Annotated in this window: 50 protein-coding genes (2 of these 50 running past the window's edge); 18 read left to right on the forward strand and 32 right to left on the reverse strand. The window is 68.2% G+C overall.

Translation table 11 applies throughout. The annotated features are described in order from the left end of the window. On the reverse strand, nucleotides 1–685 hold the 5' portion of the coding sequence (locus tag ACWF99_RS31370; protein ID WP_452538155.1) for an alpha/beta fold hydrolase. 182 nt of this gene lie to the left of the window's left edge; only the first 685 of its 867 coding nucleotides appear in the window; the start codon lies at nucleotides 683–685; the stop codon falls past the left edge of the window. Nucleotides 686–827: 142 nt separating this feature from the next. On the opposite strand from ACWF99_RS31370, the gene ACWF99_RS31375 reads away from it, so the two are divergent. After that, a complete protein-coding gene (locus tag ACWF99_RS31375; RefSeq protein WP_452538156.1) occupies nucleotides 828–2255 on the forward strand; it encodes an amidase in 1428 nt (475 codons plus the stop codon). Nucleotides 2256–2261: 6 nt separating this feature from the next. Here ACWF99_RS31375 and ACWF99_RS31380 read toward each other — a convergent pair whose 3' ends face one another. The 9 genes from ACWF99_RS31380 to hrcA all read right to left on the reverse strand — a co-directional run bounded on the left by ACWF99_RS31380 (nucleotide 2262) and on the right by hrcA (nucleotide 12788). Continuing rightward, nucleotides 2262–5102 (reverse strand): ABC transporter substrate-binding protein, encoded by a 2841-nt coding sequence (locus ACWF99_RS31380; RefSeq protein ID WP_452538157.1) that lies wholly within the window; start codon nucleotides 5100–5102, stop codon nucleotides 2262–2264. Between the two features lie 90 nt (nucleotides 5103–5192). Beyond that, the gene (gene era / locus ACWF99_RS31385; protein WP_452538158.1) at nucleotides 5193–6104 is read right to left on the reverse strand and encodes a GTPase Era; all 912 of its coding nucleotides are present in this window, start codon (nucleotides 6102–6104) and stop codon (nucleotides 5193–5195) included. Further along, on the reverse strand, nucleotides 6097–6432 hold the full coding sequence (locus tag ACWF99_RS31390; protein WP_378637513.1) for a cytidine/deoxycytidylate deaminase family protein: 336 nt from the start codon (nucleotides 6430–6432) through the stop codon (nucleotides 6097–6099). The genes era and ACWF99_RS31390 overlap by 8 nt, the downstream gene beginning before the upstream one ends. Then, nucleotides 6425–7795: a hemolysin family protein gene (locus ACWF99_RS31395; protein WP_452538159.1), complete on the reverse strand. Its 1371-nt coding sequence runs from the start codon at nucleotides 7793–7795 to the stop codon at nucleotides 6425–6427. The genes ACWF99_RS31390 and ACWF99_RS31395 overlap by 8 nt, the downstream gene beginning before the upstream one ends. Further along, nucleotides 7792–8340 (reverse strand): rRNA maturation RNase YbeY, encoded by a 549-nt coding sequence (ybeY, locus tag ACWF99_RS31400; RefSeq protein ID WP_452538160.1) that lies wholly within the window; start codon nucleotides 8338–8340, stop codon nucleotides 7792–7794. Before ybeY ends, ACWF99_RS31395 begins: the two co-directional genes overlap by 4 nt. Before the next feature lie 126 nt (nucleotides 8341–8466). Continuing rightward, nucleotides 8467–9531, reverse strand: a complete 1065-nt coding sequence (locus ACWF99_RS31405) for a PhoH family protein (RefSeq protein ID WP_378637749.1) — start codon at nucleotides 9529–9531, stop codon at nucleotides 8467–8469. A gap of 192 nt (nucleotides 9532–9723) precedes the next feature. Then, nucleotides 9724–10464 carry a 16S rRNA (uracil(1498)-N(3))-methyltransferase gene (locus tag ACWF99_RS31410; protein ID WP_452538161.1) on the reverse strand — a complete coding sequence of 247 codons (741 nt, stop codon included), beginning with the start codon at nucleotides 10462–10464 and terminating at the stop codon, nucleotides 9724–9726. A gap of 4 nt (nucleotides 10465–10468) precedes the next feature. After that, nucleotides 10469–11623, reverse strand: a complete 1155-nt coding sequence (gene dnaJ / locus ACWF99_RS31415) for a molecular chaperone DnaJ (protein ID WP_378637506.1) — start codon at nucleotides 11621–11623, stop codon at nucleotides 10469–10471. Between the two features lie 130 nt (nucleotides 11624–11753). Next, the gene (gene hrcA, locus ACWF99_RS31420) at nucleotides 11754–12788 is read right to left on the reverse strand and encodes a heat-inducible transcriptional repressor HrcA (RefSeq protein ID WP_378637503.1); all 1035 of its coding nucleotides are present in this window, start codon (nucleotides 12786–12788) and stop codon (nucleotides 11754–11756) included. Between the two features lie 357 nt (nucleotides 12789–13145). Between hrcA and ACWF99_RS31425 the strand changes: the two genes are divergently transcribed. Both ACWF99_RS31425 and ACWF99_RS31430 read left to right on the forward strand, forming a co-directional pair. After that, entirely contained in the window at nucleotides 13146–13559 is a 414-nt protein-coding gene (locus tag ACWF99_RS31425) for a hypothetical protein (RefSeq protein ID WP_452538162.1), read from the forward strand. Beyond that, nucleotides 13556–14995 carry a hypothetical protein gene (locus ACWF99_RS31430; RefSeq protein WP_452538163.1) on the forward strand — a complete coding sequence of 480 codons (1440 nt, stop codon included), beginning with the start codon at nucleotides 13556–13558 and terminating at the stop codon, nucleotides 14993–14995. The genes ACWF99_RS31425 and ACWF99_RS31430 overlap by 4 nt, the downstream gene beginning before the upstream one ends. Before the next feature lie 66 nt (nucleotides 14996–15061). Here the strand turns inward: ACWF99_RS31430 and ACWF99_RS31435 are convergent, their stop codons facing one another. From ACWF99_RS31435 to ACWF99_RS31445, 3 genes are all read right to left on the reverse strand, one after another. Continuing rightward, a complete protein-coding gene (locus tag ACWF99_RS31435) occupies nucleotides 15062–15304 on the reverse strand; it encodes a hypothetical protein (protein WP_067456243.1) in 243 nt (80 codons plus the stop codon). Nucleotides 15305–15581: 277 nt separating this feature from the next. Beyond that, on the reverse strand, nucleotides 15582–16769 hold the full coding sequence (gene hemW / locus ACWF99_RS31440) for a radical SAM family heme chaperone HemW (RefSeq protein ID WP_452538189.1): 1188 nt from the start codon (nucleotides 16767–16769) through the stop codon (nucleotides 15582–15584). 84 nt (nucleotides 16770–16853) lie between these two features. Further along, entirely contained in the window at nucleotides 16854–17282 is a 429-nt protein-coding gene (locus ACWF99_RS31445) for an SgcJ/EcaC family oxidoreductase (RefSeq protein WP_378637493.1), read from the reverse strand. A gap of 436 nt (nucleotides 17283–17718) precedes the next feature. On the opposite strand from ACWF99_RS31445, the gene ACWF99_RS31450 reads away from it, so the two are divergent. From ACWF99_RS31450 to ACWF99_RS31475, 6 genes are all read left to right on the forward strand, one after another. Further along, nucleotides 17719–19503 (forward strand): nitrite/sulfite reductase, encoded by a 1785-nt coding sequence (locus ACWF99_RS31450; RefSeq protein ID WP_378637491.1) that lies wholly within the window; start codon nucleotides 17719–17721, stop codon nucleotides 19501–19503. Nucleotides 19504–19523: 20 nt separating this feature from the next. Beyond that, a complete protein-coding gene (locus tag ACWF99_RS31455) occupies nucleotides 19524–20243 on the forward strand; it encodes a phosphoadenylyl-sulfate reductase (protein WP_378657243.1) in 720 nt (239 codons plus the stop codon). Beyond that, complete coding sequence (cysD, locus tag ACWF99_RS31460; RefSeq protein ID WP_266298608.1) at nucleotides 20222–21199, forward strand: sulfate adenylyltransferase subunit CysD; 978 nt, start codon at nucleotides 20222–20224, stop codon at nucleotides 21197–21199. The genes ACWF99_RS31455 and cysD overlap by 22 nt, the downstream gene beginning before the upstream one ends. Then, a complete protein-coding gene (locus tag ACWF99_RS31465; protein ID WP_452538164.1) occupies nucleotides 21199–22494 on the forward strand; it encodes a sulfate adenylyltransferase subunit 1 in 1296 nt (431 codons plus the stop codon). Before cysD ends, ACWF99_RS31465 begins: the two co-directional genes overlap by 1 nt. Beyond that, on the forward strand, nucleotides 22494–23351 hold the full coding sequence (locus tag ACWF99_RS31470) for a sirohydrochlorin chelatase (protein WP_452538165.1): 858 nt from the start codon (nucleotides 22494–22496) through the stop codon (nucleotides 23349–23351). Before ACWF99_RS31465 ends, ACWF99_RS31470 begins: the two co-directional genes overlap by 1 nt. A 306-nt stretch (nucleotides 23352–23657) precedes the next feature. Next, nucleotides 23658–24629, forward strand: a complete 972-nt coding sequence (locus ACWF99_RS31475) for a hypothetical protein (RefSeq protein WP_452538166.1) — start codon at nucleotides 23658–23660, stop codon at nucleotides 24627–24629. A gap of 188 nt (nucleotides 24630–24817) precedes the next feature. Here the strand turns inward: ACWF99_RS31475 and ACWF99_RS31480 are convergent, their stop codons facing one another. Beyond that, nucleotides 24818–25456 (reverse strand): TetR/AcrR family transcriptional regulator, encoded by a 639-nt coding sequence (locus tag ACWF99_RS31480; RefSeq protein WP_378637478.1) that lies wholly within the window; start codon nucleotides 25454–25456, stop codon nucleotides 24818–24820. A gap of 102 nt (nucleotides 25457–25558) precedes the next feature. Between ACWF99_RS31480 and ACWF99_RS31485 the strand changes: the two genes are divergently transcribed. Continuing rightward, a complete protein-coding gene (locus tag ACWF99_RS31485) occupies nucleotides 25559–26977 on the forward strand; it encodes an MFS transporter (RefSeq protein WP_378637476.1) in 1419 nt (472 codons plus the stop codon). 16 nt (nucleotides 26978–26993) lie between these two features. Continuing rightward, entirely contained in the window at nucleotides 26994–27689 is a 696-nt protein-coding gene (locus ACWF99_RS31490; RefSeq protein WP_378637474.1) for an SGNH/GDSL hydrolase family protein, read from the forward strand. A gap of 82 nt (nucleotides 27690–27771) precedes the next feature. Here the strand turns inward: ACWF99_RS31490 and ACWF99_RS31495 are convergent, their stop codons facing one another. Beyond that, entirely contained in the window at nucleotides 27772–28710 is a 939-nt protein-coding gene (locus ACWF99_RS31495; RefSeq protein WP_452538167.1) for a helix-turn-helix transcriptional regulator, read from the reverse strand. 94 nt (nucleotides 28711–28804) lie between these two features. On the opposite strand from ACWF99_RS31495, the gene ACWF99_RS31500 reads away from it, so the two are divergent. Then, complete coding sequence (locus tag ACWF99_RS31500; protein WP_379224995.1) at nucleotides 28805–29215, forward strand: VOC family protein; 411 nt, start codon at nucleotides 28805–28807, stop codon at nucleotides 29213–29215. Between the two features lie 41 nt (nucleotides 29216–29256). Here the strand turns inward: ACWF99_RS31500 and ACWF99_RS31505 are convergent, their stop codons facing one another. From ACWF99_RS31505 to ACWF99_RS31545, 9 genes are all read right to left on the reverse strand, one after another. Further along, a complete protein-coding gene (locus ACWF99_RS31505) occupies nucleotides 29257–30054 on the reverse strand; it encodes an HAD family hydrolase (protein ID WP_378637467.1) in 798 nt (265 codons plus the stop codon). Nucleotides 30055–30458: 404 nt separating this feature from the next. Continuing rightward, a complete protein-coding gene (locus ACWF99_RS31510) occupies nucleotides 30459–32678 on the reverse strand; it encodes an Hsp70 family protein (RefSeq protein ID WP_452538168.1) in 2220 nt (739 codons plus the stop codon). 758 nt (nucleotides 32679–33436) lie between these two features. Further along, a complete protein-coding gene (locus ACWF99_RS31515) occupies nucleotides 33437–35023 on the reverse strand; it encodes an FAD-dependent oxidoreductase (protein WP_378637462.1) in 1587 nt (528 codons plus the stop codon). 12 nt (nucleotides 35024–35035) lie between these two features. Further along, the gene (locus tag ACWF99_RS31520; protein ID WP_378637746.1) at nucleotides 35036–36040 is read right to left on the reverse strand and encodes an AurF N-oxygenase family protein; all 1005 of its coding nucleotides are present in this window, start codon (nucleotides 36038–36040) and stop codon (nucleotides 35036–35038) included. A gap of 369 nt (nucleotides 36041–36409) precedes the next feature. Further along, the gene (locus ACWF99_RS31525) at nucleotides 36410–37405 is read right to left on the reverse strand and encodes a sulfate/molybdate ABC transporter ATP-binding protein (RefSeq protein ID WP_378657214.1); all 996 of its coding nucleotides are present in this window, start codon (nucleotides 37403–37405) and stop codon (nucleotides 36410–36412) included. Then, nucleotides 37402–38208, reverse strand: coding sequence for a sulfate ABC transporter permease subunit CysW (gene cysW, locus ACWF99_RS31530; protein ID WP_452538169.1), 807 nt, complete (start codon nucleotides 38206–38208; stop codon nucleotides 37402–37404). Before cysW ends, ACWF99_RS31525 begins: the two co-directional genes overlap by 4 nt. Continuing rightward, complete coding sequence (gene cysT / locus ACWF99_RS31535; protein ID WP_452538190.1) at nucleotides 38205–39056, reverse strand: sulfate ABC transporter permease subunit CysT; 852 nt, start codon at nucleotides 39054–39056, stop codon at nucleotides 38205–38207. The genes cysW and cysT overlap by 4 nt, the downstream gene beginning before the upstream one ends. 92 nt (nucleotides 39057–39148) lie before the next feature. Continuing rightward, nucleotides 39149–40201 (reverse strand): sulfate ABC transporter substrate-binding protein, encoded by a 1053-nt coding sequence (locus ACWF99_RS31540; protein WP_378637454.1) that lies wholly within the window; start codon nucleotides 40199–40201, stop codon nucleotides 39149–39151. A 210-nt stretch (nucleotides 40202–40411) separates the two neighbouring features. Beyond that, nucleotides 40412–40501, reverse strand: coding sequence for an Ms4533A family Cys-rich leader peptide (locus ACWF99_RS31545; protein ID WP_019045829.1), 90 nt, complete (start codon nucleotides 40499–40501; stop codon nucleotides 40412–40414). A gap of 74 nt (nucleotides 40502–40575) precedes the next feature. On the opposite strand from ACWF99_RS31545, the gene ACWF99_RS31550 reads away from it, so the two are divergent. Continuing rightward, nucleotides 40576–41625: a M48 family metallopeptidase gene (locus tag ACWF99_RS31550; RefSeq protein WP_378637452.1), complete on the forward strand. Its 1050-nt coding sequence runs from the start codon at nucleotides 40576–40578 to the stop codon at nucleotides 41623–41625. A 111-nt stretch (nucleotides 41626–41736) separates the two neighbouring features. Here the strand turns inward: ACWF99_RS31550 and ACWF99_RS31555 are convergent, their stop codons facing one another. Further along, complete coding sequence (locus ACWF99_RS31555; RefSeq protein WP_378637449.1) at nucleotides 41737–41973, reverse strand: hypothetical protein; 237 nt, start codon at nucleotides 41971–41973, stop codon at nucleotides 41737–41739. A gap of 140 nt (nucleotides 41974–42113) precedes the next feature. On the opposite strand from ACWF99_RS31555, the gene ACWF99_RS31560 reads away from it, so the two are divergent. Next, complete coding sequence (locus ACWF99_RS31560) at nucleotides 42114–44081, forward strand: glycoside hydrolase family 15 protein (RefSeq protein ID WP_378637447.1); 1968 nt, start codon at nucleotides 42114–42116, stop codon at nucleotides 44079–44081. Between the two features lie 64 nt (nucleotides 44082–44145). On the opposite strand, the gene ACWF99_RS31565 is transcribed toward ACWF99_RS31560, so the two are convergent. Together ACWF99_RS31565 and ACWF99_RS31570 are read right to left on the reverse strand one after the other, a co-directional pair. Then, nucleotides 44146–45948, reverse strand: a complete 1803-nt coding sequence (locus ACWF99_RS31565; protein WP_378637445.1) for a P-loop NTPase family protein — start codon at nucleotides 45946–45948, stop codon at nucleotides 44146–44148. A gap of 44 nt (nucleotides 45949–45992) precedes the next feature. After that, nucleotides 45993–48086 (reverse strand): hypothetical protein, encoded by a 2094-nt coding sequence (locus tag ACWF99_RS31570; RefSeq protein ID WP_452538170.1) that lies wholly within the window; start codon nucleotides 48084–48086, stop codon nucleotides 45993–45995. 285 nt (nucleotides 48087–48371) lie between these two features. On the opposite strand from ACWF99_RS31570, the gene ACWF99_RS31575 reads away from it, so the two are divergent. The 3 genes from ACWF99_RS31575 to ACWF99_RS31585 are packed head-to-tail and all read left to right on the forward strand — an operon-like array spanning nucleotide 48372 to nucleotide 50814. Continuing rightward, a complete protein-coding gene (locus tag ACWF99_RS31575) occupies nucleotides 48372–48803 on the forward strand; it encodes a hypothetical protein (protein ID WP_378637441.1) in 432 nt (143 codons plus the stop codon). Nucleotides 48804–48838: 35 nt separating this feature from the next. Further along, nucleotides 48839–49531 carry a response regulator transcription factor gene (locus tag ACWF99_RS31580; RefSeq protein ID WP_452538171.1) on the forward strand — a complete coding sequence of 231 codons (693 nt, stop codon included), beginning with the start codon at nucleotides 48839–48841 and terminating at the stop codon, nucleotides 49529–49531. Further along, complete coding sequence (locus tag ACWF99_RS31585) at nucleotides 49528–50814, forward strand: HAMP domain-containing sensor histidine kinase (RefSeq protein ID WP_452538172.1); 1287 nt, start codon at nucleotides 49528–49530, stop codon at nucleotides 50812–50814. The genes ACWF99_RS31580 and ACWF99_RS31585 overlap by 4 nt, the downstream gene beginning before the upstream one ends. A gap of 20 nt (nucleotides 50815–50834) precedes the next feature. On the opposite strand, the gene lepA is transcribed toward ACWF99_RS31585, so the two are convergent. Then, entirely contained in the window at nucleotides 50835–52709 is a 1875-nt protein-coding gene (gene lepA, locus ACWF99_RS31590; protein WP_378637433.1) for a translation elongation factor 4, read from the reverse strand. 125 nt (nucleotides 52710–52834) lie between these two features. Here lepA and ACWF99_RS31595 point away from each other — a divergent pair, with 125 nt between their 5' ends. Continuing rightward, entirely contained in the window at nucleotides 52835–53386 is a 552-nt protein-coding gene (locus ACWF99_RS31595; protein WP_358187042.1) for a type II toxin-antitoxin system PemK/MazF family toxin, read from the forward strand. A gap of 54 nt (nucleotides 53387–53440) precedes the next feature. Here the strand turns inward: ACWF99_RS31595 and ACWF99_RS31600 are convergent, their stop codons facing one another. The 4 genes from ACWF99_RS31600 to ACWF99_RS31615 all read right to left on the reverse strand — a co-directional run. Next, complete coding sequence (locus ACWF99_RS31600; RefSeq protein ID WP_378657195.1) at nucleotides 53441–54217, reverse strand: aquaporin; 777 nt, start codon at nucleotides 54215–54217, stop codon at nucleotides 53441–53443. 66 nt (nucleotides 54218–54283) lie between these two features. Then, nucleotides 54284–55126, reverse strand: coding sequence for a transglutaminase family protein (locus tag ACWF99_RS31605; RefSeq protein ID WP_378637428.1), 843 nt, complete (start codon nucleotides 55124–55126; stop codon nucleotides 54284–54286). After that, nucleotides 55123–56100, reverse strand: a complete 978-nt coding sequence (locus tag ACWF99_RS31610; protein ID WP_101463949.1) for an alpha-E domain-containing protein — start codon at nucleotides 56098–56100, stop codon at nucleotides 55123–55125. Before ACWF99_RS31610 ends, ACWF99_RS31605 begins: the two co-directional genes overlap by 4 nt. Nucleotides 56101–56104: 4 nt before the next feature. After that, nucleotides 56105–57671, reverse strand: partial view of a circularly permuted type 2 ATP-grasp protein gene (locus tag ACWF99_RS31615; RefSeq protein WP_378637741.1) — the 3' portion only. It continues 59 nt past the right edge of the window; only the last 1567 of its 1626 coding nucleotides appear in the window; its start codon lies off the right edge, out of view; its stop codon occupies nucleotides 56105–56107.

Genomic DNA, 57671 nt, shown 5'->3' on the forward strand with positions numbered 1-57671 from the left:
GCACCGGGACATCGACCGTGCCGAAGTGTTCGGCGGCGGCCACGGTGCATCGCTTGTCGACACCGGCGGCGAAGCGGCGCAGGTCGTCGCGGATGGCGGCGTTGCGCCGGGCAGACCCCAAATAGGACTGCGCGATCTCTTGCGGCAGTTCATGTTTGGTGACCAGCCCGAATCCGAGTGGCAGGCGCTGCATGAACCCGAAGCGCATCGGCGCCAGCAGCGGGCGGATCATGCCGGGAATCTTCGCCATCTTCAGCAAGCCCGCGAAAGGCTGCGGCGGGAACACTTCGTAGCAGTCGACGGCGGCCAGGACGACGCGGCCGATCCGTTCCGGTCGGCGAGTCATCAGGATCTGGGTGAGCGCACCACCGGTGTCGTTGGCGACGATCGTGACGTCGGTGAGGTCGAGCGCGTCGAGGAACTCGGCGATCAGGTCCGCGATGCCGGTGGGGCTGAGGTCGGCGTCGGGCATCGGGATGGTGTGGGATCCGAGCGGCCAGTCGGGCGTGAGGCAGCGGTGGCCGGCGGCCGCGAGACCGGGCACGATCCCGCGCCAGATATCGGCGTTGACGAGTAGTCCGTGGACGAAGACGACCGGCGATCCGGAGCCGGTGTCGTGGTAGCGGATGCGGCCGGACGACAGGGTGATCTCGCGTGCCGGGCCGAGTGCTGAGCTGATTCCCATGGGGTCCTCCCCTGGTCGAATGCTGGGCACGTCCACTGTTACATACATCCCGTATGTATGTCTATACCCACCCTAGGGGATGTGGACGGGTGACCAGGTTCGCGTTACGGTCGAGCCACGCACCTGCAGAGACGGAGCTCACATGTCCGCGCCCGACCACATCGCGCCGAATTCCTCGGCCGATCTCGGCCTCACCGAGCTGTCCTCGGCCGTGGCCGACGGCAGTATTTCCTCGGTCGTCGCCGTCGCCGACGCGCTCGACCGGATCGAGGCGTCGCAGCCAACGCTCAACGCGTTCCGGGTCGTCCGTCGCGACGCCGCGCTGCGGGAGGCGGCCGAGGCGGACGCGAGGTTGGCGGCGGGTGTGCGGCTGCCGCTGCTGGGTGTGCCGATCGCGGTCAAGGACGACACCGACATCAGCGGCGAGGTCACCGCGTTCGGGTGTGGTGGGGAGTTCACGCCGAAATCCGCGGACGCCGAATCGGTGCGCCGGTTGCGCGCGGCGGGTGCGGTGATCGTCGGCAAGGCCAATACCTGCGAGCTGGGACAGCTGCCGTTCACCAGTGGTGACGCGTTCGGCCACACCCGCAATCCGTGGGATCGCACGCGCACGCCGGGTGGGTCGTCGGGTGGGTCCGCGGCGGCGGTCGCGGCCGGATTAGTCCCCGCCGCGCTGGGTTCCGACGGCGCGGGGTCGGTGCGTATCCCGGCCTCGTGGACCAACCTGATCGGGATCAAGCCGCAGCGGGGGCGCATCTCCACCTGGCCGCTGGCGGAGGCGTTCAACGGGCTCACCGTCAACGGACCGCTCGCGCGCACTGTGCGGGACGCGGCGCTGCTGCTCGACATCGCCGCCGGACCGCACGACGGTGACCGGCACAAGCCCGCGCCCATCGAGGCGAGCGCGGCCGTCGGGCGCGATCCCGGCACGCTCAGAATCGCGCTCTCCCTGAGCATTCCGTACACCGCGACCACAACCGCGCTCGATCCGCAGATCGCGGCCGCCGTGCACGCACTGGCCGCCACCCTGCGCACGCTCGGCCATACCGTCACGGTGACAGACCTGCACTACGGGTTGATGATCGGCGCGTCCTTCCTGCCGCGCTCGCTGGCGGGGATCAGCCGGGTCCACCGGGATATGCCGGGCGCGGTCGTCGACCCGAGGACCACCACCAATTCGCGCATCGGCCGCGTGCTCAGCGGACCCGCACTCACCGCCGCGCGGCTCGCGGAACCCTTGCTGCACAAGCGCATCGGCTCGTTCTTCGACGACTACGACTTGGTGCTGGCGCCGACCACCGCGACCCCTCCCCCACAGGTGGAAGAGATCGATGGCATCGGCTTCGGTGCGACGAACAATCTGATCACCGCCGCGTGCCCGTACACCTGGCCGTGGAACGTACTCGGCTGGCCGAGCGTGAACGTGCCTGCCGGATTCACCGACGCCGGACTGCCGATCGGTGCGCAACTGATGGGCACCGCCGGCAGCGAACCACTGCTGATCTCGCTGGCGGCCCAGCTGGAATCGGACCTGCACTGGGAACGGCACCGCCCCGCCCAGTGGTGGTGACAGTTCCTATCGGCCCGGTTCCGTCCACCCTTCGAGGTCGCTCTTCGTACCCGACGGACAGCCGTCCTGGCCGGTCTGCCGGGGAAACATCATCAGGCAGCGCTGTGGTCCCGCGCCGCCGACCGCGGTGGTGACCAGGACGGCGATCGACGAGCCGTCGGCGACGCGGCTGGTCGCGAAACCGAGAGTGCCGGTGACGCCGCGATAGTCGGACTCGCGCAGCTGCACCGCGATGGCGGTTCGGTTCGGCGGGAGGTCGGCCAGTACGCCACGGCTGTTGCGCACCGCCTGAACGAACAGGCCGCTCACGTCGAAGGCCAGACCGGTACGGTCACCCGCCCAGGTGGGCCGGTAGTCGGTGAGGTCGGGATAGCCACGAAGGTCTCCGATCAACCCCGCCAGTTCGGTACACAGCTGCTCGTGTTCGAACGGCACCGGCTGGTCGCCGAGCTTGCCGATGCCGCTGACGCAATCGGCGCCGCCCAGCATGACCGGCGATGCCTTGGACACGTAGCGCACGGTGAGGTTGGCCGGGAGCGCGGCGGTGGCTTTCGGATCGGTGATCAGCCTGGTCACCGCGTCGTTGCCGAGGATCGCCGGGCCCGCGCCACTGAGGCAGCCGCGACTCACCGATTTGGCGAAGGTCGGGAAGTCGTCGTTGCGGCCGGCGAAGAACAGCAGGGTGCGGCGGTCGAATCCGGCGGTCTCGCACGGTGCGGGAAAGCGGTAGAGCTGCTGCTGTTCGCGCCAGCTCATGCTCTGTTGCGCCACACCGCGTTTGGCGAGCTCCTTCTGCAGATCCTCGACCAGGGTGGTCACGTACAGATCACCGGCGGCCTCGGGGTGATAGATCGCCACCTTGTCGTAGCGGGGTGTGCCGTTGAGGTCACGGGCGCCCTGCACATAGTCGGCGACCAGACGCGCCTGGACGGTATTGCTCGGTGCCGCTTGGAAATACAGCGGCGATGCCTGCTCCAGACCATCGGCGGACAGGGTCGTGGCCACCGCGGGCACACCGAGTTCACCGAGACGCGTGATGGCCTTGCGGGTCTCGTCGTTGCTGCGATCGATTCCCACCACGCCGAGCACGCTGGGGTCGTCGGCCACGAGCTCGCGCAGCGGATTGTCGACCACCCACCCGGCCTGGCGCATATCGGAGCCGCCGTTGGCGATGATGATGCGCAGCAACGGTTCCGATTCATCGGAGGCCAGCAACGCGCGACGCTGCTGCACCGCCAGCCCGGCCAGCTCCTCGACCTGGGCGTGCGGGTAGCGCACATTGGTGTCGACGTAGCTGAGGCCGGCGAAGTACACCAGCGAGATCAGAGGTCTGTTCGGATTGTTCTCGCGCGCGGCGGCCGCGGCCACATTGAGCCGGAACACTTCTCGCTGCATCGCCGACAGCTCGGGGTCATCGGCGAAGGTCTGGCGGGGGTTGTCGCTGTAACCGACGCATTCACCGTTGCGCAAACTCACCGAGACACCGTCGGTCCACGGCCAGTGCGAACATTCGGCGCCGCGCAGCGGTGGGAAGTAGACCAGCGTCGCGGCCACGGCCAGCACGATCGGGATCAGCACGCACAGACCGACGAACCAGCTGCGCGCGGCGAGTGGCGGCGCGGGCGGCAGTGCGAGACCGCGGAATCGGGCATCGCTGACGCGCGGGGTCGTGTCGGGCGGCAGGATCGCGCGCAACGGGAGGAACCAGGCGTCGGCCTGACGATGGGTGCGGCGGTTGTCGATCTCGCGCACCCACTCCTGCAGCGGATCGGGCGGCTGCGGGGTCGGCGCGTCGGCGAGGCTTTCCAGGGTGCGCAGCGGCCGGAGGTCGCTGATGTGCGAGAGCTCGCCGACCTCACGGCTCGGCCCTTCGTCGCGCAGCGCCACCACGACCAGCGGATCGAAAAGACCGGTCTCGTTCCGGATTTCGTTGATCCAGGTGAGGATGCGCGCGCCGTCGCTGCCCTCGGCCAGACCACCGAGCAACGCCACCGGATAGGCGGTGTGCCGCCAGCTCGACGGGCGCCAGATGCGGCGCCGGTAAGCGTCGCGCAGGTCCTCGAGAAACGCGTGTACGAGGAGCTTGGCAACCTGCTCCTCGTTCTCGTCGACCCGATGTGACGCGGTGAGCCGGGACGCGAAACCGAGGAAGCTGCCCGACAATTCAGGCGCCAGGTAGCGCTGGTGCAGAAACCACCGCGTCACCTTCGACATGCCGGGAATGCGCCCCGACACCCACAGCCACAACCGCAGCACCGGCCACAGCGCCAGCACACCGAAGACCACGCGCGAAATCGTGTCGCCCGCAACACCTTCGGCGGTGTCGGAACGGCTCGTCGGCGAACCGCTACGCAACAGTTTTGGCAGTCTGCGACGCAGCTCGTCGGGTGCCTCGGACTCGTCGGAGGTCACCCGCTGCCGGGTCAGCCAGTCGGCGGTGCGGTAGCGCGGGAACTTGATCGCGCCCATCGCGGTGTCGTCGGCGGCGAAACCCGCCACCAGCTGCTGGACGATCGGCAGGCAGTGGCCGGGGATCTCCTGATCATTGGCGTGCGGACCCGCGTCGATCGCGTTGAGGTCGGGGGTGAGCAGCGTGCGCGGCAGGTCGGGCGCGTGCAGGTCGATCTTGACGCGCGGCGTCGCCCGCCTGCCCCCGGATTCGCTGAGCCAACTGTAGATTTCGCCGACCAGCGCGGTGTGCCCGGCAACGCCGACGACTTCGATGATCGGGCGGGGCAGCGCGCGCCGCCCGTGGACCAATGTGCGCAGCACGCGCGGGCGGGCATCGGGAATCTCGAGCGCCCGCAGCAGCTCCAGCAGCTTGCCGACATCATTGGCATCGGGCACTTCCACGGCCTCCCCGGACGATCAGCGAAGCACGCCGAACGAACCGGCGTGTTCGCCGAACGATACCCCGAACCGCCGACAGTCAAACGGTCAAAAGCCCAGCTTCCCCAGCTGTTTCGGATCGCGCTGCCAATCCTTGGCGACCTTCACGTGCAGGTTCAGGTAGATGCGGGTGCCCAGAATGTGCTCGATCTGCTTGCGGGCATTGGTGCCGACCTCCTTGAGGCGGGCGCCGTTCTTACCGATGATGATCGCCTTTTGACTCGGCCGTTCGACGTACAGCAGGGCATGCACTTCGAGCATGTCCTCGTTCGCCTCGTACGGCTCGATGTCCTCGATCACCACGGCCAGCGAGTGCGGCAGTTCGTCGCGCACGCCTTCCAGGGCGGCCTCGCGGATCAGCTCGGCCATGAGGGTTTCCTCCGGCTCGTCGGTGATCTCACCGTCGGGATAGAACGCCGGGCCCTCTTGCATCTGCGAGGCGATCACGTCGACGAGCACCTCGACCTGCTCGCCCTTCACGGCCGAGACCGGAACGACCTCGGCTTCGGGGCCGAGCAGCTTCGACAGCGCCATCAGTTGGTGGGCGATCTCGTCGCGACCCACCTTGTCGATCTTGGTGACCACGCCGAGGATCTTGGTCTTGGGCGCCATCATCCTGACCTGCTCGACGATCCAGCGGTCACCGGGGCCGATCTTCTCGTCGGCCGGGATGCACAACGCGATCAGGTCGACCTCGGAATAGGTATCGCGGACCAGATCGTTGAGACGCTGGCCGAGCAGGGTGCGCGGACGGTGCAGGCCGGGGGTGTCGACCAGGATCAGCTGGGCGTTCTCGCGGTGCACGATGCCGCGGATGGTGTGGCGGGTGGTCTGCGGGCGCGAGGAGGTGATCGCGATCTTGGTGCCGACCAGTGCGTTGGTGAGCGTCGACTTGCCGGTGTTGGGGCGGCCGACGAAACAGACGAAGCCGGAACGGAATTCCTTGCCGGACTCAGCCACCGTGCACCTCGCTCAGCACGGCGCCGGTGCGATCGGTGCGGATGACCGCAGCCGACGGCGAGACCTCGCGCACGGCGTCGATGCCCGCGTCCTCGGCGTCACCCCCGACGACGACCGCCGCCTCGAAGCCCTCGGCGCCGCTCGAGATCGCGGCGGCCACGGCGGCCTGCAGCGCGGTCAGGCGCAGCGCGGTCAGCCCGACCTCGCCCGCGGCGTAGGTGCGGCCGTCGGTGTCGCGCACCGCGGCGCCGCTCGCACCCCCGGTGCGGCCCAGCGCGCCACGCGCCAGTACCAGCAGTTTGTTGTCCTCTGCGTTCAGTTCACTCATGGTGTTCTCCGTTGTCGTCGGGCACGCGCACCGGATCGGTGTCGGCGGTTGCCTCGTCGGTCGTGCCCTTGCGGGGCTTGTCGGTCTTCTTCTCCGGCTTGTCGGCCTTGTCCGCGGCCCGGCGCACCAGCACGGTGTTGACCCGCATCCGCCCGCGCGCGTCGGCGCCACCCTCGCCGCGCAGCACCAGCCCGTAGACGGTCACCTTGGAGCCGGGCAGCGGGACGCGGCCCAGCTCGTGAGCGAGCAGCCCGCCCACCGTGTCCACGTCGTCGTCCTCGATGTCGAGGCCGTACAGCTCCCCCAGGTCTTCCACCGACAGCCGCGACGAGACGCGGTAGCGCCCGTCGCCGAGGTCCTCCACGGGCGGGGTCTCGTCGGTGTCGTATTCGTCGGCGATCTCACCGACGATCTCCTCGAGCACGTCCTCGATGGTCACCAGGCCCGCGATACCGCCGTACTCGTCGACCAGCAGCGCCATGTGATTGCGGCGCCGCTGCATCTCGTCGAGCAGTTCGTCGAGCGGCTTGGAATCGGGGACGAAGTTCGCGGGCCGCATGACATCGCCCACCGACACCTTGCGGGCGCGATCGGCGTAGGGCACAAGGTCTTTCAGGTAGACCACGCCGCGGATATCGTCGACGTTCTCGCCGATCACCGGAATCCGGGAATGGCCCGATCGCACCGCCAGTGACATCGCCTGGGCGGCAGTCTTGTCGTCCTCGATCCACACCATCTCGGTGCGCGGCACCATCACCGCGCGAGCCGGAGTGTCGCCGAGTTCGAAGACCGACTGGATCATCCGGCGTTCGTCGTCGGCCACCACGCCGCGCTCGCGGGCCATGTCGACCACCTCGCGCAGCTCGATCTCGGAAGCGAAGGGGCCGTTGCGAAATCCCTTACCGGGGGTGATCGCGTTGCCGAGCAGAATCAGCAGGCGGCTGACCGGGCTGAGCACCGCGCCGATGATCTGCAACGGCACGGCGGCGGCCAACGCGATCGAATAGGCGTGCTGGCGGCCGAGAGTACGCGGGCCGACGCCGATCACGACGTAGGAGACAACGACCATCAGCGCGGCGGTGACCAGCAGCGCCGTGGTCTCGTTCCACAGGTCGAGCGTCGCCGCCGCCAGCAGCACCGTGGCAGTGATCTCGCACAGAATACGCAGCAGGACAACGAGATTCACATAGCGCGGACGGTCGTCGACGATCTTGCGCAGTCGCGCGGCGCCGGGGCGCTCCTCGCGGACCATGTCGTCGAGCCTGGCCCGTGACACCGTGTTCAGTGCCGAGTCCACGCCCGCGAACACCCCGCCGGTACCGATCAACACGATCGCCAGCGGGATCAGGGTCAGTGCTGTCACGCGGGGCCTTCACCGGGTGCGGTGAAACCTGCCTTGCCGAGTAGAAGGTCGTCACGCTCGGCCAGCTCGGCGCGGCGCTGCTCCTCGCGCAGGCTCACGTACCACTCCTCGAGCAGCTGGGCCTGCAACGCGAACATCTCCTTCTCCTCCTCCGGCTCGGCATGGTCGTAGCCGAGCAGGTGGAGCACGCCGTGCACGGTGAGCAGGGCCAGCTCGTGATCGAGCGAATGGTCTGCCTTCTGCGCCTGACCCATCGCGAACTCAGGGCACAGCACGATGTCACCGAGCATGGACGGGCCGGGCTCCGGGCTGTCGGGACGACCGCCGGGCTCGAGCTCGTCCATCGGGAACGACATCACGTCGGTGGGACCGGGCAGGTCCATCCAGCGCACGTGCAGGTCGGCCATGGTGTCGAGATCGACGAGCACCATCGACAGTTCGGCGGCAGGATGGACGTCCATCCGGCCGATCACGAAGCGTGCGACGCTGACCAGGTCTTCTTCGGGAACGTCCATGCCCGATTCGTTGGCGATCTCGATGCTCACCTGTTCAGGGTACGGTGCTGGCCCGACGCCGCCGGGAGCGGCATCGGGCCAGCTCGATCGTGTCCCGCCCCGATTCTGGACTGACCAGAGGGTGCGACCCCGGTCGGCACATGGGCACTGAGCACGTCAGCGCCGGTCGCTGCGACCTGCGGCCCTGCGCTGGGCGCGATTGCCCGGGTAGTGCGGGCCCGGCACCGCGCGGGTCTCGGATTCGAAGCGGTCGTAGGCGTCGACGATGTCGGAGACCAGCCGGTGACGGACCACGTCGGCGCTGGTGAGCTCCGAGAAGTGGATGTCGTCGATATCGGTGAGGATCTCCGCGGCCGCTCGCAGGCCCGAGCGCTGCCCGTTGGGCAGGTCGACCTGCGAGATGTCACCGGTGACCACCATCCGCGAACCGAAGCCGAGGCGGGTGAGGAACATCTTCATCTGCTCGGCCGTGGTGTTCTGCGCCTCGTCGAGAATGATGAACGAATCGTTGAGGCTGCGACCACGCATGTACGCCAGCGGCGCGACCTCGATGACACCGGACGCCATCAGCTTGGGAATGGCTTCGGGGTCCATCATGTCGTGCAGGGCGTCGTAGAGCGGGCGCAGGTACGGGTCGATCTTGTCGTTGAGGGTGCCCGGCAGGAAGCCGAGCCGCTCGCCCGCCTCGACCGCGGGCCTGGTCAGGATGATGCGGGTGACCTGCTTGGACTGCAGGGCCTGCACCGCCTTGGCCATGGCCAGGTAGGTCTTGCCGGTGCCCGCGGGGCCGATGCCGAACACGATGGTGTTGTCATCGATCGCGTCGACATAGCGCTTCTGGTTCAGCGTCTTGGGGCGGATGATCTTGCCCCGCCGCGACAGGATGTCCAGGCTCAGCACCTCGGCGGGCGATTCGGACACGCCCTCGTCGGTGAGCATCGAGATGGTGTGGCGAACCGCCTCGGGCGTGATCACCCGGTTGCGGCCGGTCAGCGCCACGAGCTGCTCGATGACCCGCTCGGCCAGCGCCACATCGCCCGCCTTGCCGGTGATGGTGACGGTGTTGCCGCGGACATGGATGTCGGCCGGGAGGAGTTTCTCCAGCTGCCGCAGGTTCTGGTCGGCCGAGCCGAGGAAACCGAAAACCGACTCCGGGGCGAGCTCGATGCTGGAACGCACGGTCCGCGCGGCGGGACCAGCATTGTTACCGCCTGCGCCGATGTCTGATACGGGATTGCCGATCTCGCCTGAGTTCTTCAAAAGTGGCTACAGCCTGCTTCCGGTTTCGACCTGGTGTTCGATGAGATCAGTTTACCGCCGGGCACTGACACCGCACAGTGGTTAAAAATGTGCCCGTGGTATGCCGTTCGCGACCACGTCGGAATACCCGATTCCGGACGGCCCACTCCTGCCTCACCAGCGTGAGGTCAGCGCCCCCAGCGCACCGAGCGCGACGGCCGCCGCGGTGGAGGTGCGCAGGACGGTCGGGCCGAGGAGCACGATGTCGGCTCCCGCCTCCGCGAGCGCGGCCAGCTCGGCATCGTCGAGGCCGCCTTCGGGGCCGACGATCAGCACCACTTCGCTCGCCTCGGCCAGCGGCAGTTCGGTGAATCTGCCCGCGCCGGATTCGTGCAGGGCCGCGACGACCGCGCCGTCCGCCTTGGCCTTTCGCACCAGTTCCACCAGGTCGCGGGTGCGGTGCAGGCCGGCGATCTCGGGAATGTAGGCGCGACGGGATTGGCGGGCCGCGGATTTCGCCGCCGCACGCCACTTCTCGATGCCCTTGGCGGCCTTGGCTTCCCAGTTCGCGACGCAGCGTGCGGCCTGCCACGGGACGATCAGGTCCGCGCCGGCCTCGGTCATCAATTCGACGGCCAGCTCGGAGCGATCCGACTTGGGCAGCGCCTGCACCACGGTCACCGCCGGGGTGGGCGGCGCGGCGATCCGACGGTCACGGACCGCCAGTTCGAGCCGGTCCTTCTGGGCCGCAACGACTTCCGAGTCGGCCAGCACACCGTGCCCATCGGACAGGGTGATCGGTTCGCCGACCTTGATCCGGCGCACGGTCGCGGCATGGCGGCCTTCGGGGCCGTCCAGCACCGCGACAGCGCCCGGCTCGGGGACCTCGTCGAGATAGAAGACCGTCGCGGCCACGGGCTCAGCGCCCGCTGAACGACGCGCGCAGCCGGGCGAACAGACCGCTGTTGTGCTCGGACTGGGTCGACATCACCTCGGCGCGATCCTTGTCCCGCATGCCCTTGAACTTGCGCAGCAGATCGGTCTGCCTGCCGTCGAGCTTGTTCGGCACGACGATGTCGAGGTGGGCGAGCAGGTCACCGCGCGCACCCGAACGCAGGCGCGGCATGCCGTGCGCCCGCAGCTGGATGACCTCGCCGGGCTGGGTGCCCGCCGCGATGGTGAGTTCGGTGGGGCCGTCGAGGATGGTGTCGACGACCACGGTGGTCCCGAGGATCGCGTCGACCATCGGCACCCGGACGGTGCAGTGCAGGTCGTCGCCGTCGCGCACGAAGGTGTCGTGCGGCTGCTCGACGACCTCGACGTAGAGGTCACCGGCATGGCCGCCACCGGGGCCCACTTCACCCTGCGCCGCCAGGCGAACCCGCATGCCGCTGGCGACACCGGCCGGGATGGGCGCGGCGATCTCGCGACGGGCGCGCACGCGGCCGTCGCCACCGCACTTGTTGCAGGGGTCGGGGATGGTCTCGCCCGCGCCACGGCAGGTGGGGCAGGGCCGCGAGGTGAGCACCTGGCCGAGGAACGAGCGCTGCACCGACTGCACCTCGCCCGCGCCGTCGCAGGTCTCACAGCGCACCGGCTTGGAGTTGCCGTTGGTGCCCGAGCCCACGCAGACATCGCAGAGGATCGCGGTGTCGACGGTCAGATGCTTGGTGACGCCGACCGCGCATTCGGCCAGGCTCAGCCGGGTGCGGATCAGCGAGTCGGCGCCGGGCTGCACGCGGCCGCGCGGCTTGCGCTGGCCACCGCCCTGGCCGCTCATCCCGCCGAAGAACGCCTCGAAGACGTCGCCGAGTCCGCCGAAGCCCGCACCGTTGAATCCTGCTCCGCCGCCGCCGTTTTCGAGCGGGTCACCGCCGAGGTCGACGATCCGGCGCTTCTCGGGGTCGGTCAGCACCTCGTAGGCGGTGGAGACTTCCTTGAAGCGGGCCTGCGCGCCCTCGTCTGGGTTCACATCGGGGTGCAGTTCGCGGGCCAGCTTGCGGTAAGCGCGCTTGAGCTCCTGGTCGGTGGCGTTCTTGCCGACGCCGAGCAGTCCGTAGTAATCCCGTGCCACGTGAGTTCTCTAGTCCTTGGTCGGTGTGGGCCGGCCGAGCGCCGGGCGCATCCTTTAGTCGAATCCACTCAACTTTACCGGCCGAAGTATCGACCTTAACAGTCCGGTTGTCGTGGATCCCGAGCTGGCTTCACCTTTCGGCGAGCACCTCGCCGATGTAGCGGGCGACCGTCGCGACAGATGCCATGGTGCCGGGGTAGTCCATGCGGGTCGGGCCGAGCACACCCATACCGCCCAGCACGGCGCCCGCCGCACCGTAGCCGGTGGAGACGACGGAGGTGCCGCGCATCTGCTCGACCTGGGTCTCCTCGCCGATCTGCACCATCACCTGGCCCGGCTGCTGGGCCGCGGCGAGCAATTTGAGCACGATGACCTGTTCTTCCAGGGCTTCCAGCACAGTGCGCAGGGAGCCGGGGAAGCCGAAATCGGCGACATTGCGGGTGAGATTGGCCGTGCCGCCGAGGACCAGGCGTTCTTCGGGGTGCTCGACCAGCGTCTCCACCAAGACGGTCGAGACCCGGACCAGCACGTCGCGGATCTTGGCCGGTGCGCGCTCCGGCACACCGGCCACCGACGCGCTGGCCACCGACAGCAGCTTGCCGTCCATGGCCCCGCCGAGCAGGCCGCGCACGGCGGCCAGGTCCTCGTCGGAGATCACCGCGCCCAGGTCGACGATGCGCTGGTCGACGCGGCCGGTGTCGGTGATCACCACGAGTAACAGCCGGGCAGGGTTGAGCGCGACGACCTCGATGTGGCGCACGATCGAGGCCGAGACGGTGGGGTACTGCACCACAGCGACCTGGCGGGTGAGCTGGGCCAGCAGGCGCACGCCGCGACGCAAGACGTCGTCGAGGTCGACCCCGGATTCGAGGAATTCCATGATCGCCCGGCGTTCGGCGCCCGAGAGCGGTTTCACCTCGGCGATCCGGTCGACGAACTCGCGGTAGCCCTTGTCGGTGGGAATACGGCCCGAGCTCGTGTGCGGCTGGGTGATGTAGCCCTCGGCCTCCAGCACCGCCATGTCGTTGCGGATGGTGGCGCTGGAAACGCCGAGGTGGTGCCGTTCCACGAGAGACTTGGAACCGATCGGTTCCTTGGTGGCGACATAGTCCGCGACGATCGCTCGCAGGACCTCGAAACGTCGATCCTCGGTACTCGACGCCATCGACCCCACCTTCCTCGCTCGTGCCTGGTACATCACGCCTACCCGTGCTGCGTTCGCACAGGGTCGCACGCCGACGCTCGCAGCGTCTTGTTGTCCAGTCTAATTGTCTTGTCGCCGATCCCTGGATCGCACGGCGGTCCGGCATCGAACCGTCACACGGGGATATCCGGCTTCGGGGGCGGTGTTCGCCCTGTCGGCTCGGTCGAGCCCCGCGCCAGGGTTGTCCACAGGCCCGAGTTATCCACAGTTGCGGTTTCGAGGGTTGTCGGGCTCGAGCGCCGGGCGTAGATTTCGGGACTGAATCAGGGGGTCTACCAGCTGTTTTCAGCTGAATACAGAGTGCACGGGAGGGGAACTGTGGTGTATCCGGGTGGGGTCGGCGAAGCGGGGCAAGTCGGTTCGAGCGCGGTCGCGGTGCGGCCGGCGGAGTTCGCCCGGATCGACGGTGCGTGTGTGGAATTTCTGCGGGCGATCGCGCGGATACGGGCACTTGCCGTGGAAATCGGCGATCAGGAGCGCTGGGGGCTGGGCGAGGGAGACGCGCGGTTGGTGTCCGGGCGCACGTTGGTCGCGCGATTGCGTTCCGTCGCGGCGGCGAACGAGAACAGCGTCACTGCCGTATTGGACGCGCATTCACAGATCGTGGACGACATTCGGCAATCTTTCCGGGCTGCGCGCGATCTGATGGTAGTTGCCGACGAAGAGTGGGCTGATCAACTTCGGTTGTCGGAAACCTCTGCGGGACAACATATTTCTTCGGTGTCAGCGTGACAGGCCCCGAGCCGAGCGGCATTCGTAGCGAGAACACATATCCGGACTATTCGAGCGACGCCACGAAATCGGGTGTTCCCGGCGGCGGGGAGAACACGCATTCTTGGCGACATCGGGAGATCGTCGCGGCATTCGGGGCGCTCGAGGTGACCGACGCGCTGGCGCAAGCGGACAGGTTCGAGCAGATCGCGCGGTGGTGGGACGAGGGTCTACGCGCATTCCGGCACGCAGTGGATGGGTCGCTGGCGTCGGCTTGGTCGGGCGCGGGTGCCGCCGCGGCCGGATCCGCGGTCGACGACTATGTCGCGCGAGCGCACGATCTGACTGCCGAGCTGGCGGATTTGCCGGGCGTGGTCCGAGCGGCTGCCGAGGCGATCGTGGCGACCAAGTACGCGGTCGGGTCACCGGTTGCCGAGGAAATCGGCGGCGTGGCGTGGTCGGCGAGTGGGGCGGTACACGCCATGGGCTCAGCATCGGCGCACGGTGCGGCTTCGGCCGCGGAGGAGGATGCGCGAGCGGCGATGCGGCAGCGATACGTGTTGCCGTTCGCGGAGTTGGTCGCTCGCATTCCAATGCTGCCCACGCCACTTCGGTCGTTCTACTCCGGCGATCGGCAATTACTGATCGGCACCGTGGGGCAATCGCGAGACGAGCGGCGCGCGCTGTCGCCGGTCGAGGTTTCCGCCGGCGGCGGGCAGAACTTGTCCGCCGCGTCCAGGGAGAGTTCAGCCGTGCACGCAGCGATCGGCGACTCGGAGAAGGTGGGGCGCGATGGTCGCGGCACGGGAGTTCCGATCGACGGTCAAGACCTGCTCGACGGCAGATCGGTGGAATCCGGTGACCGCACGGCACGCCCAGGCAGCGCTACGGCGGTGACCTCGGCTTCGTCTGGTGCCACCGGCGCGGCAGCGCCGAGCGGTACGGCTGCGTTGACGGCACCTGTCGGCGCGGGGTTGCGCACAGCGCCCGCGGGGGCTTCTGCGGCGGCTGTCGACCCCGGGGTGATCTCGGCGGGCCGCACTCCCGCTGCCGGCCCAGCGGCTGGGCGCATGGGGCCGAGCGGCAGCACGAGCGGAGGCGGTAACCGGATATGGGGTGGGGCACCGCGGTACCGACCGCCCGGCCGGCACGACGCGTCGAGGGCGGGTATCGGGCAGAGCGTTCCCGGATCGACGGGCCCGGCCATCGGCGTCGATCCGCCGTCGGGGCACGCCACAGCCAGGTCGGTCGATCGCTACTTCCATTGCGGAGGAGGACCGCCGGCGGCGCCCGCGCCGGGCATCGACGCCGTGCGCGGACTGCCGGAGTACTTGATCACGCTCGCGAACACCGCGGAACTACTCGGTGCGCCACGACCGGCGATAGCCGGTGGGGTGATCGGTGGTGGCGATGACTACTCGCCGGTCGAGCAGCGCTCAACGACGACTCGGGGCTGACGGCGATGTCAGCGCGTCGACGAAGGCGTCGGCAGTGGCCGCCCGAGCCGGGCGGCCGGTGCCGGATCAGACTCGGGCAGCAGCGCCGCAGCGAGCGGCGGAGTCGGGCGCGCCGACCTGCTTGCCCGCGAGGGCGTCGAGACCCAACATCGCCAGCAGCGACGTGCAATCTTCGGCGTCGTTCGAGTGCGAAGCGACCGTCCGCGCGGCGACCGCGCATTGACGAGCGTTCTCCGCCTTCTCAGCGGAGCGCGCTTCAGCGAATTCGCTCTGCTCGTGGACGAGGGTGATGTGCCGTTCGGTGGACATATAACTCCCTAGGATCGAGCCGAAGCCTACGCCCCTAATCGTTATCTTCCACCCCGAACCCACCGAACATACCCTTAGAGCACCCCACTGTTCCGGGCCTCTCACCAGGTGTGCATTGGTGGATTACACCAGGATGACCGGGCAATCTTTGGACGCGATCCCAAGCCAGGGAAATCTCGAAATTCAGATCACGATGACATCACCACTCGCGCGATTCTCCGACTGGTTCAGCAGCCCGTCGATCAGCCGAGAATGGCTCCCGCGACCCCTGAAGTGGTCAGGTGAGGAGGTCGCGGACGATGCCGTCGGCGAGGAGGCGGCCACGGTCGGTGAGGACCAGGTTGTCGCCGGTGACGCGGGCCAGGCCGTCGGCCAGGATGCGGTCGAGGGCCGAGCTTGCCGAGGGGGCTAGATCCGCGAGCGGCAAGCCGGTGCGGAGGCGGACGGTGAGCATGAGGTGTTCGGTGTAGCGCTCGTCGTCGGTGAGGGCCTCCCAGCCTGCGGCGGGGAGACCGCCGAGGGCCACGCGGTCGGCGTAGCGGGCGGGGTGCTTGACGTTCCACCAGCGAACGCCGCCGACATGGCTGTGCGCGCCGGGGCCGGCGCCGAGCCAGTCACCACCGTCCCAGTAGCCCAGGTTGTGCTGACAGCGGGCGGCATCGCTCGCGGCCCAATTGGAGACCTCGTACCAGGTCAGACCGGCGTCGTCGAGGCGGGCATCGATGCGTTCGTAGCGGGCGGCGAGGACATCGTCGTCGGGTGCGGGCAGTTCACCACGGCGGACCTTGCGTGCCAGCGCGGTTCCGTCCTCGACGATCAGGGAGTAGGCGGAGACATGATCGACACCGGCGGCCAGCACCGCGTCCAGACTCAGATCCAGATCGGCATCGGTCTCGCCCGGGGTGCCGTAGATCAGATCGAGGTTCACGTGATCGAACCCGGCCGCGCGCGCCTCTTTCGCCGCGGCGACCGCGCGGCCCGGCGTGTGCGTGCGGTCGAGCACCTTCAGCACGTGCTGTGCGGCGGACTGCATGCCGAGCGAGATCCGGGTGTAGCCCGCCGCGCGGAGCCGATCGAAGAACTCGGGCGAGGTGGATTCCGGGTTGGATTCGGTGGTCACCTCGGCGTCGGCGGCCAGGGTGAAGTTCGCCCGCACGGCATCGAGAACCGATGCCAGCCCGTCACCACCGAGCAGCGACGGTGTCCCGCCGCCGACGAAGATCGTCGACACCGCGGGCGTCGCGCTCGGCAGGGCACCGAACTCGGCCGCGGCGGTCGCGAGCTCGCCGCGCAACGCCTCCAGCCACGACTGCGGCGACGCCGAAGTACCGAGCTCCCCCGCCGTATAGGTGTTGAAGTCGCAGTACCCGCAACGCGTGGCACAGAACGGCACGTGCACGTACACCCCGAACGCGCCGCTTCCGAAATCGCGCAGCACCGGCCGATCGGCATCGGCCGGTGTCACGCCGGGAACCCCGGAAGCAGCGCTGGTAGTCACCCCTCCAGTCTGCCGGGCCCTGGTAGCGCGCCCCGCCCGGCCCCTCGCACGTCAGTCCGTCACGACGGGCGTGTTCTGGTTGGCGGTGAGCACCCAGGCGCCGTCTTCCTTGGTCATCACGTACATCGGCGTGCCCTGCCCGGACAACTCGCCGTCGAGGGTGAAGTAGCTCTGGCGGATCTTGACGGCGGCGACATCGGGCCGCAGGAACAGCACGTGCTCGACCTCGTAGGTCGCGGTGCCGTGGGTCGTGGCCCCTGGCAGCACCTGCGCCGTGAACTCGGCGATGGCCGGGCGCCCGAACAGCCGCTTGCCGTGACCGGTGGTCCAGATGGCGTCCTCCCGGAAGACAGCGACGAACTCCTCGGCCAGTTCGTTGGCCTGGGCGTGCGCGATGGTGTCGACGACGGCGCGGATGGCAGTGAGTTCGGTAGCGAGATCGGCGGGGGTCTGACCGGCGGCGGTGGCGTCATTGCTCATGGCACTACTGTGCAACCTCGAGTGCGATCCAGGTCAACCGCGCTGTGCGGCACCGCACACCTGCCCGCGCGGGCGTATCACAGGCCGGTTCCGGGCGGCGGGCTATGACCCCCATCACAGAACAGGACGGCCGTCCAGGGAATTTCCCCCAAAAGTGCGGGAAATATCTCCTTGCGGTCGGAACGACCAGGCTGACGTGGCACAATAGGCACATGCACGCAACTGGAGTACGACTCGTGGCCCGTCGCCACGTCGACTTCCAGCGTGTCTGCAGCGCCTGTTGTCGGCCCGGTTTCCACCGGTAGCGCAGCGGCGTCCACGCCCGGGTATCCCCCGGTGCCTTCGACTTTCATCGGCCCGCTGACTCCCCTGACGCGAGCCAGCCCCTCGCGCCTTCAGCACGGATGTCCCAACACCCCCGCAGGAGCGACCACCCATGACGTCGAGCACCGACGCCGGTTCGACCGAACAGTCGACGGCGCAGGCCCGCACTGAGCGTTCAGCTGCCCAGCGCCCGGCCCGCCCGAGCACCGATGCCCCGGTCGCACCGCGCGCCCGCACCGGCAAGCCGGTCCGCCGCCGGTCCGAAGGCCAGTGGGCCCTCGGCTACCGCGAGCCGCTGAACCCGAACGAGCAGTCCAAGAAGGACGACAACCCGCTCAACGTGCGTTCGCGCATCGAGAACATCTACGCCAAGGGCGGCTTCGACTCGATCGACAAAGCCGACCTGCGTGGCCGTTTCCGCTGGTGGGGTCTCTACACCCAGCGTGAAGAGGGCTACGACGGCACCTTCACCGACGACGACAACATCGACCTGCTCGAAGCCAAGTACTTCATGATGCGGGTGCGGTGCGACGGCGGTGCGCTCTCCGCCGCCCAGCTGCGCACGGTCGGCCAGATCTCCACCGAGTTCGGCCGCGACACCGCCGACCTGTCCGACCGCGAGAATGTCCAGTACCACTGGATCGAGGTCGAGAACGTCCCGGAGATCTGGCGCCGGCTCGAGTCGGTCGGGCTGCACACCACCGAGGCGTGCGGCGACTGCCCGCGCGTGGTGCTCGGTTCGCCGCTCGCCGGCGAGTCGCTCGACGAGATCATCGACCCCACCTGGGCGATCGACGAGATCGTCAAGCGCTACATCGGGAAGAAGGAGTACTCGAACCTTCCCCGCAAGTTCAAGACCGCGATCTCGGGCCAGCAGGACGTGGTGCACGAGATCAACGACATCGCCTTCGTCGGTGTGAACCACCCCGAGCACGGCCCCGGCCTCGATCTCTGGGTCGGCGGCGGCCTGTCCACCAACCCGATGCTGGCTCAGCGCGTCGGCGCTTTCGTACCCCTCGAAGAGGTCCCCGATGTGTGGGAAGCGGTCGTCTCGCTCTACCGCGACTACGGCTACCGCCGCCTGCGCACCAAGGCCCGCCTGAAGTTCCTGATCAAGGACTGGGGCATCGAGAAGTTCCGTCAGGTGCTCGAGGACGAGTACCTCGAGCGCAAGCTCATCGACGGTCCCGCACCCGCGCAGCCGGCCAAGCCCATCGACCACGTCGGTGTCCAGAAGCTGCGCAACGGCCTGAACTCCGTCGGCTTCTCCCCCATCGCCGGTCGCGTCTCGGGCACCATCCTGAGCAAGGTCGCCGACGCCGCCGAGAAGTACGGCTCGGATCGCATCCGCTTCACCCCGTACCAGAAGCTGATCGTCCTCGACATCCCCGACGACCAGGTCGACGCGCTGATCGACGAACTCGAACCGCTCGGCCTGCAGGCCCGCCCCTCGGTCTGGCGTCGAAACCTCCTCGCCTGCAGTGGCATCGAGTTCTGCAAGCTGTCCTTCGTCGAGACCCGTAAGCGCTCGCAGGTGCTCGCACCCGAACTCGAGCAGCGCCTGGCCGACATCAACGCCGAACTCGACGTGCCGATCACCATCAACATCAACGGTTGCCCGAACTCGTGCGGCCGGTCCCAGATCGCCGACATCGGCTTCAAGGGCCAGCTCGTCGACGACGGCACCGGGAATCAGGTGGAGGGTTTCCAGGTTCATCTCGGTGGCAGCCTCGGCCTGGACAGCGCGTTCGGCCGGAAGTTGCGTCAGCACAAGGTGACCAGCGTCGAGCTCGGTGACTACATCGATCGCGTCGTCCGCAACTTCGTCAAGAACCGGGAATCCGGGGAACGCTTCGCGGTGTGGGCTGTGCGCGCCGACGAGGCCGACCTCCGATAGTCGATGAGGAGATCCCCACTGTGACCACGAATCTCGCGGCCAAACTGTCCGAGGCCGAATTGCGCGCGCTCGCCGAGCAGGGTGCGGCCGAGCTGGGCCCCGATGCCTCGCCCGCCGACCTGATCGCCTGGACCGACAAGGTCTTCGGCAACGGCTACATCGTCGCCTCGAACATGCAGGACGGTGTGCTGGTCCACCTGGCCGCGCAGACCCGTCCCGGTGTGGACGTGCTGTTCCTCGACACCGGCTACCACTTCGCCGAGACCATCGGCACCCGCGACGCGGTCGAGGCCGTGTACGGGGTGAACGTGGTGAACGTGCGCCCCGAGGCGAGCGTCGCAGAGCAGGACGAACTGCTCGGCAAGGATCTGTTCGCCCGTGACGCCGCCGAATGCTGCCGGCTGCGCAAGGTGGTCCCGCTGAAGAAGTCGCTGAGCGGCTACAACGCGTGGATCACCGGCATCCGCCGCGTCGAGGCGCCCACCCGCGCCAACGCGCCGCTGATCTCGTTCGACGAAGCCTTCGGCCTGGTGAAGATCAACCCGATCGCACCGTGGTCCGACGACGAGATGCAGGCCTACATCGAGGCCAACGGCATTCTCGTCAATCCCCTGGTGGAGGAGGGTTACCCGTCCATCGGCTGCGCGCCGTGCACGCGCAAGCCCGAGCCGGGGTCCGATCCGCGCAGCGGCCGCTGGGCCGGTATCGCCAAGACCGAATGCGGATTGCACCAATCATGACCATCACCACCACCGGGAGTGAGCCTGTGAGTACCAACACCACCGAACGCGAACTCGGCCTCACCGAGTTCGACACCCTCGCGGCGCTGGAATCCGAGGCGATCCACATCTTCCGTGAGGTCGCGGGCGAGTTCGAGCGTCCCGTGATCCTGTTCTCCGGCGGCAAGGACTCCACCGTCCTGCTGCACCTGGCGCTCAAGGCCTTCTGGCCCGCGCCGCTGCCGTTCACACTGCTGCACGTGGACACCGGCCACAACCTCGACGAGGTGCTCGAATTCCGCGACAAGGTGGTCGAGCGCTACGGTCTGCGCCTGCACGTGGCCTCGGTCGAGGAGTACCTGGCCGACGGCCGCCTGACCGAGCGTCCCGACGGCATCCGTAACCCGCTGCAGACCGTGCCGCTGCTCGACGCCATCACCGAGCACCGCTTCGACGCGGTCTTCGGCGGCGGTCGTCGCGACGAGGAGCGCTCGCGCGCCAAGGAGCGGATCTTCTCGCTGCGCAACGCCTTCGGGCAGTGGGATCCGAAGCGTCAGCGCCCCGAGCTGTGGAACCTCTACAACGGCAAGCACGCGCCGGGTGAGCACGTGCGGGTGTTCCCGCTGAGCAACTGGACCGAGCTCGACATCTGGCGCTACATCGCCCGCGAGGACATCGACCTGGCGTCGATCTACTACGCGCACGAACGTCCGGTGTACTCCCGCGACGGCATGTGGATGACGCCCGGAGTGTGGGGTGGCCCGAACGAGAACGAGGTCCTCGAGACCCGTTCGGTGCGCTACCGCACCGTCGGCGACGGTTCCACCACCGGCGCCATCATCTCCGACGCCGCCGACAACCAGGCCATCCTGGCCGAGGTCGCGGCGTCACGACTGACCGAACGCGGTGCTACTCGCGGTGACGACCGTGTGTCCGAAGCCGCCATGGAAGACCGCAAGCGAGAGGGTTATTTCTGATGTCCGACCTATTGAGGCTGGCCACCGCCGGTTCTGTCGACGATGGCAAGTCCACGCTGGTCGGACGGCTGCTCTACGACACGAAGTCCGTGCTGGCCGATCAGATCGACGCGGTCACCCGCGCCTCGGTCGACCGTGGACTGTCCACACCGGACCTGTCACTGCTCGTCGACGGCCTGCGCGCCGAGCGTGAGCAGGGCATCACCATCGACGTGGCGTACCGCTACTTCGCCACGCCCAAGCGGTCTTTCGTGCTGGCCGATACGCCGGGGCACGTGCAGTACACCCGCAACACGGTGTCGGGCGCGTCCACCGCGCAGCTGGTGATCCTGCTGACCGACGCGCGCAAGGGCGTCATCGAGCAGACCCGTCGCCATGCGGCCGTGCTGGCACTGCTCGGTGTGCCGCGTCTGGTGCTCGCGGTGAACAAGATCGACCTGGTCGACAACCCGGCCGAGGTGTTCGCCGAGATCTCCGCCGAGTTCAACGAGCTCACCTCGAAGCTGGGCTGGGCTTCCGAGGACGTCATCGAGATCCCGGTCTCGGCGCTGCACGGCGACAATATCGCCAGCCGCTCCGAGAACACCCCGTACTACGACGGCCCGTCGCTGATCGAGCACCTCGAGTCCGTTCCGGTGGACGCTGATTCGACCGGCACGCACGCGCTGGGTCTGCGTTTCCCGGTGCAGTACGTGATCCGTCCGCGCACCGCCGAATACCCCGACTACCGGGGTTACGCGGGTCAGATCGCGGCCGGTTCGGTGTCGCCCGGCGACGAGATCGTGGTGCTGCCCTCGGGTAAGAAGACCACCGTCGAGCGCATCGACACCCCGGACGGCGAACTGGCCGTCGCGCAGGTCGGGCGCAGCGTGACGCTGATCCTGGCCGACGAGGTCGACATCTCGCGCGGCGACATCATCGCCTCGGTGCACGACGCGCCGGAGTCGATCGACACCTTCGACGCGACCGTGTGCTGGCTCGGTGACAAGGGTCTGCGTCCCGGCGCCCGGCTGCTGCTCAAGCACGGCGCCAAGACCACCCAGGCCATCGTCGGCGCGCTCGTGGAGCGGTTCGACGAGCAGACGCTCACCGCACAGCCCAGCCCGGAGTCGCTGGAGCTCAACGACATCGGTCGCGTCTCGCTGCGCTTGGCCGAGCCGATCCCGGCCGACGACTACCGCACCAACCGGCACACCGGGTCGTTCCTGCTGATCGACCCCGCCGGTGGCAACACGCTCGCGGCCGGCCTGGTCGGCGACGTGCTGACCTCGGTCGAGGTCGGTACCGCGGTCTGATGTATCGCCTGCCCGCTCCGCCGCGTGGTGCCGTTCCGGTGCCGCGCGGCGCAGGCGGGCCCGCGTTGATAGCGGTTGCCCACGGCAGCCGCGATCCGCGTTCGGCGGCGACCATGGCGGCCGTGGTCGCCGACGTTGCCGCTGCCCGGCCCGACATCCCGGTCCGGCTGGCTTTTCTGGATCTCAGCACGCCCACGGTGGACGAGGTGGTCGACGACCTCGCCGCCCAGGGCCACACCGACGTGATCGTCGTTCCGCTCCTGCTGGGCAACGCTTTTCACGCGCGGGTCGACCTTCCGGCGCTACTGGCCGAGGCCGGCCGCCGTCATCCCCGGCTGCGACTCACCCAGGCAGCGGTACTCGGCCCCGATCCACTGCTCATCGCCGCGGTGGCTGACCGAGTCGCACTCTCGTGCCGTCTTCCCCTGCTCCCCGACCTGGTCACACCGTTGGTCCCCGCTGTTCCCGGTGCGTTCGCTGCCGCAACCGATCCGTTGCGTGATACTCCGGTCGGAATCGCCGTCGCCGCTGTCGGTTCGCGCGATGCCGCGGCCAATCGGCGGACCGCGGTGGTGGCTCGACGACTGGCCGCCGTGACCGGCTGCCCTACTGAAATGTGCTTCGCGACAGTCGAACCCGGTATCGAGCGTGCCGTGGATCAGCTGCGGGCGCGCGGAGCCGAACGCATCGTCGTCGCGCCGTGGTTTCTGGCGCCGGGGCTGCTCACCGACCGGCTGGTCGCGGCCGCGCCCGAGGTCGTGCATGCCGATGTCATCGGAGCGCACTCCGCGCTGGTCGACGTGATCTGGGCTCGATACAACACTGCCGTCGCCACCGAGCTCGTACTCTCCGCCTGAGCCCAGCGGATCCGGGCCGCTTGGTCGCGCCCCCGAACGGGTAGCCCGTCGCACTGCCCTCGATTCAGCGCGAGCCCACTCCGCCCGGTTCGGGACGTGAACGCGAGGTTCGCGCTGCCCACATCCGCACCCGCGACAATCCTCGCCTTCACCTACACGGCCAGAAGTTCGCCTGTATCGCGTCTCTAGACACAACCGGATTCGGCATCCACGGTGGCACAGCTCACAGGGCTTCCACCCTTTACCGCATACCCCCCAGGGGTATATGTTCGTATCAACGCACAGCGAACTGAGAGAGGCGAAACGATGACCACCAACGCCCACGCCGGACACACCACACACGTCGACCCCGCAGCCCAGCCCGGTCACGTCGAACAGGGCACCGCGCACGGCGGACACGCGGAACACGGCGGCGGTGCGCACGCCCTGCACAGCGGTCACGCGCCGCAGGGTGGCGCCCATGCAGGACACGAGGCCCACACCGAGCACGGCGGTGGCGCACACGCCGGACACGGCACACACACAGCTGGGCACGATGCGGGTCTGCCCGGGGGCCTGCGGATTACGCAGGACGGGTACACCCTCGACCTCGAGACCACGATCGCCGAGCCCGGCAAGATCGACTTCCGATTCCGGATTCTCGGCCCGGACGGGTCGGCAGTGACCGAGTTCGACGCGATTCACGATCGCGAACTGCACCTGATCGTGGCGCGTCGCGAGCTGACGGGGTTCTGGCACGTACACCCGCGGCGGGAAGCAGACGGCACGTGGGCGATTCAGCTGGACCTCCCCGAAGCCGGGGCCTATCGGGTGTTCACCGATATCGCACCGCGCGCACTCGGCCGCACCATCACCCTCGGCGCCGATCTGGCGATCGCGGGACACTATGCGCCACAGCCGGTTCCAGCGGTGAACCGCGCCATCGACGTCGACGGCTATCAGGTGACCGTGGCCGGTGAGTTGCGTGCCGAGGGCGATCTGCTGACGCTCACCGTGCGCAAGAACGGCGAGGCCGTGACGGATCTGCAGCCGTACCTGGCGGCTTTCGGCCACCTCGTCATCCTGCGCGCGGGAGACCTCGCGTACGTCCACGTCCACCCCAACGGCGAACCCGGCGACGGCATCACGCCCTCGGGCCCCGAAGTCACCTTCCACACGGCGGTTCCGGGCCCCGGGACCTACCGCCTGTTCCTGGACTTCAAGCACGCCGATGTCGTCCGTACCGCCGCATTCACCCTCACCACGACACCCCAGCCGAAGAAGGAACACCAGCACTGATCCGAGGCCGCGACCTCCTAGCCAACGACCTCGACTCACCGGACACCAGCGCCACTACCAACACCGGTAGCGGCGCTGTCCGCGTATTCAGGCCAGACCCGGATGACACACCGGACCGCAGCGGCCCTGGCCGGAGCGCTGGGATCTCGTCGCATCAGACGTGAGTACGCGCCCGGCAGGCCGCCCGACTAGAGCCGACCAGGCTGAATTTCGCTCGGCGCTTCCGACAACAAGCGGGTCGCGATGGTACGGGCCGCTTCGACACGGGCCGAATCACCGGTCTGGCGAGCGACATTGGCGGCGCTCACGATCGCGTCCAGTTCGAAGACCAGCAGATCGGGGTCGGCGTCGGCGAGTTCGCCCATGGCCTGAGCCTTCCGGACCTCGTCGGCCAGGAAGGACAGCCAGTAGTCGTGATCGGCGACGACGGCGTCGCGCACGGGGCCGGGCTTGCTGCTGAATTCAGTGAGGGTGGCCACCCGGAAACAGCCGCCGGGGAAGGGCGGATTCTCGATGTGCGCGAACCAGCCGTCGATCATCGCGCGCACCCGGGTTCCACCGCGTGGCACGCGCAGGCCGGGCGCGATGACTCGTTCGATGAAGATGTCACGCCCCGCCTGGACGGCGGCGAGTTGGAGCGCCTCCTTGGTGCCGAAGAGGGTGGCGATGCCGCTCTTGCTGATGCCGAGGTCGGTGGCGAGCCTGCCGATACTGAGGCCGTCGAGACCCTCGACGGAGGCGAGTTCGGCGGCGCGCCGGGCGATGGTGGCGCGCGCACGGGCGCCCTTGGCCAACCGCTGATCGCTCGGTTCCGTCAACTGGGTCATGCGCATCATTGTTCCACCGCGGGGTTGCGAAGGCGAACGATCGGTCGTACTTTTATTTACGAACGATCGTACGTTCTTATTTCTCCCCTCGAAGGACTCCGCATGACCGACGTGTCAGCTCGGCCCGAAGATCCGCTCAGCACAGCTACTCCCGACAGCAGCGCCGCGGGCCGCACCCTCGTCGTCGCCTCTGGCGCGGCATTCATCGCCTTCCTCGACCTCTCCGTCGTCAACATCGCGTTCCCGACGATCGCCCTGAGCTACCCCGGCACCCCCACCGGGACGTTGACCTGGATCGTCAGCGGCTACGCGATCGCGTTCGCGGCGCTGCTCACCCCGGCCGGGCGCATCGCCGACGCGCTGGGTCGCCGTCGCCTGTTCGCGCTGGCACTGGCCGGATTCGCCATCACCTCGCTGCTGTGCGGGCTGGCGCCCGGCGCGGGCTGGCTCATCGCCGGTCGGGTCCTGCAGGGCATCGCGGCGGCGTTCATGGTGCCCGCGGCACTCGGGCTGGTGCTGGAGGCCACGCCACGAGCGAAGATCGGCGCCGCCATCGGCGCCTGGTCGGCCGCCGGTGGTTTCGCGGCGGTGGTCGGCCCGGCGCTGGGTGGCGCGTTGGTCGAGGCGTTCGGCTGGCGTGCGGTGTTCCTGATCAATGTGCCGATCGCGTTGGCGCTGATCGTGCCGGGACTGCGGCTACCCGGCGGCGACCAGGGCTCCCGCGAGACGACGCTGCCCGATCCGCTCGGCACGCTCGCCGTCGCGATCGGGCTCGGTGCGATCGTCGCGGCCGTCACCGAAGGCCAGTCGTGGGGTTGGGCCGCACCGGGCACGCTCGTCGCGTTGCTCGGCGGTCTCGCGCTGACCGTGTTCGCGCTGATTCGCTCCCGTCGGCACGTCAATCCCGCTGTCGCCGTAGCACTGTGGCGTGATCGGCAATTCGCCATGGCGAATGCGGGTTCGTTCTTGTTCGGCGCCTCGATGTTCGCGTGGCTGCTGGCCGGTCCGCTGTTCCTCGATGCCGTCTGGGGCTATTCCGTCCTCGAATCGGCGGCGGCGCTGACCGTCGGCGCGGTGGCCTCGATGGTGACCGCCGTTGTCACCGGGCGGATTACGACACCGGCAGGCCAGCGGTGGGTAGGTGTGCTCGGTGCGCTGATGTCGACCGCGGCGCTGGTCTGGATGAGCACCGACGCCTTCGGGCCCGAACCCGCGCTGTGGACAGCGTGGATTCCGGCGGGCGTGCTCGGCGGCGGCGGAATCGGCATCGTCGTCACGGTGTTCGGCACCGCGGCAGCGAGTTCTGTTCCACCGCAACAGTTCGCGGCCGGGATCGGGATGAACGTCACCGCCCGGCAGGTGGGCGGAGCACTCGGCATCGCCGTACTGGCGGCCATCTTCTCGTCGACCTCCGACGACCCGCTTCGCGGCTTCCACCTGCTGTTCGCCGTGTGCGCGGCCATCAACCTCGCTGTCGCACTGCTGCTTGCCGCGCCGTCGCGCGCTCGTTCGACCGACTGAACCAGAGGAGATCGACATGCCTTCCAGTCCACCACTATCCGTGCAGTTCTCCGCCGAGGCCGATGATCCGCTGGTACTGGCGCCGGAGCAGGCCGCCGCGTTGCTCGCGGGGGCACCGTGGCAGCGTTTCGCGGTACTCGGCGATTCGATCGCCGCGGGGACGGGTGACCCCAGTCCCGGGTACGCTCCCACCGGCTGGGCCGATCGGGTCGCAGCACACCTCACTTCGGTGAATCCCACACTGGCCTATCGCAATACGGGCCGGATCGGCGCGACCAGCGGTCAGGTCATCGACCGCCAGCTCGCCGAAATCCTGGAGTTCGCACCGGATCTCGTGCACCTCAGTTGCGGCGGCAACGACCTGTTCACCGCAGGCGGTGACGTCGATCAGCTGCGCACGAATCTGTCGACGATCCTCACCGCGCTGGCCGCCACCGGGGCACAGCTGTCGATTTTCACCGTGGCCGACGTGTGGTCCGTCGAGCGGATGGCCCCGATGCGAGCCATGCGGCCGCAGATGATCGCGTTCAACGAGGTGGTGCGGGCGGTGGCCGCCGAATTCGATGTGGTGCTCACCGAATTCTGGAACCATCCGCTGCGGTCGAGACCCGAGCTGATGAGCGCGGACCTCATCCACTTCACCACGAGTGGGCACGCGGTGGTGGCCGGTGAGGTGGTCAGGTCGCTGGCCTCGCTCATCGACAGGTCGTAGTGGGGGCGGGGCGGTCGAAGCAGGATCGCCCCGCACAGACCCCGTTGCTCAGTCGGCAACGACCTGTCCGCCGATGCGGCTCTCACCTGTTGTCGTGCACCAATCGAGTGCCGAGTGCGACCAGTTCGGATCTCACCTCGGCAGGACCGACCACCTCCACGTCGCCGCCCCAGCCCGCCAGCTGCCGGGCGACCATCTTCGCGGTATCGGCGGTGATCTGTGCTCGCACCCGGCCGTCGGGTGCCGGGCCGAGCAGAGTGCAGTTGCGGCCCTGCTGATCGGCCAGGATGGGGGCGAGCTCGGTGGAGACGAGAACCGTCGCGGAAACGGCGGCGCGCCGGCCCTCCATCCGTTCGACGATCTGAGCCCATTCCGCGTGAAGATCGAAATCCGCTGGTCGCTCGGCTGTTTCGTCGAGAGTGATGGCCCCGGCGATACGGTCGAGGCGGAAGGTTCGCTGCCCGCGGTCGGTGCCCGCGATGAGATACCAGACCGTCTCCTTCTCGACCAGGCCCCACGGATCGATCGTGCGGACCGTGCGTTCCCCCTTGCGCAGGTATTCGATGCGCACGCGGCGGCGATCCACCACCGAGCGGCGCAGCGTATCGAGTACCGCGGGTGCTTGCGGATCGGGACGACCCCACCGCGCCGGATCGACCACCACCGCGTCGGCCGCGGCGGCCGCATCGGCGCGGAAAGTGTGCGGTAGGGCGCGGACCAGTTTGCGAAGGGCCGACTTCAGTTCGGGGGCGGCCTGGGCCGCCGGACCCGCGAGCAAGAACAGCGCCCTGGTCTCCCCCGCCGTCAGTCCGGACAGGTCGGTGCGGGCGCCCCCGATCAGCGACCACCCGCCCCCGCGACCCGATTGCGGATAGACCGGGATGCCCGCGGCCGACAAGGCCTCCAGGTCACGGCGGGCCGTCGCCACCGAGACTTCGAGCTCGGCCGCGACCTCGGCGGCCGTCACCCGCCCGCGTGCCTGCATCAACAACAGGGTGGCTACCAATCTGTCCGCTCGCATACTCGGTAATTCTGCCGAACAAAGTGCTCATTCGGTGAGCACTTTAGCTGGCAAAGTCGTTGTCACACCGAAGCGACAACCGAATGGAGCAGACATGCTGCGCGGAATGGCCACCACCACCTACTACGCCGACGACCTCACCGCCGCCAAGGACTGGTACAGCGAATTCCTCGGCATCGCGCCGTATTACGAGGTACCCGGCGGGTACTACGAGTTTCGGCTCGGGCCGTTGCAAGCCGAGCTGGGAATCATCAACCGCGCGTATGCCCCGGCAGGCGCGCGCAATGCACCGGGCGGGGGCGGAGTCGTGTTCTGGCAGGTCGACGACCTCGCGGCCACCTTCGCCCGGTTGCTCGAGCTCGGCGCCACCGAGTACGAGCCGATCACCGAACGCGGCGAAGGCGCCGGGTTCGCGACCGCGGCGGTGCTGGATCCGTTCGGCAATGTGCTCGGCATCATGGCGAACCCCCACTATGTGGCGATGACCGCGTCGGTGTCGACCTAGGGCCCACGTTCAGGCTGTGGCACCGGTGGCGACAACCGCACTCAGGTGAACCAGCGCTCGAGGACGGTGGCCACTCCGTCCTCGCTGACGTCACCGGTCACCTCGTCGGCGAGGGCGAGCACCGCGTCGGGCGATCCTGCCATCGCTACCGAATGTGCCGCCCAGCGCAACATCTCCCGGTCGTTGAAGCCGTCGCCGATGGCCAGAGTCGCGTCGGCCTCGACGCCCAGGAGGAGCCGAAGTTGTTCCAGTGCCCAGCCTTTGGACACACCACGCCGCGAAACCGTGAGCCATGGACCGTATTCACCGTGCACCCAGGACGCCTCGGGCACATCGAACGTTTCCAGTAGGCGCAGCATCTCGTCGGGGCTGCCGTCGGGCCACCAGCCGTTGAGGCGCGGGGTCGGCACACTGCTCAGCGTGCGGTGGTCGACCAATTGGAAGTCGCCGATCGAGAACTCCCCCGGCCCGTGCCCCGTCGCCCAGGTACCGACGCCCACCTGTTCCGCGGCGAAGATCATCGCTGGGAACAGCGTGCGCAGCGCGAGCACGGCAGGTCCCGGATCGAACGACTGAACCGCGACCGGCTCGCCACGCGCCACGTCGATGTGCACAGCACCGTTGGAACACAACGCATGCCCCTCGGCGAGTCCGAGCTCGCTCAGCACCGGACGCGTGGTGAGCACCGTTCGCCCGGTGGTCACCACCACATGCGCGCCCGCCGACACCGCCGCCCGCACCGCCGCTCCCACCCGCGCGCTGATATCGACCCCCTTCGCCAGCAGGGTCCCATCCACATCGAGCGCAATCAGCTTCGGCGCTCCCCCAGCTAAACCCACCGCCCCATTGTGCCCGCACCCACCGACACCCACCCCGGTTTCAGTACCGGCGCTCCGGCCCCCCGAACCGCAAAGAACCTACCGCGGTGGCAGCGAACCGCGCCACCGACTCTCGTGGCAAGACCTGCTCGAGCCGCGGCGAGACCGCGACATGGGCTGTGCGGATGAGGGATGGGCGAGTTCTTCGATCGCCGCACCGTCGCGGTATGCGCCTCGCGCGTGAGCTGCGCTCAGTGACATTTCGGTGTCACCGTCGGCCGCGTGGACGAAGCTGTGAGCTTCCAGTTCTCGCGGCCGACGTCGCTCGCCTATCCGATGTACATCCCACGGGCGAGGCGGGGCCGACCCGTCAGCAGTAAGACCCGCTGATGTCGCGGCGGAGCCACAACGGGCGTGGCCGATGGTCAGCGGCGTGAGCCGCCACCCCCGCCACCGCCGCCGCCACCCCCGCCACCGGTAGAGCCACCTGCTGATGCACCACCTTTGGAGCCGCCCGAGGAAGCACCAGCGGAGGACGCACCACCGCCGGAGGACGCACCACCAGCGGATGACGCACCCCCGGCGGACGCACCACCAGATGACGCACCGCTGTCGGATCCGCCACCGGAGGACGCACCACCAGATGCACCGCCGCCTGACGCACCACCACCGGACGCGCCGCCGCCTGACGCACCACCGCTCGACGCACCACCACCGGAAGCACCACTGTCAGATCCACCACCCGACGCACCACCACCGGAAGCACCGCCACCCGATGCACCGCCACCGGAAGCGCCACTGTCAGATCCACCGCCAGACGTACCACCACCGCCGGCACTGCCGCCGTTCGATGCACCGCCATCGGACGCGCCACCGCCGGTTGCACCACCGGAAGTGTTTGTGCCGCCAGATGTTTCACCACCCGCCGAGCCGCCTGCGTGACCTCCGTCAGTCGTACCGCCGGTCTGCGTTCCGCCCGAGGTGCCGCCAACCCCGCCGGTCGAAGCGCCGGGACTGGAAGGTGTTGTGCCGGTGCCGGTTCCACCGGTCGAGGCCGATCCTCCGACGTCGATCGTGACGCCGCCCGTGCTCGGCGTGGATGCGCCACCGGTCGGCGTGGACATGCCGTCTATCGGTGCCGTACCCGGTGATGGCGCGGTGCCTACCGCGGGAACAGTGCCGGGCGAGGTCGGAGTGCCCGGTACTTCAGGGGTGCCGGGGCTCGAGATCGGGCCGCCGTGGGGAAGTTCGGGAGCGCCGGGGCTGGTCGGTGTGTTCTGGGGTTGGGCGGCCTGTTGGCCGAAGGGTAAGGGGTTGATGAAGCGGGCCGGGTCGCCGTAGGTGGTGCGGGCGAGGATCGGCGACTTGCAGTCGTTGCCGACGTCCAGGCGGCCGGGGGCGCCGCGGTCGGCGCTTCCGCCGGGGCGTGAAGTGCCGCCGGGCGCGGTCGCGGGGGCGATGAAGTTCTCGTAGGCGCTGCGGGCCGCGGCTATGCTCGCCACCCGGATGCGGCCGTTGAGCGGGTCGACATCGCTGACCAGACCTGCGGTTCGGGCGGCGAGGAGGTCGGCGCTCATGTCGTAGAGCAACGCGTCGGCGGGAGCGCCAAGGACCGGGAACCGGTCGAGGACCGGCATCAGGCCGGGGTCGAAGGGGCTGCCGAACACGGTCATCGCCGACATGGCCAGCGCGGAAACGACTGCCGCGCTGGAGAACACCGCGACGTGCGGCACCGGGCCACCGGTTTGCTGCTCCGGCGCGAAGGTGCGAGCCGCCAAACCCGCAGCGCCCGAGGCGATCACCTGACCGGGGTCGGCGACGGTGACGAGGGGAACGCCGAGTTCGGCGAGGGTGCGGGCGACTTCGGGCGGGCGTGAGGCACCGCCGACCACGAGAATGCGCGACAGGTCCGCGAGCCGCAGCCCCGCCGCGGACACGCTCTTGCTGACCAGCGGGAAGGTGTCGCGGATGTGTTCGGCGCGCAGCGCGTCGATGTTCACCATGGAGGTGAGGGTCTGGGTCGCGCGGCCCGGACCCGGATCGCCCGCGTAGCGAGCGACCATCTCGCCGAGCGGCTTACCGCCGAAATCGGAGGACCGCGTTGGAGTTCCGACCATCGGGTGGTGCGGCCAGTCGGGACCGACGCGCAGCACGGTGAGGTCGAGGCTGGTGGCGCCCAGGTCGTAGACGAGCACGAAGCCCGGTTCCAGTGGGCCGCGATCGACCTCGAGCCATTCCGCGGCGGCGACCGGCTCCGGCACCAACAGGACCTCACCGGCGCCCGCGAGATGCAGCGCCTGGCCGAGTAACGAGACCTGTTTGTCGGTATAGACCGCCGGATAGGTCAACACGATCCCGGCGGGCGGTTCGGCCAGCTCGATCAGACCGGTGACCACCGCGGCGATCAGGTTGGTCGCCGAGTAGAACCGTCCGCCCATCACCATCGGCTCCGGCTCGCGGGTCAGATCCGCGAAATCCGTGATCGCCGAAGCGAATTCGTTGATCGCGCCGATACGGGGCCTACCCGCGTCGTCGAATGTCAGTGCGGTGCGTCGTGTGCGCACCGTCGGCTTGGCCGGATCGTCGGCGACTACCGCCGAAATCGCATTGACCGCACCGATACTCAAGCCCAGACCTCTGGTCATGTTTTTGCTATCCCGTCAACGCACCGTGACCACGTCCAGCACGCGAGCGCACCATGTGGCCGCGGTCGTCTTCCAAACAGCTCGCCTAGATTAACTGGCACGTCCGCGAATTGCTGCCGGATTGATACGGAAACCGCAACCATGCGTCACCACAAGGCGATTCGCGCAGGTGAGATCGTTGAAGCCTAAATATCCACCCCCCTGAACACCCACCCCGCGATTCGCAGACTCCGAGAAGCAGCTACCTGCGAGTAATCGGACAGAGCGCCCACTGAATACATTCTTCGAGTTTGTTATCACGGACATTCAGCGCACTTACCGGCTGGTAACCAATTCATTTACTACCAACACGATTTCACTGGTAGCGAATTACATTCCCCCATTTCGAAGTTGGCCCGCTTTCACTGACACGTCAACGCAGCGACCGAATCCCGCCAGCGCGACCCCTGCGCACGCCGGTTGACCGAAAGGACGGAGAGACACCGACCGGATGTTCGAAAAACCAAGGGAAAGAAGGCACTACGCATGCCCACTCGATGCGCCGACCAGGTCGTACTCGTCAACGGCGCCGGCTCCGGCATCGCCAAGGCGGCCGCGCGCTGTTCGTCGCGACCGATGTCACCGTCGACGCCGATGTGCGCACGTGGCGCCGTATGTGGTCGCCGAGCACGCCGTCGTCGGACTCAGCCGGTCGCGCAGTAGGCACACGAAAGGCCCGCAACGTCTCCCAGTGACGTTGCGGGCCTTTCGCTTTTCGATCAGCTGCGAGCGAACAGCCGCTTCACCGAACGTTCCCTCTGCACCGCGGCGCCGCGGGCGACCGCCTGCGGGCGACGGGCGCGAACGAGACGGTCGAACTCGGCCGCGGCGCGGGTGGGCTCACGCAGCTTGCCGCTGTTGAAATCGTCGGCGAGCTGCTGCACGGTCTCCTGCGCACACGACTTGTTGGTCCCGATGAAACCGGTCGGGCCGCGCTTGATCCAGCCGGTCACATAGGTGCCGGGGAAGACCTCGCCACCGGGCGCGGTGAGCACCCGGCCCGCGTCGTTCGGGATCACCGCACGGGCGTCGTCGAACGGCAGATCCACGGTCGGGACCCCTCGGTAACCGACCGAGGTGAGCACGACACCCGCCTCGAGCAGTGTCGTATCACCGGTCGGCGTGGCGGCCACGCGACCTTCACCATCGGCGACGAGCTCGTTGCGCTCCACCCGTACCCCGGTCACCGTGTCGGTGCCGACGATCTCCACCGGCGAGGACAGGTAGCGGAACACGATGCGCTTGCGCTCGCCGAACGGGCGATTCGCGACGCTGTGCAGCAGGCGCAGCTTCTGCTCGACCTTGTAGGGCAGATCCGGCGTGATCGCGGGCAGCTCGCCGTCGATCGCGATGTCGATATCGGCGGCCAGCAGGCCGACGAACTCGGGCACCGTGAACGCCGACTCGGCCGGACCACGACGGCCCAGGATCACGACCTCTTCGATCTTGCTCTCGCGCAATGCCTTCAGCGCGTACGGCGCGATATCGGTGTCGGCGAGCAGCGCCGGATTCACGGTCAGGATGCGCGCGACGTCGAGCGCGACGTTGCCGTTGCCGACGATCACGACCCGCTTCTGGTTCAGGTCGAACCGATCCTCGGCGTGGTCGGGATGGCCATTGTACCAGGCGACGAAATCGGTGGCCGACACATTGCCCGCCAAGCCTTCGCCGGGAATGTCCAGCTTGCGATCCGAGGACGCGCCGACGGCGTAGATCACGCCGTGGAAGTGCTCGAGCAGCTCGGCATGGCTGATGTGCTTGCCGATCTCGACATCGAGGTAGGTACCGAAGTCGTCCTGCTTCGACATGATGTCGAACAGGTCGGCGACCTTACGCGTGTGCTTGTGATCGGGCGCGACGCCCAGGCGCGCCAGACCGTAGGCCTGCGGGAGGCGGTCGAACATCGTGACCGCGACACCGGGCTGGGTGAGCAGCTCGTCGGCGGCGTACATCGCCGAGGGACCCGATCCCACGATGGCGACGCGCAGCGGGGAGCGCTGCGTGTCGATCGCGGGCGGCATCACCGGCGCGGCCAACGTCGGCCGATCCCGCTGCACGCGGTAGAAGTCGGCGTTGATCTCGATGAACGGCTTCTGCTCGTCGGTCAGCTTCTTCGACGAGGTGATGGCATCGACGGGGCATGCGGTGGCACAGGCACCACAGTCCACGCAGGCCGCCGGATCGACGTAGAGCATCTCTGCGGTACGGAAATCCGGCTCATCCGGGGTGGGATGAATGCAGTTGACCGGGCACGCGTAGACGCACGAGGCGTCACTACAGCATGACTGGGTGACAACGTATGGCATATTGCTATCGTCTCAGGCAGCGTGCTTCGCGGAGCGCTTGGGCTCCGAGCGGTACCGGCTGGACGGGCCGTCGATACCGAGCAGCTTCCACACCTTGCGGGCGACCGGGTTCATCAGACCGATCTCCTCGGCCAGCGCGCGCACGTCGACGTAGTAGTCGGCGAAGGTCCGCTTCGATTCCTTGGAACCGTAGAACAGGTCCTTGCGGACCTCGGCGGGCATGTCGAACTGCTTGAAGAAGGTCTTCGGCGGCGTCGCGATGGCGCGGCCGAGGATGAACATCACGATCGGCATGGCGATCGAGAGCACAGCCTTGTTGAGCGCGGGCTGGGCCGGAACGTTCTTCTTCAGGAACTCGTGGGCGAAGGAGATGTGGCGAGCTTCCTCGGCCACGTGGATCGCCATCACGCCGCGCATGATCGGGTGGATGTCGTCACCCGAGCGCAGGATGTCCTTCTGGATGTGGTCGATCGGCTCTTCGCCGGCGAGCACGGCCATGAAGAAGAAGTTCGGGAACAGCGCACCGGCCGGGGCGGCCAGGTGACGCAGCTGACGCACGAGCGGGTTCATGCCCGGCACGTCGGCGACGCGGTTCACCATCTCCTGGAACATCAGAGTGTGGTTGTGCTCTTCGATCATCTCGTGCGAGCAGTACCGGAACTCCGGGTCGTTGTTCTTCAGGTTGAAGATGTGCTGCATCATGCCGATGATCAGGATCGCCTCGAACTGCAGGCCGACCTTGGCCACATTGGCCTGGCGGACCTTGCCGATCTCGATCTTCTTGTCCAGCGGCAGCGCCTGGTACCAGGGGTGGCGACCGATGGGGTCGGCCGAGGTGACCAGGACCCAGCGCTCGGGCTTGCAGTTCGGATCGAAGTCGGGGGCGTCCCAGTCGATGTCCTCGAACGGGTCGAAGTGGCGATCGACCGATGCCTCGGACAGCATCAGCAACTTCTCGGCGTACGCCTGAGCCTCTGCGACTACAGGATCGACGTCAGGGGTGGTGGGCGCAGACATCGTCGTCACTGCCTCTCCTCTAGGGACGTTTACTGTTTCCAATGGTTACACCTACACCGAGTCACGTCAACTCCATGCCATGCCGAATTTCTCGTGTCCGGCGTGGCGAAAGCCCTGTTGAGGAAGCTACTCGCCAGTAAAAATGCCTCTACCTGTGACACTGCGTCATGCACAGTCTTCGGGGGGCCGCGGCGAGACACGAAAAATAGTTGTCCGGCGAGCGCGTCGAACCGGCCTACGGACCGCCGGTACCGGTTAACCTGCGCCGATCCACATCAGTCGAACCGCGCACGGACCGCCGGCGAACCCCTCGACAACGCACCGAGGCCCCGCGACAGATGTCGCGGGGCCCCGGTTGTCGCTGGAGGATCAGGCCAGGGGAAGGTCCGGGATCCGGGTGGCACGGGCGTACACGGTCTCGCCCTCGGTCAGGTGCAGCGCCGCGGCATCACCGCGAGTGACCTGGGCGGCGAACTGGTCGCCGGTCGCGGCATTGCGCAATTCCAGGCGCACCTCGAAACCGAGGCGCACGATCCGCTCCACCGTGGCCCTGGTGACGCCCGCCGATTCGGCGGTGCCCTCGTGTTCGGCCATCGCCATGCTCGGATCACGCCCGACGCGGATGTCGTGCGGGCGGACCAGATGGCCGTTGAGCCGGGCGACCGCGCCGAGGAACGACATCACGAACTCGTTGGCGGGCCGGTCGTAGACCTCCTCGGGCGAACCGACCTGCTCGATGCGGCCCTTGTTCATCACCGCGATACGGTCGGCCACATCCAGCGCCTCCTCCTGGTCGTGGGTGACCAGGACGGTGGTCACGTGGACCTCGTCGTGCAGCCTGCGCAGCCACTGCCGCAGATCGGTGCGCACCTTCGCGTCGAGCGCGCCGAACGGCTCGTCCAGGAGCAGCACCTGCGGGTCGACGGCCAGCGCGCGGGCCAGTGCCATGCGCTGACGCTGACCGCCGGAGAGCTGCGCGGGATAGCGGTGCTGGAAACCGTCGAGTCCGACGATGCCGAGCAGCTCGTCGACGCGCTTGTCGATCTCCTTCTTCGGCCGCTTGCGGATGGTCAGGCCGAAGGCGACGTTGTCGCGCACGGTCATGTGCTTGAACGCGGCGTAGTGCTGGAACACGAAGCCGATATCGCGCTTCTGCGGCGCCACGTGGGTGACGTCGTTACCCGCGATCACCACCACACCCGAGTCGAGGGACTCGAGACCGGCGATCGAACGCAGCAGCGTCGACTTGCCCGAACCGGACGGGCCGAGCAGAGCGGTGAGTTCGCCCGAGGGGATATCGATGCTGACATCGTCGAGGGCGGCGAAGGAACCGTAGTTCTTGCGCGCGTTGGTCACGGTGATCATTCGGTGCCCCGCTTGCGTTCGAGGAGAGTCATCAGGAGAAGGACGATCAGCGCCATACCCATCAGCAGGGTGGCCGCGCTGTAGGCGCCGAAGGTGTTGTGGTCGTTGATATAGCGGCCGTGCACCAGCAGGGTGAGCGTCTGGGACTTACCGGGCAGCGCCGTGGAGACCATGATCACCGCGCCGAATTCGCCCAGCGCGCGGGCCACGGTGAGCACGACGCCGTAGGTCAGGCCCCAGCGGATGGCGGGCAGGGTGATGCGCCAGAAGGTCTGCCAGCGCGAGGCGCCGAGGGTGGCCGCGGCCTGCTCCTGATCGTCACCGATCTCGTGCAGCACCGGCTCCACCTCACGCACCACGAACGGCAGCGTGACGAAGATGGTCGCGATCACCATGCCGGGCAGGCTGAAGATCACCTTGAAGCCGAGTGATTCCAGCCCACCGAACCAGCCGCCCGCGCCCCACAGCAGGATCAGTGACACACCGACGACCACCGGCGACACCGCGAACGGCAGGTCGACGATGCCCTGCATCAGACTGCGGCCCGGGAACTTGCTCCGGACCAGCGCCAGCGCCGTGACCACACCGAACACCACGTTCAGCGGCACCACGATGACCACGATGATCATCGACAGCTGGAACGCCGAGATGGCCGCGGGCGTGGTGATCGAGTCGATGAACGCGCCGATCCCCCGCTCGAACGTGCGCAGCAGGATGATCACCAGCGGCAGCACCAACAAGATCAGCAGGTAGCCCAGCGCGATGGTGCGCAGCGAGATCCTGGTGAACGCGGACAGTTTCATCGGGCCGCCTCTTCTTTGCGCGAAGTGCGTTCGGCGAGAATCCGCAGCACGAGCAGGCTGACGAACGAGATCACCAGCAGCGCCACCGACACCGCGGCCGCGTTGACCGGCCGGTCGACCTCGATCTGCTGCTGGATGTACTGCGAGGTCATCTGCGTCTCGCGCGGAATATTGCCGCCGATCAGCACCACCGACCCGTACTCACCGATCGCCCTGGCGAAGGCGAGGCCGCCGCCGGAGATGATCGCCGGCGCCAGGGTGGGCAGCACGATGCGCCGGAAGGTGATCCAGTTGCTCGCGCCCAGCGACAGCGACGCCTGCTCCACTTCCTTGTCGACCTCGATCAGCACCGGCTGCACCGAGCGCACCACGAACGGCAGCGTGACGAAGGCCAGCGCCACCACCAGACCGGGCTGGGTGGCGTTGAGGTGGATGTCGACCGGGCTGTTCGGGCCGTAGAGCGAGAGCAACACGATCGAGGCGACGATCGTGGGCAGCGCGAACGGAAGGTCGATCAGCGCGTTGACGATGCCCTTGCCCGGGAACTCGTCACGAACCAGCACCCAGGCGATCAGCGTGCCCATCACGACATTGATCACGGCGACGATCACCGAGACGCCGATCGTCACCTTCAGCGAGTCGAGCGCCGAGGGCGCGGTGACCGCGTCCCAGAAGCCGGACCAGCCGTCTTCGAAGGAGCTGACGGTGAGCGCCGCCAGCGGCAGCAGCACGATGAGGCTGAGCCACAGCACGGCGACACCGATGCCGAACGGGCCCACCGACCCGGTGACGCGCAGCCAGGCCCAGCGATGTCCGCGCGAGGTCGGCGGCTTCTTGTCCAGTTTCACGGCGCCGCCGGGATCGGAGGTATCCCCGGTCCCGGCGGGCCCACTGCTGTCAGTCACAGTTGTCCAGTATCGCGTGTGAGCCGGGTCACGGCCTACTTGGTGGCCTTGTCGTAGATGACGGCGACCTTGCCGGTGCCCTGCGCGAACAGATCCTTGTCGACAGCCTTCCAGCCACCGAGGTCGTCGATGGTCCACAGCTTGGCCGGGGTCGGGAAGTCCTTGGCGAACTCGGCCGCGACCTTCGGGTCGACCGGGCGGAAGCCGGCCTGCGCCCAGGCCTTCTGGCCCTCGGCGGTGAACAGGAAGTCGCGGAACGCGGTGGCCTTGGCCAGGTTCTTCGAGTTCTTCAGCACCGCGACCGGGTTCTCGATCTTGAAGGTGGTGGGCGGGTTGATGTGCTCGATCGGGTCGCCGTTGCGCTCGGAGAAGATGGCCTCGTTCTCGTAGCTCAGCAGCACGTCGCCGGTGCCCTGCAGGAAGGTCTCGGTGGCTTCACGGCCCGACTTGGGCTGCACCTTCACGTGCTCGGGGGAGACCAGCTGCGACAGGTAGTCCAGACCGGCCTGCTGGTTCTTGCCGCCGTCGCTCTTGGCGGCGTAGGGCGCGAGCAGGTTCCACTTGGCCGAGCCCGAGCTGAACGGGTTCGGGGTGACGACCTCGACACCCGGCTTCAGCAGGTCGTCCCAGTCCTTGATGCCCTTGGGGTTGCCCTTGCGCACCACCAGGGTGACGACCGAACCGAAGGGGATGCCCTTGGTGGCGTCGGCGTTCCAGGTGGACTCGACCAGGCCTGCATCGACCAGGCGGGTGATGTCGGGCTCGACGGAGAAGTTCACGACGTCGGCCTCGGCGCCGTCCTTGACCTTGCGCGACTGATCGCCCGAGGCGCCGTAGGAGGCCTGGACCTGCACACCCTTGCCCGCGTCGGTCTTGTTGAACTCGGGCACGACCTTGTCGAATCCCGGCTTCGGGACAGCGTAGGCGTAGAGGTTGAGGGTGCCCCCGCTGCCGTCGGCCACGGTAGCGCCGCCGTCGGTCGAGTCGCTGGCGCCGCCGCCGCAGGCGGTCAGGGCGACCGCGGCGACAGCAGTGAGAGCGATGGCGGCGGCGCGGCGGCGCGAGCCGATCCAGGTGTTGCGAGACATCGGGGTGTACCTTTCGGGAAAGGACCTGCGGCGCAACGATTTTCGTGGCGGCAGGGAAGATCGTGTCGATCGGTAGACCTGTCGTACGTGGATATACGACAGTTGGCGCGACTCGGGCCCAACGGCCCCCGGAGTGACGGACTACGACTGCGAAAGGAAAGCGCGCGCCAGTCTACTGGGCAAGAACGCGCAGCCGAGTCCGGTGGCCGATCATCGACAGAGAATGTCTGCGACCGCGAGGTTGCCGACAGCGATCAACGCCAACTCATGGCGGATCTGCGGGGCGACACTCGACGACACAGGCAGACTGTAGCAGATTGCGCCATGATGATCGCAATCGACGAGAGTTCTCTAACCAGGGGGGATTTCATCCTATGACCATGGCTCCAGACCGGGTTCGCACGCGTTTTCCGGAGATCAGCACGCGCGCTTGGGAACACCCGGCCGACCGCACCGCGCTCGTGGCGCTGCGCTCGCTGAGCGGCTTCGATACGGTGCTGCGGGCGCTGTCGGGATTGTTGCGGGAGCGCCAGCACCGGTTGATGTACCTGGCGACCGCCGTGCGGGTCGACGATCGGCAGTTCCGCACCCTGCACCAGTTGCGCGCGGACTGCGTCGGCGTGCTCGACGCGCAATCCACCCCGGAGATGTTCGTGCTCCAGGACCCTTCGGTGAACGCGTTCACCATCGGGATGGACAAGCCGTTCATCGTGCTCACCACCGGCCTGCTCGAACTGATGGACACCGAGGAACTGCGGTTCGTGGTCGGCCACGAACTCGGCCACGCGCTGTCCGGGCACGCGGTGTATCGCACGATGCTCATGCACCTGATGCGGCTGTCGGCCTCGGTCGGCTGGATGCCGGTGGGCGGCTGGGCGTTGCGCGCGATCGTGGCAGCGCTGATGGAGTGGAGCCGCAAGTCGGAGCTGTCCGGCGACCGGGCGGGGCTGCTGTGCTGCCAGGACGTGGAGGCTTCGGTGCGCGTGCACATGAAGACCGCGGGCGGCGCGTGGCTGCACGAGATGAACCACGGCGCGTTCCTCGACCAGGCCGACGACTACATGCGCTCGGGCGACCTGCGCGACGGCGTGCTCAAGCTGCTCAACCTGGAACTGCAGTCGCACCCGTTCTCGGTGCTGCGCGCGGCCGAGCTGCGCCGCTGGATCCAGTCCGGCGAGTACGAGCGGGTGCTCGGCGGCAGCTATCCGCGTCGCGAGCAGGACAAGAACGCGCGGATCAGCGACGAGGTCAAGGAGGCGACCCGGCACTACCGCGAGTCGTTCGACCAGTCCGAGGACCTGCTGGTCCGCACGGTGCGCGACCTGGGCCGCGACGTGGGCTCGGCGGTGAACACGGTGGGTCAGGAAGTCGGCCGCACGGTATCCGACCTGGGCAAACGTTTCGACGACTGGCGCAAGAACTAGCCGCCGGGTCGGCGCGGGCTGGTGCTCGCGCCGACTAGCGCGTGAAGAACCACGCGATGACGACCAGGACCAAGAGGGCGATGAGCGCGAGCTGGACGCGAGAACGTGGCATCAGCGGGCACCGCTGCCGACGGTCGGGCGTTCGGCGAGGGTGACCGGCATCGGCGGTTCGATGCGATCGTCGCGGCGCAGCAGGCGGAAGGCCATGCGCAGGCTGCGGTCGAGCAGGAAGGCGATGGCGAAGCTGATCGGGACCATACCGACCAGCACCACGAGAAACTGCGGAATGAAGGGCAGCCCGGCTACCCAGAGTTCGAACCCGTCCCACCAACCTGCGATGCGTTGCACGCCGTCCAGCCTAGTCGGTCGCTGTGAACGCCCTCGCCGTCCGCACGGCCGCGGGCGAATTCCCGGCCGCGACCGGCCGATACGCCGAGATCGCCGCCCCGAGCGGTGGACGCGCGCCCACACCGCCGTGATGATGGGGTATGGAGTCTTCCAGCGCTGACAGCCTGCCGATTCTGAGTCCGGTGTCCTCCAGCGGCCGTCGCGGCGCGTTTCCCCCGATCGACGACTACGCCTTCCTGTCCGACTGTGAAACCAGCTGCCTGATCGCCAGCAGCGGTTCGGTGGAGTGGATGTGCGTGCCACGCCCGGACTCCCCCAGCATTTTCGGCGCGATCCTCGACCGCAGCGCCGGGCATTTCCGGATCGGCCCCTACGGAACGAACGTGCCCGCGGCGCGGCGCTACCTGCCGGGCGGAATGATCCTGGAAACCACCTGGCAGACCGAAACCGGCTGGCTGATCGTGCGCGACACACTGGTACTCGGCCCGTGGCACAACAACAACGCCCGGTCCAAGACCCACCGGCGCACCCCGATGGACTGGGACGCCGAACACATCCTGTTGCGCACCGTCAAGTGTGTGAGCGGCACCGTCGAGCTCGAAATGAGCTGTCAGCCCTCGTTCGACTATCACCAGAGCGGGGCCAAGTGGGAGTACACCGGCAAGGTCTACGAGCAGGCGACCGCGCGGGCGTCGAGCGATCCCGACAGTGGGCCGTCGCTGATTCTCACCACCGATCTGCGCCTCGGCCTGGAGGGTAGGGAGGCACGCGCCCGCACCAGGATGGCCGAGGGCGACCAGGTGTTCGTCGCGCTCACCTGGTCGGAGCTCCCCGCGCCCGCCACCTACGACGAGGCCGCGCAGAAGATGTGGGCGACCACCGAGTGCTGGCGGCGCTGGATCACCCAGGGTGATTTCCCCGACCATCCGTGGCGCAGCTACCTGCAGCGCAGCGCACTCACGCTCAAGGGGCTCACCTACGCGCCGACGGGCGCGCTCCTCGCCGCCGCCACCACCTCACTTCCGGAAACCCCTGGCGGAGAACGTAACTGGGACTACCGCTACACCTGGGTGCGCGATGCGAGTTTCGCGCTGTGGGGCCTGTACACCCTCGGCCTCGACCGCGAGGCCAACGACTTCTTCGCCTTCCTCGACGACGTCACCACCGGCGAGAACGGGGACGCGGTCCCCCTGCAGGTCCTCTACGGAATCGGCGGCGAACGGCAGATCACCGAATACGAGCTGCCGAATCTGTCCGGCTACGACGGCGCGCGCCCGGTCCGCGTCGGCAACGCCGCCTACGACCAGGACCAGCACGACATCTGGGGCACCATGCTCGACGCGGTGTACCTGCATGTGAAATCGCGCGGGCAGGTGCCGGAATCGCTGTGGCCGCTGCTCGAACGCACCGTGCACGCGGCGATCGCGAACTGGCGCAAACCCGATCGCGGGATCTGGGAGGTCCGCGGCGAACCGCAGGACTTCACCTCGTCGAAGGTGATGTGCTGGGTGGCGCTGGATCGCGGTGCCCGGCTGGCGGAGTTGCACGGCCAGCACGAGCGCGCGGCCGAGTGGTTCGAGATCGCCGAGGAGATCCGCGACGACGTCCTCGAATTCGGCGTCAGCCCGGAGGGCATCTTCACCCAGACCTATGGTGGCAACACACTCGACGCCTCGCTGCTGCTGGTGGTGCTGACCCGTTTCCTGCCGCCCGACGATCCGCGCATCCGCGCGACGGTGCTCGCCATCGCCGACCGCCTCACCGTCAACGGACTGGTGCTGCGCTACCGCACCGAGACCACCGACGACGGTCTGGAAGGCGAGGAGGGCACCTTCACGATCTGTTCGTTCTGGCTGGTCTCTGCGCTGGTGGAGATCGGCGAACTCGAACGGGCCACCAACCTGTGTGAGCGGCTGCTCGGACTGGCCAGCCCGCTGCGCCTCTACGCCGAGGAGATCGACTCACGCACCGGACGTCACCTGGGCAACTTCCCGCAGGCCTTCACCCACTTGGCGCTGATCAACGCCGTGACCCACGTGATCCGGGCCGAGGACCAGCGCAACGCGGGTCAGTTCCAGCCCGCGCACTCGCCTTCGCACCGATCATGAGACTGGAGCCGCCGACGTCTTCGCCCGGTGCCGGACACAGTGTTTCGGCCCACCCGGCGCCCGCTCAGTAGGCGAGGCGTTCGGCGCGGGCGCGTATCCCCGCCACCGTGCGCAGGCCCGCGTCGATCTCGGTGATACGCAGTTCCCGATGGTCGCCGTAGCGCAGGCCCGTCTCCTCGGCGGCGCGCAGGGCCTCGTCGGCGGTGCGGCCCACCTCGGCGGCGATCTCGGTGTAGTGGTCGCGCAGCACACGTTGCAGGGAGCGAAGGCGGTTACGCGATTCCTTGCCCACCTGGAAGATCACGTCGTCGGCCAGCCGCGCGACGGCCACCTTGGCCTCGGCCTGCCTGCGATGCTTGCGGTTCTTGCGGTCGTCCCACAGCGCGTTCACACCGAGCAGCACACCCGCGCCGGCGGAGTACCAGTTCACCAGCGACATCCCGAGCAGGCTGGTGGCCAGACCGACCATCAGGATGCCGCCGTAGGAGCCACGCAGCGCGGTGAGCAGCTGCTGTCCCACACCGGCTTTGGCACTTTCGAGGGGTTCCAGCGGCTGCACCGGCTCGAGGACCTCGCCCGGGTTGGTCAGCCGCAGTTCGGGCAGCGGCGGGGTTCGGTTGTCGGGCGGGAACTTCGAGGCCACCTGCTCGGTGAGCTCGACGGCGCGGTAGTGCGCCATCACGAAGTTCTCCTCGACCGCCTCGCAGATCCGCGCGTCCAGTTCGGAGGCGAAATCGGACCACTTGCGGGCAGGGTCGGTGCGGGTGATCTCGGCCTCGGCCTCGCGGACCAAGGTGCGCAACCGGTGCCGCAGATCGTGTTCGATGTCGGCGCTGAGCTCGGAGCTGCCGTCGACGAGGGTGACCTGCCAGGTGGCGGTGCGCTGTCGCAGCTGATCGGCGGTCGTGCGCGCGGCGGCGAGGCGCTGGGTGATCTCGGCACGCCTGCGCGGGTCGCGCAGCGTGTCCGACTCGGCCCGCAGGGTGACGGTGAGCTGGTCGGTGATCAGCGCGATATCGCGCACCGCGGCCGTCACGGCCACCGAATCGGCCTGGGCGACAACGTATTCCCGCAGGTGATCGATGAGCTGGGGTACGCCTGACTCGGCATCACGCTGCTGGTCGCCGCGCTCGGCGGCCTCTCGATGCAGCAGACCGGAGACGGGAGCCACCGCGAAGTTCAGCCCGGCACCGTCGAGCAGCGCGCGATTGCGTCGCTGGGTGAGCGACCAGTGCGGGTTGCGGTCGATCTTGGTGAGTACGCAGACCACCGACGGGCACACCTGCTCGACCCGGCGCAGGTAGTCCAGCTGCGCCTCGGTGAGCTCGGCGGCGGAGTCGGCGGCGTAGAGCACGACATCGGCGGCGGCGATCATCGACCAGGCGGCCGCCTCGTGCGCGGTCGAGCCGGGCGCGTCCATCACGACGAGACCGTCGGCCAGCAGCCCACTCGGCTCGGCGAACTCGGCGCGCAACACACCGAGTGCGGTCAGGGCGGGAAGCGGATTCAGTGGGTCGACCGGCACCCGTTCGACGCGGCCACCCGGCGCCGACTTCACCAGCGTCGCCTTCGGCGCCTGGCCGTATTCGACGATCACCGGAACGCTCGGCTTGCCCTCGGTGGCACTGACCGGCGACCCGACCATGCTGTTGACCAGCGTGCTCATCCCCGCCTGCGGTTCGCCGACGACGACGATCCGGACCCGCGGATCGCTGAGCCTGGCCCGCACCATGCCGAGACGGGCATCGAGGTCGTTACGGCCGCCCGAGCGGACCAGTTCCCGCAGTTCGTCGACCAGCGCGACAACGGGAGCCATCACATCCGGATGCTTCACCGTCGCGGTCTGCAGTCCGGCTGCGGCAGACACCTGTTCCTCACTCTCGTCGCATCGACACGGCCGAAATCGTCGTGTCAGACCACGAAGTCATACCCGTGGTGCTCGATGGGAAACGCGGCTGCGTGCAAATCACCGCCACCCAAGCCCGTATCGAACAATCCGGCCGAAACGCCATGGTAGCCGCTGTCGTGCTGGTCGAACTCGGCGGCGATCGGCTTGGTCTCGATGACCGGGGGTTTTACCGGCGCGACGGTCGGCTGCACGGTGACCGGCGGCGGGGTGACCACCGTCGGCGGGTCGATGTCGACGGTCGGCTGCTTGGTCGGCGGATCGATGGTCGGCTGCTTCGTCGGCGCCGTCGGCTGCTGGGTGGGCACCGACGCACTCGTGTGCGGGGTGGTCTGGCTGGGCACATCGACGGTCGGCGTACTCCCCCCGGTCGAGGGGGTCGTCACACCGCCGGTGCTGGTCCCCGGCTTGGTGGTGAGGTCGTCGTCGGGAGTGGTCGGCTTGGTCGGAGCGGTCGAGCCGGTGTGGCCGGTCGGCGGCACGGTGATCGGCACCGTGGTGACGTCGGGCGCGGTCGGCGCCGTGACCGTGGGCACCTTCACCGTCGTCGGGGTGTCGAGGTCGACAGTCGGGACCTTGGAGGGAACCGTCACCGGCACGGTCGTCGGGGTGTGGCCGCCACCGGAGACTTCGGGCAGCACAACGGGTTTCGTCGGGGTGGGTGGGGTGAACAGCGCGGGCACCGAGGCCGCCGGCGCGGTCAGCGGCGACACGGCTTGATGACCGAACACATTCGCGATCGGGGTGGAGGCCGCGTCGGGCTGAATGGTGGTCTGCAACGGCGTGCTGACCACGGGGTTGACCGCCACCGGCGCGGGCGCGGCGGGGGCGACAGGCACGGGGGCGATCGGGGCAGGCGCGTGCGCGGGAGCCGCCGCGAACGGTGTCGCCGGGGCGGGTGCGGGAGCCGCGATGGCCGGTGCGGGCGCCGCGAGCGCCGGTGCGGGCGCCGCGAGCGCCGGTGCGGGCGCAGCGGGCGCCGTCGTGCCGGGCAGGCCGACACCCGACGAGGACGAACCGGGCAGGCCGGGAGCGCCCGACGACGAGTTGCCCAGACCGGTTCCGCCGGACGAGGAAGTGCCGAGGCCGGACCCGGCCGGCGTGGTGCCTGCGGTGTCACCGGGGACCTTCAGCCCGTCACCGAGCCACTGGCCGTAGTCGTCGAGCTGATCGCCGACCTGGCCGACCTGCACGTCGACCTTCATCTGCGAGGTGGCCCACACGCCGTCGAGCCCGACGTGGACGTCGACCTGCCAGTCGGTGGTCACCATCGCGCCGACGCCGTCGAACATGCCACCGATACCGTCGAACGCCCCGCCGAGGTTGCCGATCCCGTCGAATATGCCGCCGGGCGCGCCGGCGCCGGCCGAATCGCCACTGGGCAACCCGACGCTGTCGTAGCCGGGGATGCCGAACCCGTTGCCGGGCAGACCGTCGTAGCCCGGAATGCCGATACCGCCGCCGGGCAGACCGTCGAAACCGGGCAGACCGTGGCCGGTGCCGGGTAGCTCGAACCCGGGAAGGTTGCCGTGGCCCGGCAGACCTTCGAAACCGGGCAGATCGAAGCCGGGATCCGGGGTGGTGCCGGGCAGCGGGTTCGGGGTGTCGTGGTACCCCGGTCCGGCGGGCGTGTGCCCGTAGCCCGGTATGCCGATACCGCTGGACGGCTCGTCGCTGCCGGGGATCCGGAATTCACGATCACCGTCGGAGCCGGGAACCTCTGGGCGCCGGGGGGATTCGTCCGTCGCCGCGACCATCGACACGTCGGGCTTGGGCGGCGCGGCGAATGCCGTGTGCGGAATCACCGGGGCAGGCGGGGGCTCGACGGCCAAGTCGGGGAAGGTCACGATCGGGCTCGGTGCGTCCGGGCTCGGATCGGTGGAGACGGTCTGCTGCGACCAGCCCGCGTACCTGCTGTCGGCATTGCTGGTGCCCGGCTCGCGTGTGGTCCCGTTGGCCGCGACCAACGCGCCACCGGTGACATAGGCGCCGGCCCTGGCCACCCGGGCTACGCCGTTGGCGATCCGGTAGGCCGTGTCCGACCCCTCCGACCCCTCTGCGCGCGCGGCACCGTCATCGAAAGGCAGATCACGCGTCATCAAAGCTCCAACACTCGCATCGCTGTGGTTCCCCACCACAAACAGCGGCGAAGTGAGGCCCATCCAACACTATTTCCCGGACATCGGCCTGTCATTTCGTGCAGGCCGGTTGGTACCCCGCTCACCTTATGGCGAGCAACATCTTTCGGCGAGCCCGGGGAATCAGGGGCGCGCACGATCCCAAGAGAACTCTAACGAATGCTCAACGGAGCGTGAAGATCGGAACCCTAGCGTCGGTGCGGTCGACCGAGAAGGTCGGTGAAACGCACAGTCAGGAGCCCGATCATGACCGCACTCTCCACCCGTCACCGCGTCAAGGCCGCCGCACTACTCGGCGGTGCCGCCGTGATCACCGCCACTGTGGCGGGCGTCGCGTCCGCCGATCCGGGCGAGCGCCCCGACGACGGCCGGGCAACCACGATCATCTGCACCGCGCCGGGCGGCGGGGACGTGCCCGGTCTACCCCCGCTGCCCGCCGAGCCCGGAATCCGTCTCGAACGCACCGTTCCCGGCGCGCCCGGCCAGGAAACCGGGCGGATCCACATCGAGCGCGCGGCCCCGGGCAGGCCCGCACCGTCGATGGACGGTCCCGTGGAATGTCAGCGGATCCACCCCGATGGTGAGCGCACCATCGTCCCCGCGCCCGGCGGCTTCGCCGACGTCGTCCCGGCCCCGGCGACCGGTTCTGCCGATACCCAGCCCGCACAACCGTTCTGACCAGCATAAACAGCGGAAAACACTAGGGTGAGTGCATGACGGGACAGCAGATCTTGGTCGTCGACGACGAGGTCCGCGTGCTCGCGTCGCTGCGGCGCGGCCTCGAGCTCTCAGGCTTCGAGGTGATCACCGCGCCCGACGGCGCTCGCGCACTCTCCCTGGTGGGAACCGCTGCTCCCGACGCCATGGTGCTCGACGTGAACATGCCCGAACTCGACGGCGTCGGGGTGGTCACCGCCCTGCGCGCGATGGGCAACGACATCCCCATCTGTGTACTCAGCGCGCGCAGCGCGGTCACCGACCGGATCGCCGCGCTCGAGCGTGGTGCCGACGACTATCTGACCAAGCCGTTCGATCTGGGCGAGCTGGTCGCGCGGCTGCGCGCGCTGTTGCGGCGCAGACCGGTCACCGCCGCCTCGTCGGCCGACACGATCCAGGTCGGCGAGGTGATGATCGATCTGAGCGGACATCGGGTGCACGCGGGTTCGGCACCGGTCGAGCTCACCAAACGCGAGTTCGAGCTGCTCGCGATGCTGGCGCGCAATGCCGGAATCGTGCTCGGGCGCGAGCAGATCCTGTCGACCGTCTGGGGTTACGACTTCAGCACCGACACCAATGTGGTCGATGTGTTCGTCTCGTATCTGCGCCGCAAACTGGAGGCCGACGGTGTCGCGCGGGTGGTGCACACCGTGCGCGGGGTCGGGTTCGTGCTGCGGGATCAGCCGTGAAGTCCTCATGGTCGTTGCGGGTTCGGGTCGCGCTGGTGTCGGCGGCGGTGGCCGCACTGGTCGCGGTCACCCTCGGACTGACCTACGCCGCGCTGCTGAAGGTGACGGGTACGAGCCAGCTCGATCAGACCGTGTCCAGCATGCGGGTACAGATCGCGCAGCGCTACGACGGCGCGCCCGCGGAGCCACCCGGACTTCAGGAACCCTGGACCCCGGTTCCGTTGCCCGCCACCGGGATACCGCGTGAGCGCACCCTCGTGGTCCCCGGCGCCCCACCCGATGACGCGCTCGCCCAGGTCCAGGGCGCCCCGGGAATGCTGGTCCGGCTCGATCCCGATCGCGACCTCGTCGACGCCGCTATCACCCGCAGCCAGCTGATCGGTCTCGGCATCGGGGTGGCCGGGGTGATCGTCGCCGCCGTATTGGGTTGGGTGCTGGCCGGATTCGCCGCCCGCCCGCTGCGCAGGCTCGCCACCGCCACCCACGAGATCGACACACTCGACGAGTTGCCGCCGCTGTCGGGGCGCGGCGCCAAGGAGGCCGAGGAACTCTCCGACGCGATCAACCGGATGCTGGCACGCCTCGAGACCGCACACGGTGAGACCCGGCAGGCACTGGCCAGTGCCCGCGACTTCGCTGCCGTCTGCGCCCACGAGCTCCGTACTCCGCTCACTGCCATGCGCACCGACCTGCAGGTGCTGTCCGGCACCGAACTGCCCGCCGACCAGCGCGGCATCGTCCTCGCCGATGTGCTGGCCGCCGAGGGCCAGATCGAGCGCACCCTCACCGATCTGGAACGCCTCGCCGTCGGCGATCTCACCGATCACGGCGCGTTCGAACCGTTCGAACTGTGCGAGACCCTCGACCGCGCGGTGCAGAACGCCCGCCGCGCGAATCCCGGCGTCGACGTCGCCCTCACCGCCTGCGATCCGGTCCCGGTACACGGGCTGCCCGGCGGGATCATGCTGATCGTGACCAACGCGGTCGCCAACGCGGTGCTGCACGGCCAGGCCACCGAGGTCGCCGTCGCCGCACGGACTACCGGCAGCGGCGCCGAGATCACCATCGACGACAACGGCACGGGCATACCGGCACACCTGTCCCCCACCGCTTTCGACCGCTTCGCCAAACGCCCCGGCTCTCCCGGCTCCGGTCTCGGCCTGGCACTGGTTCGCCAGCAGGCCGAGTTGCATTCCGGTACCGCCGAACTCGCCCACAGCCCGCTCGGCGGCGTCCGCCTGCGGGTGGAAATAGCTCAGGCGCCGGTGAGCACCGGCGCCTGAGCGGTCGTTCTGGGGCTTGCCTACTTCTTGGGCTTGTCCGAATCCGAGGACAGCGCCGCCACGAAGGCTTCCTGGGGGACCTCCACGCGACCGATGGTCTTCATGCGCTTCTTGCCCTCCTTCTGCTTCTCGAGGAGCTTGCGCTTGCGGCTGATGTCGCCGCCGTAGCACTTGGCGAGGACGTCCTTGCGGATCGCCCGGATGTTCTCGCGGGCAATGATCTTCGCGCCGATCGCGGCCTGGATCGGTACCTCGAACTGCTGACGCGGGATCAGTTCGCGCAGCTTGGTCGTCATCTTGTGCCCGTAGCCCTGCGCGGCGTCGCGGTGCACGATCGCGCTGAACGCGTCGACAGCCTCACCCTGGAGCAGGATGTCGACCTTCACCAGATCGGCTTCCTGCTCGCCCGCCTCTTCGTAGTCGAGGCTGGCGTAGCCGCGGGTGCGCGACTTCAGCAGGTCGAAGAAGTCGAAGATGATCTCGGCCATCGGCATGGTGTAGCGCAGCTCGACGCGGGTCTCGGACAGGTAGTCCATGCCGCCCAGCTCGCCGCGACGCTGCTGGCACAGCTCCATGATCGAGCCGATGAACTCGCTCGGCGAGATGACGGTGCACTTCACGATGGGTTCGTACACGTGCCGCGACTTGCCCTCCGGCCAGTACGACGGGTTGGTGACGACGTGTTCGGTGCCGTCCTCCATCTCCACCCGGTACACCACGTTGGGTGCGGTGGAGATGAGCTCGAGCCCGAACTCTCGCTGCAACCGCTCGCGCGTGATCTCCATGTGCAGCAGACCGAGGAAGCCACAGCGGAAGCCGAAGCCCAGCGCCACTGAGGTCTCCGGCTCGTAGGTGAGCGCGGCATCGTTGAGCTGCAGCTTGTCCAGCGCGTCACGCAGATCCGGATAGTCGGAGCCGTCGACCGGGTACAGACCGGAGTAGACCATCGGTCGCGGCTCGCGGTAGCCGGTGAGGGCTTCGGTGGCGCCGTTGCGGGCGCTGGTGACGGTATCGCCGACCTTCGACTGGCGCACGTCCTTCACGCCGGTGATCAGATAGCCGACCTCGCCGACGCCCAGCCCCTGGGTGGGCTTGGGTTCGGGCGAGACGATGCCGACTTCCAGCAGCTCGTGGGTCGCGCCGGTCGACATCATCTTGATCTTCTCGCGCGGGGAGATCTTGCCGTCGACCACGCGGATGTAGGTGACCACGCCCCGGTAGGTGTCGTAGACCGAGTCGAAGATCATCGCGCGAGCCGGTGCGTCGGCGTCGCCCACGGGAGCGGGCACGGCTTCGATCACCTTGTCCAGCAGTTCGGTCACGCCGACGCCGGTCTTACCCGAGACACGCAGCACGTCGCCCGGCTCGCAGCCGACGATGTGGGCCAGCTCGGCGGCGTAGCGATCGGGATCCGCGGCGGGCAGGTCGATCTTGTTGAGCACGGGAATGATCGTGAGATCCTTCTCCAGCGCCAGATACAGGTTCGCGAGAGTCTGCGCCTCGATGCCCTGGGCGGCGTCGACCAGCAGGATCGCGCCCTCACAGGCCTCGAGCGCGCGGGAGACCTCGTAGGTGAAGTCGACGTGACCCGGGGTGTCGATCAGGTGCAGGACGTACTCGGTGCCGTCGACCTGCCACGGCAACCGCACGTTCTGCGCCTTGATCGTGATGCCGCGCTCACGCTCGATGTCCATCCTGTCCAGGTACTGGGCACGCATGGCCCGCTCCTCGACCACACCGGTCAGCTGCAACATCCGATCGGCCAGGGTCGACTTGCCATGGTCGATGTGGGCGATGATGCAGAAGTTCCGGATCCGGGACGGATCGGTGAACGTCGTATCGGCAAAACTGGAAGCCACTCCACTCCTCGCGGGGTATAGGCGAACTGCGCCCATCGTCCCATGCGCCCAGCTACACCACTCGCACCGGTGCACCCGACCGTGAGTAGACCTTGTCATTCCGCCGAACCCGGGCCCTGTCACCGATGCACCGAAGTGCGAGTCGGCGTTATATTTCACAGATGGCCAGCAGTTGGAACAGTCTCGGCAAGCAGCTCGGCGTCATCGCCAAGGAGCAGGGGCCCAAAATCGTGCGCAAGCAGGGGCCACGACTGCTCGAGAAGCTGGTGGACGCACTGGCGACCAAGCCGGGACCCGCCGTCGCGGTACGCCCGACGGCCTCGACCCCCGTGCCGACGGCGCATCGCGCCCGCCAGATCGTCTACTGCCCGCAGCTCGACGGACGCGCCGACCCCGGGGAGATCGTGTGGACCTGGGTGCCGTTCGAGGAAGACCCGACCAATGGCAAGGACCGGCCGGTGCTGGTGGTCGGGCGCGACCGCAAGACTCTGCTCGGACTGATGCTGTCGTCGAAGGCCGACCGAGCCCACGACCGCAACTGGGTGGGCATCGGCACCGGGCCGTGGGATCACGACGGCAGGCCGAGCTGGGTACGGCTGGACCGGGTACTCGATGTGCCGGAGGACGGCATCCGGCGCGAGGGCGCGATCGTCGAGCGCAAGACCTTCGACCTGGTCGCGCACCGGTTGGTAGCCGAATACAGCTGGAGCTGAACACCATCGAACCCCGATCCGGGCATCCGGATCGGGGTTCGATGGTGTTCGTAGCTAGGAGTGCACGTTCTTGGACCGGCCGAAGATCAGGCCGTAGAGCAGTGCGCCCAGCGCCCCGCCGATCAGCGGGAACACGATGAACGCCCATATCTGCCCCATCGCCCCGTCCTGATACGGCGCGACGCCCAAGCTGCGCGCCGGGTTCACCGAGGTGTTGTCGATCGGCAGCGAGACCAGGTAGATCACCGTGAGCGTGACGCCGATCGAGAGCCCGGCCAGCGGCACGTCGGAGATCTGATCGGTCGAGGCCAGCACCACGAATACCAGCAGCGCGGTGAGCATCACCTCGATGATGATGGTGGCCGCCAAACCGTACCCGTTCTGCACCACCACCTCACCGAGCGGACCGGTCACCGCCGACGGACTGTGCGCACCCCAGCCGTTGGCGCCGAGACCGTCGACCGGGCGGTCGTAGGCGGGCAGGTTGTTCGCCAACGCGAACAACACGAGGCCGGCGAGGAACGCGCCGACCAGCTGGGCGATCACATAGCCGACCGCACCGATCGCGCTGATCCGCCCGAGCAACATGTGCCCGAGCGTCACAGCCGGGTTGACGTGGCAGCCCGAGATCGGCCCGATCGCGTAGACCAGGAACATCAGCGACAGTCCGAAGGCGAAGGCGACCCCGAGCGGGCCCACCCGATCGCCCGTCAGCACCATCGTGCCGACGCCACAGATCACGAGGATGAAAGTGCCGAGCCCCTCGGCCGCCCACTTCTTCGGCTCCGGGACGACTTCGATTTCGACGAGTTCCTGTGCAGTGGGAGACATCGGCCGCCACCTCTCCGGGAGGAATCAACCCCGCGGCGAGCGGGGTCCGCACGAGCCTCTCGGACACTACGCGAGCCGGGTGACCTCCACAACGACCTCCAGGTCTGTCGAGCCGCCGCCGGAGAACACGCCTTTCAACGGCGGCACATCGGCGTAGTCACGACCCACGCCGACCGACACGTGCTGCTCGTTGACGGCGAGATTGTTGGTCGGGTCGTAGCCCCACCACTGCCCGGTCCACGCCTCGATCCACGCGTGCGACTGGCCCGCCACTGTTTCGCCGATCGCCGCACCCGGCTTCGGATGCAGGTAGCCGGACACGTAGCGACTGGGAATTCCCATGCTGCGCAACAACACCAGCGTCAGGTGGGCGTAGTCCTGGCACACACCGCGACGTTCGGCGAAGGCCTGCAGCGCCGAGGTGTGCACCGAGGTCGTGCCCGCGATGTAGTCCATCTCCTTGTGCACCCACTCGGCCGCGCGCACCACTGCCTTGGCCGGCTCCTCACCGCGCGATAGCTGACGCGCCACCGTCGACAGTTTGCGATCGCGCGGCACATAGGCGGTGGGACTGAGCATTTCGTCGAACCGGTCGACGACCCGCCCACCCTGCAGTTCGTCCCAGCTCAGTTCCTCGGTGGGCTCGGCGAACGGTTCGGTCTCGACCACCGAGGACCCGGTCACCTCGAGTTCGGTGTGCGGTGCGTGCAGGTCGAAGGCCGTGACCGCGGTGCCCCAGTAGTCGGTGTAGCGATAAGCCCTTGTGGCGGGCACGGTTTCGACGCGATTGAGGATCACGTTCTGCCTGCTGTCGGCGCGCGGGGTGAGCCTGGCCTCGTTGAACGAGCGCGTCACAGGCGCGTCGTAGACATAACCGGTGGTGTGCACCACCCTGATCCGCCAACTCATAGCTCTCCCTCTACCTGCACGCGGCTGTCCTGCTTGCTGCGCACGTCGGTCCACGCCACCCACGGGGCGGCATGGAAGTACTGGCGTGACACGGCTTCACTGAGCTCACGGCACGATTTCTGCAGGGCGAGCAGGCGGCTCTGCAGATCTTCCAACAACACTCCCGGCGGCAAGAACTCGAGTTCACTGCGCGCGCGTCCGAGCACTCGTTGCGCCTCGTGCCGCGCGCCGACGCGACTGCCCGGCCGCTGATCGAGCTCGGTCAGGCAGGCCTCGGCGACGCGCAGCGTGTGGAACACCGAACGCGGGAACAGGCGGTCGATCAGGATGAACTCGGCGACTCTGGCGGCGTCGAGGGCGCCGCGATGGGTGCGCAGGTAGGTGTCGTGCGCGCCCGCCGAGCGCAGCACCGTCACCCAGGCGGGCGAGGAGGTCTTGTCACCGGCGCGCGAAAGCAGCAGGCGCACCATCATGTCCACGCGTTCGATGGATCGCCCGAGCAGCAGGAAGCGGTAGCCGTCGTCACGACTCAGGGTCGAGTCGGTCAGTCCGGTGAACATCGCCGCCCTTCCCTTGATGTAGGAGAAGAACTCGTGTGGACCGAGGCCACGTGCCGCCCGCTCCGCCGCGGCCATGCCGTTGTAGGTGGCATTGAGGCACTCCCACATCTCACTCGAGGTGACTTCGCGTGCGCCGCGGGCGTTCTCGCGGGCTTTGGTGATGGAGTCACTGATCGAGACGCCGTGGTCGTGGCTGTAGGCGACGAGATCGGTGACCGACCACACGTCGAGGCGAAGGCCCTCGGGCGGTTCGATCCCGAGCACCTTCAGCAGCACGCGAGACGTGCGGTCCGCGTCGACGGTGGCGTCTTCGAGCAGTTGGTGCACCGCCACGTCCAGGATGCGCGCTGTGTCGTCGGCGCGCTCGACGTATCGGCCGATCCAGTAGAGGGATTCGGCGTTTCGAGCAAGCATGTCTCTATTCCCCGATCAACCGCTGTGTCTGCTGCTGTTGCTGCTGTTGCTGATTGGCCTGCGGCGTGCTGAGTTCGCGCCCGAGCTCGAACGAATCCGCTTGCGGCGGTTCACTGACCAGTTCGGGTCCGGCCAGTTCCCGGTCGACCGACCCCGCGCGCCCGGCCAGCACCCAGGTGTCCTTGCTGCCGCCGCCCTGACTCGAGTTCACCACCAGCGAGCCCTCCGGCAGCGCGACCCGGGTGAGACCGCCGGGCAGCACCCAGATGTCGTCTCCGTCGTTGACCGCGAACGGGCGCAGGTCCACGTGGCGGGGCGCGAGATCGTCACCGATCTTGGTCGGCACCGTCGAGAGCTGCACCACCGGCTGGGCGATCCAGCCGCGCGGGTCGGCCTTGATCTTGCGCTTGATCGCCTCCAGCTCGCGCGGCGAGGCGTCGGGCCCGATCACAATGCCGTAGCCACCGGAACCCTCGACCGGTTTGACCACCAGTTCACCGACCCGGTCGAGCACCTCCTCGCGTTCGTCGTCCAGCCAGCAGCGGAAGGTGTCGACGTTGGGCAGGATCGGCTTCTCGCCGAGGTAGTACTCGATGATCTTGGGCACGTAGGTGTAGATGAGCTTGTCGTCGCCGACACCGTTGCCCACCGCGCTCGAGATCACCACATTGCCCGCGCGGGCGGCGTTGAGCACGCCGGCGACGCCGAGCACGGAATCGGGGCGGAAGTGCATCGGGTCGAGGAAGGTGTCGTCGATGCGCCGGTAGATCACGTCGACCTGACGCTCTCCCGCCGTCGTGCGCATATAGACGACGTTGTCGCGGCAGAACAGGTCGCGACCCTCCACCAGCTCGACACCCATCTGCCGGGCCAGCAGCGAATGCTCGAAGTAGGCGGAGTTGTGCACGCCCGGCGTGAGCACCACCACGGTCGGGTCGACCTCGTTGGGCGCCGCGGAGGCCCGCAGCGCGCGCAGCAGGTGGCCCGGATAGTCGCCCACCGCGCGCACCCGATGCGAGGAGAACAGATCGGGGAAGACCCGGGCCATCGTGCGCCGGTTCTCCATCACATAGGACACCCCCGACGGCGACCGCAGATTGTCCTCCAGCACCCGGAAGTCGCCCTTCTCGTCGCGGACCAGGTCGATGCCCGAGACGTGGATGCGCACGCCGTTGGGCGGGACCAGCCCGGCAGCCTCGCGGTGGAAGTGCTCGCACGAGGTGACCAGACGCTTGGGGATCACCTGATCACGCAGGATGTTCTGCTCGCCGTAGACGTCGGCCAGGAACAGCTCCATCGCGGTGACCCGCTGTTTGATGCCGCGTTCGAGCTTGGCCCACTCCGCGGCGGCGATCACCCGCGGCACCAGATCCAGCGGGAACGGGCGCTCCTGGCCCGACAGGGAGAAGGTGATGCCCTGGTCGATGAACGCGCGGTCCAGCGCGTCCGATCGTTTGGCCAGGTCATCGACGTCATTGGCCGCCATCGCGGCGTGGATGCCCTTGTAGGGCGCCCGGACCTTTCCCGACGCGTCGAACATCTCGTCGAACGCGTCGGCGAAGCGGCCGGGG

It is taken from the genome of Nocardia sp. NPDC055002 (assembly GCF_053608825.1).

Excerpts from the sequence above, each read along its gene's own strand:
- ACWF99_RS31435 (WP_067456243.1), bottom strand. The coding sequence starts at position 15,304 with ATGTCCACCGAACGGCACATCACCCTCGTCCACGAGCAGAGCGAATTC.
- ACWF99_RS31515 (WP_378637462.1), bottom strand. The coding sequence starts at position 35,023 with ATGCCATACGTTGTCACCCAGTCATGCTGTAGTGACGCCTCGTGCGTC.
- ACWF99_RS31390 (WP_378637513.1), bottom strand. The coding sequence starts at position 6,432 with ATGAGTGAACTGAACGCAGAGGACAACAAACTGCTGGTACTGGCGCGT.
- ACWF99_RS31550 (WP_378637452.1), top strand. The coding sequence starts at position 40,576 with ATGACCATGGCTCCAGACCGGGTTCGCACGCGTTTTCCGGAGATCAGC.
- ACWF99_RS31445 (WP_378637493.1), bottom strand. The coding sequence starts at position 17,282 with ATGAGCAATGACGCCACCGCCGCCGGTCAGACCCCCGCCGATCTCGCT.
- ACWF99_RS31490 (WP_378637474.1), top strand. The coding sequence starts at position 26,994 with ATGCCTTCCAGTCCACCACTATCCGTGCAGTTCTCCGCCGAGGCCGAT.
- ACWF99_RS31575 (WP_378637441.1), top strand. The coding sequence starts at position 48,372 with ATGACCGCACTCTCCACCCGTCACCGCGTCAAGGCCGCCGCACTACTC.
- ACWF99_RS31450 (WP_378637491.1), top strand. The coding sequence starts at position 17,719 with ATGACGTCGAGCACCGACGCCGGTTCGACCGAACAGTCGACGGCGCAG.
- ACWF99_RS31510 (WP_452538168.1), bottom strand. The coding sequence starts at position 32,678 with ATGACCAGAGGTCTGGGCTTGAGTATCGGTGCGGTCAATGCGATTTCG.
- cysD (WP_266298608.1), top strand. The coding sequence starts at position 20,222 with ATGCGGATTGCACCAATCATGACCATCACCACCACCGGGAGTGAGCCT.
- ACWF99_RS31375 (WP_452538156.1), top strand. The coding sequence starts at position 828 with ATGTCCGCGCCCGACCACATCGCGCCGAATTCCTCGGCCGATCTCGGC.
- lepA (WP_378637433.1), bottom strand. The coding sequence starts at position 52,709 with ATGGGCGCAGTTCGCCTATACCCCGCGAGGAGTGGAGTGGCTTCCAGT.
- ACWF99_RS31540 (WP_378637454.1), bottom strand. The coding sequence starts at position 40,201 with ATGTCTCGCAACACCTGGATCGGCTCGCGCCGCCGCGCCGCCGCCATC.
- ACWF99_RS31495 (WP_452538167.1), bottom strand. The coding sequence starts at position 28,710 with ATGCGAGCGGACAGATTGGTAGCCACCCTGTTGTTGATGCAGGCACGC.
- ACWF99_RS31595 (WP_358187042.1), top strand. The coding sequence starts at position 52,835 with ATGGCCAGCAGTTGGAACAGTCTCGGCAAGCAGCTCGGCGTCATCGCC.
- ACWF99_RS31600 (WP_378657195.1), bottom strand. The coding sequence starts at position 54,217 with ATGTCTCCCACTGCACAGGAACTCGTCGAAATCGAAGTCGTCCCGGAG.
- ACWF99_RS31570 (WP_452538170.1), bottom strand. The coding sequence starts at position 48,086 with ATGACGCGTGATCTGCCTTTCGATGACGGTGCCGCGCGCGCAGAGGGG.
- ACWF99_RS31520 (WP_378637746.1), bottom strand. The coding sequence starts at position 36,040 with ATGTCTGCGCCCACCACCCCTGACGTCGATCCTGTAGTCGCAGAGGCT.
- hrcA (WP_378637503.1), bottom strand. The coding sequence starts at position 12,788 with ATGGCGTCGAGTACCGAGGATCGACGTTTCGAGGTCCTGCGAGCGATC.
- ACWF99_RS31470 (WP_452538165.1), top strand. The coding sequence starts at position 22,494 with ATGTATCGCCTGCCCGCTCCGCCGCGTGGTGCCGTTCCGGTGCCGCGC.
- ACWF99_RS31465 (WP_452538164.1), top strand. The coding sequence starts at position 21,199 with ATGTCCGACCTATTGAGGCTGGCCACCGCCGGTTCTGTCGACGATGGC.
- ACWF99_RS31560 (WP_378637447.1), top strand. The coding sequence starts at position 42,114 with ATGGAGTCTTCCAGCGCTGACAGCCTGCCGATTCTGAGTCCGGTGTCC.
- ACWF99_RS31475 (WP_452538166.1), top strand. The coding sequence starts at position 23,658 with ATGACCACCAACGCCCACGCCGGACACACCACACACGTCGACCCCGCA.
- ACWF99_RS31525 (WP_378657214.1), bottom strand. The coding sequence starts at position 37,405 with ATGATCACCGTGACCAACGCGCGCAAGAACTACGGTTCCTTCGCCGCC.
- ACWF99_RS31485 (WP_378637476.1), top strand. The coding sequence starts at position 25,559 with ATGACCGACGTGTCAGCTCGGCCCGAAGATCCGCTCAGCACAGCTACT.
- cysW (WP_452538169.1), bottom strand. The coding sequence starts at position 38,208 with ATGAAACTGTCCGCGTTCACCAGGATCTCGCTGCGCACCATCGCGCTG.
- ACWF99_RS31605 (WP_378637428.1), bottom strand. The coding sequence starts at position 55,126 with ATGAGTTGGCGGATCAGGGTGGTGCACACCACCGGTTATGTCTACGAC.
- ACWF99_RS31610 (WP_101463949.1), bottom strand. The coding sequence starts at position 56,100 with ATGCTTGCTCGAAACGCCGAATCCCTCTACTGGATCGGCCGATACGTC.
- ACWF99_RS31580 (WP_452538171.1), top strand. The coding sequence starts at position 48,839 with ATGACGGGACAGCAGATCTTGGTCGTCGACGACGAGGTCCGCGTGCTC.
- ACWF99_RS31480 (WP_378637478.1), bottom strand. The coding sequence starts at position 25,456 with ATGACCCAGTTGACGGAACCGAGCGATCAGCGGTTGGCCAAGGGCGCC.
- ACWF99_RS31500 (WP_379224995.1), top strand. The coding sequence starts at position 28,805 with ATGCTGCGCGGAATGGCCACCACCACCTACTACGCCGACGACCTCACC.